We start from the raw sequence: 56819 nt of genomic DNA, 5'->3' as shown, positions 1-56819 counted from the left end.
TGGTAAGCAGACGAATAGCATCCAATTTGTCCATTAAAATAGCGCGTGTTGACCAGCGGTATTCAAAGGCAAGTTGATTGAGGTCGTCCAAAATGCCCGGTGTTGTGAGACCAGGAAAGCCGGTTATGGTCAAAATTCTTAAATTGTTTTGCCCTAATTTTGGCTCAAGCCCGCCAGTTAGCGGTTCATCTGCTATGAAGGCATCAAGATACATCGGTGTTTCAGGGGTTTTGACCTTCTGCTTTTTTGTCGAAACACAGGAGTGGAGATAGGTCAGCGTTTCATCATCGTTGAGCCAACGACATTCTGGCATGAAGCCTTCAATGAGCTGCAGAATACGATCAGTGCGATCAATAAAATTTTTCAAAATTTCATATGGATCGATACCGTTTTTTTCGCGGCCTTCGTAAAACCAGCTTTCCATTTTGGCCGCTTCTTCTGCGGGCGGCATATAGAGAAAAGTCAGATAATAGGATGATTCATAATGACTGCCTTCTTCATCAAAGCCGGCGCGGCGTTCGGCATCGACCAGTTCCGAAGCGGCATCGGCAAACTGACATTCTGGATATGGGGCTGCAGGATGGCGCTGTGCCTCGACAAATAGTGCCCATCCCGAGCCAAGCCGGCGGAAGGCATTGTTAAGACGCGCGGCAATGCCAACGAGTTCTGCTGGTACGGCACTATCAAGATCGGGGCCACGGAAGAGAGCAGATCGTTGAAATGCACCGTCTTTATTGAGGATTATACCTTCGGCAATCAGTCCCGCCCAGGGCAGATAATCGGCAAGCAAGGCATTATGTTTACGGTATTCGGAAAGATTGAACATAATCATACTCCGAATAATGTTGGAAAACGCAAATGGCGGCGTCCAACTTCGACAAAAAGCGGATCGCGTTTTGCTGCCCACACGGCCAGCAAATGACCGACAAAGCCGAATATGATGCCGATGAGCCATAGCCGCAGGCCAAGGCCTAATGAGGCGGCAATGGTGCCATTGAGGATTGCAAGTGCGCGCGGTGCGCCACCAAGCAGGATATGTTCAGTCAAAGAACGTCTTACCGGCACGACAAAGCCGGGGATTTCGTAAAGCTCACTCATAGGATCAACGCGCCTCCCGAAAATGAAAAGAAAGACAGGAAGAAAGAGCTGGCGGCAAAAGCGATGGAAAGGCCGAAAACAATCTGTATAAGTCTGCGGAAACCGCCAGATGTGTCGCCAAAGGCCAGGGATAAACCGGTTACAATGATAATGATTACCGCTACAATTTTGGCGACCGGACCTTCGACTGATTGCAGGATTTTGTTTAATGGGGCTTCCCATGGCATTGATGAACCTGCCGCATAGGCATTTGAGTGCAGCGTGACCAGTGCAAGGTTGGCAAGATTGAGAATGGCGATAGGATTTCGCCATAGTTTACGGCTGTTCATTTGAACCTCCTATATTTTGGGTGACGGGGGATAGTTTGAAATCGCCTTTTTCATCAAGGCCATCGACAAAAGCCATTTCGCTCAAAGTCCGGTTTTTGCCGCGACCGCGCAGGACAATGACAAGATCAATGGTTTCAGAAATGAGAGCTTTGGGGACGGTTATGACCGCTTCCTGAATTAACTGCTCAAAACGGCGCAAGGCACCAAGAGCTGTATTGGCATGGATTGTGCCAATGCCACCGGGATGCCCTGTGCCCCATGCTTTGAGAAGATCAAGCGCCTCACGGCCTCTGACTTCGCCAATAGGAATCCTGTCTGGGCGAAGCCGCAAGGAAGAGCGGACAAGATCGGAAAGTGATGCCACACCATCCTTGGTGCGCAAGGCAACCAGATTGGGAGAATTGCATTGCAGTTCCCGCGTATCTTCAATGAGAACAATGCGCTCGTTAAGATCGGCAATGACGGCAAGCAAGGCATTGGTAAGCGTTGTCTTGCCGGATGAAGTGCCACCGGCGACAATGATATTTTGCCGTTCCATAATCGCATGGCGCAGATAATCGGCCTGCCATTGGCTCATGATGGTGTTGCGGACATAATCATCGAGTGTAAAGACGGCAACGGCCGGTTTGCGAATGGAAAATGAAGGTGCGGCGACAATAGGAGGAAGCAATCCTTCAAAGCGTTCGCCGGATATTGGCAGTTCTGCAGACAATATCGGGGATTTGCGTGTGGTTTCGGCACCGACATGATGGGCAACTAGCCTGATAATGCGTTCGCCATCGGCAGGCGCTATAACAATGCCTGTATCATCAAGACCGTCAGAGAGGCGGTCGATCCAGAGTTTTCCGTCAGGATTGAGCATGATCTCGACAACATTGGGGTCATCAAGGAAGGTTTGGATATTGGTTCCGAGCGCGCTCCGAAGCATCCGCGTGCCACGGGAAACCTGTTCTGCTTCTTGATGAATGGTTGTCATGATGATTGCCCTGATAAGGTAAACTCTGGATCAGGAAGCAATAGTGATGCTTGAAATTAAAATATTTCAATATCAAAATGAGTAATAAATCATAGTATCTTAGGCGGTATTATTCAGTCGTAAAACTTTTTTTACGCCTGTGGATAAGTAATAAAAAAAATATATTTACTAATAAATTGTATAAAGTGCGATTAAGTGTTATTTGTTTCTATTCAATACGCATAAATACTATTTTTGTTTCATTGATATAGTTTGTTACTGGTTCTATTTTCTCTTGATTTCAAGAGGAGATAAATCATGCCTTCGAATAAAATTTTATGGGGCCCGATTTTATTTGTCTTCATCATCATTATCACAATGTTATGGATTGCTACGCAATGGGTGGCATGGTCATTGGGGTTTCAGCCGCAATTGGGTCCACCGTGGTTCACTCTATTCGGATATCCGGTTTATGTGCCTGGCGAGAATTTGTGGTGGTGGTATCTCTATGATGGCTATGCGCCTTCAATATTTGCGCAAGGCGGCATGATTGCCGCTTCTGGCGGAATTATATCGGTCATAGTTGCCATTACCCTGTCTGTCATGCGCGCGCGCGAGGACAAGGACGTCGAGACATATGGTTCTGCCCGTTGGGCTGAAAAGGCAGATATAGAGAATGCAGGCTTGTTCAAGGATGAAGGGGTTATTCTTGGTCAATATGACAATGACTATCTGCGTCATAATGGTCCTGAGCATATATTATGCTTTGCGCCGACCAGATCCGGCAAAGGTGTCGGGCTGGTTGTACCAACATTGCTGACATGGGAAGAGTCGGCCATTGTCCATGACATTAAGGGAGAAAATTGGGAGCTGACGGCCGGTTTTCGGGCGCGCTATGGCCGTGTTCTGTTGTTTGATCCTACCAATGCCCGCTCTGCTGCTTATAATCCTCTACTTGAAGTGCGCAAAGGCGAATGGGAAATCAGGGATGTCCAGAATATTGCCGACGTTCTGGTTGATCCCGAAGGTTCGCTTGAAAAACGCAATCACTGGGAAAAAACAAGCCATTCATTGCTGGTCGGCACGATTTTGCATGTTCTTTATGCAGAAAAGGACAAGACACTGGCAGGTGTGGCTTCTTTTCTATCTGATCCTGAACGCTCCATCGAGGCGACACTGATTGCCATGATGCGCACGCCGCATTTGGGTGATGGCAAAGTTCATCCGGTTGTTGCCTCCACAGCGCGGGAGTTGTTGAACAAGGCAGAGAATGAACGATCCGGTGTTTTGTCCACGGCCATGTCGTTTCTCGGCCTATACCGTGATCCGGTGATGGCAGAAGTGACAAGCCGTTGCGATTGGCGCATTGCCGATATTGTTCATAATAGAGCCCCGACAACGCTTTATCTCGTCGTGCCGCCTTCTGATATTTCGCGCACAAAACCGCTTATTCGTCTCATTCTCAATCAGATGGGACGACGGTTGACGGAAGATTTGCATGACAAGCAGAGAAAGCACCGTGTTCTGATGATGCTTGACGAGTTTCCGGCACTCGGGCGGCTGGATTTCTTTGAATCCGCGCTTGCGTTCATGGCGGGCTATGGAATGAAGGGTTTTCTGATTGCCCAATCTTTGAACCAGATCGAAAAGGCCTATGGCAGCAATAATTCAATTCTCGACAATTGTCATGTCAGGGTTTCTTTTGCCACCAATGATGAACGCACAGCCAAGCGTGTTTCGGATTCGCTGGGAACAGCTACAGAAACCAAAGTCATGCGCAATTATGCTGGTCACAGATTATCGCCTTGGCTTGGTCATTTGATGGTTTCCCGCTCTGATACGCCACGCCCCTTATTGACCCCGGGCGAGATCATGCAATTGCCGCCGGAAGATGAAATCGTCATGGTATCGGCCACGCCGCCGGTCAGGGCCAAGAAGGCAAAATACTATGCCGACAGGCGATTGAACGAGCGCATTGTTGCGCCGCCCGTTCTTGAAAGAAAAAGCCATGTGGGTGCCAATGACGATCCTTGGAGCAATCAGGTTATTGCCGCGGAGTTGGTGGATGATCAATTCGAGCCAACCAAGGATAATGATAATGCAGGCATCAGGCGCGAGCCAATGTTGCCGGCACATGAAGAAATTGTGCCACCAAATAGCGAGAATGAATATCTGCAGGAATTTGCTGCTTTGACAGGTGATGATGAAGAGAGGCTGCAAAACAATAACCGTCAACTCAACCGGCAAATGCGCGGGCTGGCACGCCAAGCCTCGCTAGATCAGGATGATGGATTGGAGCTTTAGGAGGTTGATATGAGAACGCGCAATACATTTTATCTGGAATGGGAACTGCAGCGCAAACTTGACGATATGGCAAAGACCAGACAGGTTTCAAAGACTGCCATTATTGAAGCGGCTATAGCCTCGTTTCTGACACCGGAAATGGAAGACAGCAAGGAAGCCGTTCTTGTTCGACGTCTCGACAAGATCGGTCGCCAGATGGATCGCATCGAGCGTGACAGCATTGTGGCACTGGATACGCTTGCCTTGTTCATAGAATTCTGGCTTGCCACCATTGAGCCAGTCGAGACGGAAGCGCAGGCACAGGCTCGTGCCAAAGGCAAGCAGCGGTTTGATGCGTTTGTTACGACACTCGGCAAACGTTTGCAACGTGAAAAACACTTCATCAAAGAAATATCGAATGAGATAAATTGTTAAATATTATAAGTGGATTTCATTTATAAAACAGGACGAAAATTAAGAAAACTAATTACGCATTTTATCAGTGCAAATTTTATCTTCTTTCATGGACGGATGATAGACCTGCCACAACAGAAAAAACACTGAAATGATACTTATTAAAGTTCTCACCCATGATAAAAAAGCCAATCCAGTATAGCGTAAGAGCAGACCTCCAATGATTGAACCTGTCATAACGCCTGTATTAAATGCTGCAATATTCATCCCAGAAGCAACATCGATGGCTACATGTGCATAACGGTTTGCGAGCATGATCATTCGTGATTGTAAAGGGGGGATCGCCCCGTAAGTAGCAAAACCCAGAAGAGTGATCATGACAAACATTGCAATGGTGCTGTTTTCCGAAAAGCCAGTAAGGAGTAGAGCGACCGTAATACAAACCACCATAAGGGTGGATGTATAATCCATACCTTTACTGTCGATAAGCCTACCTGCAGTTAGTGTTCCAACGGCCGATCCAATGCCATAAGCAAGAAGAGTCGTTGAAGCCAACTCCACCGACATGGAAGTTATTTGCAGCAAGATTGGTGATATGAATGTATAAAGAATAAATGAGCCGGTGAAAGATAACATTGGTACGCTTGCACCAGCCAAAAGATGCTTATTGATAAGCACCTTCAGGTGCCGTTCCCTCTCATGATTGCTAGTTTCTGTGTCACCTGCCCCATGTGGCATGAAAGTAAAAATACCCACACTACCTATAAGACCGCATACTGCAATAATCAGAAATATAAGTTGCCAGTGTAGAATGCTGCCAATCCAAGTACCTATGGGAACACCTAACGACATCGCAATAGTGATGCCTCCGAAAACCAGTGCTATTGCAGAACCTGATTTTGAAGGTGACACTAATCGACTTGCGACGCTCGCAGCAACTGCAAAAAAGACGCCATGAGACAACCCCGACAGTAGTCGGGCAATTAAAAGCAATTCCAAATACTCAGAAAATCCAGCGATAATATTGCTTGCAGTAAAGACTAACATAGCTGTCAACAATAGACGTTTGCGTCGCCATTTTGATGCTAATGCAGTCAAGATCGGTGCCCCGATAACAACACCTAGGGCATATGCTGTCACAGTAAAACCAATATTGGAAACATCCGTATTCAAATCAACCGCCATAGCAGATGTCAGTCCAATAGTGATGAATTCTGTAAAACCAATCGCAAAAGCACAAAGCGAAAAAATATATATAACAAGAGGCATGATTTGCTTTCCTATTCAAGACTCTGGCTATCTTGAATATTGCTATTTTATAATGTTTGAATTTGATGAAAGCTCCGAAGAGAAGCTGTATAAAAGAATGACAATTCTGTGCTTTTAGCGATAATGAAGTTTTTAAATATACATGCCTTATCAATATTTTTTTCTTCTAACTGTCTGTAAAAACTAACTATATCGTTGCAGTATGTTGGTACACCTGCCTCGGTTAAAAGCCTCATAGTTTTTTGCATATTTGAAGATAAAGACATGGCAAACTTCCAACACAACAAATATCTTGATATTTTTTATCAACTTATATACGCTACAATATGACCGCCGGTCGGTCAATAAGTAAAATAGCAAGAGTTATTTCACAAGGAAAATTTAATGTGGCATGGGAATTACTTGCAAAAAATGTATATTCTCGGCGTAATGTATTGGCAGGTGTGTTATGTGCAAATTTGTTAATGCTTTCTCATTTGGCGAAAGCTGCCACGTCTGATTCGAAAAAAGCAATCATCGATATTGCTGGCCGCAAAGTTGAGATTACCGGCCCGATCAGAAGGATCTTGCTTGGTGATGGCCCGATTGCCTATGTCATGGCGCTTCTCGTACCAGAAAACCCTTTCGCTAAGGTTATTGGTTGGGGCGATAATTTCAGGGCTGCCGATCTCGATGGTTTTCGCGCTTATGCGCGTAAATATTCGCAGATTGAGAAAATCCCCGCTTTCTCAAGCGGCACATCCGTTGCGATCGATAGTGAATTTGCCATCTGGCTGCAGCCCGATATTGTCATTATGAATCTGAGTTCGCGCGCATCGGCGCAAGCCTCCGGCCTGCTCGACAGGCTGGATGATGTGGGAATTCCGGTTATCTTCATCGATTTTCGTACCGATATGTTTGGCAATACGACCAGAAGCATTCTGATTTTGGGCGAGCTTCTGGATCAGCAGCAAAGAGCCGCTGCCTTTATCCAATTCCGGCAGGAGCAGATAGAAAAAGTGCTCGAGCCTTTGTCAAAGGTTTCATCCAGACCGACCGTCATGATTGAACGGGCTGCTGGCCTTTATGATGATTGTTGCCTGACCTATGGCAATGGCAATTTTGGAGAAATGATCCGCGTTGCAGGCGGTGATAATATCGGTTCGCAATTTATTGCCGGTATATTCGGGACACTTAACCCAGAACAGGTGATTGCTGCCGATCCCGACATTGTGCTTGTGACCGGTGCCAATTGGTCGCTCTATTCGCCTATCGGCGATTGGGTTAAACTTGGGCCTGGCAGTGATCAAAAAGAGGCGCTTTCCCGTTTGTCGCGTTTGATGCAGCGCCCGGCCTATCGCACGTTACGCGCAGTTAGGGAACACAAGGTTTATGCCATATGGCACCCTTTTTACGATAATCCCTATTATTTCATAGCTCTGCAGCAAATTGCCAAATGGCTGCATCCTGAACTTTTCATCTCGCTTGATCCCGAAAAAACCTTTCAGGATCTTCATCAACGGTTTTTACCCATTCCCTATCAATCCGGTTATTGGGTCAGTATGGATTCAAGCACATGACCAATCAGGTTTTGACAACGCGCAAAGATGGGCGGGCCTATTACACCCATCTTATCCGCTATCGTTTCATGATGCTTGTATTCATGGGAGTGATGACACTGGCTTGTTTCTTGCTTGATGTCTCCATCGGTCAGGCAAAATACAATGTGGCCGAGGTCATATCCGCTTTATGGGATTGGAATAGTAATGTCGCCATTCAGGTTATTTTATGGGAAATCCGCTTGCCGGTCGCCTTAACGGCTCTGGTTGTTGGTGCCAGCCTTTCGGTTGCAGGCGTGGAAATGCAGACCGTGCTTGATAATCCGTTGGTGAGCCCGTTTACTCTGGGGCTTTCGGCCGCGGCCAGTCTTGGCGCCGCACTCGGTTTGATCTTGGGTATCGGCATTTTGCCCGCATCTCTTGTGGCGTTTTCCATACCGATCAATGCTTTTCTCGTCTCGATGCTGGCAGCGTTGCTGATTTTTCATTTGAGCAGACAGCGCGGCATCACAACAGAGATGATCGTGCTGCTTGGAACAACACTGGTCTTCACCTTCACCGCATTGCTACAGGTGTTGCAATATATCGCCCCCGATCAGGCCTTGTCTGCCGTGGTTTTCTGGACCATGGGCAGTCTATCACGCACAAGCTGGCTGAAATTGCTGATGATGACCATTGTGTTTGCGGCCGTCTTTGTATTCTTTGCGCGCCAAAGCTGGTCGCTGACAGCCATGCGCTTGGGCGAAGCGCGTGCAACAAGCCTTGGCATTCCGGTTATGCGTGTGCGGTTGCGTGGTATTCTGCTTGGTAGCCTGCTGGCTTCTGTCTGTGTGTCCTTTGTCGGCACGGTTGGGTTTGTCGGACTGGTCGGGCCGCATATTGCGCGTATGCTGATTGGCGAGGACCAGCGCTTTCTATTACCGGCTTCGGCCTTATGTGGCGCTTTCATGATGTCGGCGGCATCGGTTCTCAGCAAATCATTGGTTGAGGGACAGACCATCCCGATTGGCATTGTAACTTCACTTGTCGGAGTGCCTCTTTTCTTCATTCTCATCTTGCGCTCAAGGCAAAGATAATGGCTCAACTCACCATAAAAAACGTCACTTTGTCCTATGGCACAAACCCACCTATCTTAAAGGATATTTCCATAGGACCGTTAGCAGGAGGGCAGATGATTGCGCTTCTTGGTTCCAATGCGGCGGGCAAATCCACATTGCTCAAACGCATGGCCGGCCTTTTGCAAAGCGACGGTTCAGTCGAGATTAACGGCAATGCTGTTGAAACATTGCCTTCATGGCATTCTGACTATCCAGCTTATGTGCCGCAGGATATCACCATGGTCTCAAGCATGAGCATTTTTGAGGCTGTATTGTTGGCAGGCAAACAAGGTAGCGGTTGGGCGGTTAATCATAATGATCTCGATCGTGTCATTGATGTTCTCGATATGGTTGGTATCGCTCATATTGGGCACTTAGCACTGGCCTCTTTAAGTGGCGGTCAAAGACAACTGGTTTCTATTGCGCAAGCTCTGGTTCGCGCTCCACAAATTCTGTTGCTTGATGAGCCGACAAGTGCGCTCGATCTCGCCAATCAGCTCGACATGCTGGAACTACTGAAAAGGCTTAGCTATGAGCGAGGGCTTTGCATCGTTATGGCAATCCATGACATCAACCATGCTTTGCGCTTTTGTGATCAGGCCATCGTTTTACACCAAGGCTCAATCCTTGCTGTAGGAGACTCAAAAGAGGTGCTAACCGCGAGTTTGATGGAGACAGTTTATGAGGTTGAGGCATTGAATGAAACCTCTTCGCATGGGCTGGACTATATTATTGTCGAACGATCATTGAGAAAAATAAGACAGGCCGTTTAAAGGCAAAAAAGAAAATTTTCTTTTGATTTGTTCAATTTAGCTGGCTCATTCATACCTGTCGCATGTTGTTTTGGAATGATTATAAAAGATATTTATTGACCGACAGTCAGTCGTGTTTTAACAAATGATTACTTGATGATTTTAGTCATGTTAAGGAGGGTTAAATGGTGTCAAGTCGCTCAGGGGCGTTGAAAAAAAAATTATTTGCATCTGCATTGATGCCTATTTTTTTAAGTAGCGCACCTGTTTATGCCCAAGATGATGAAATTGATGAAAGCATCAGAAGGGCTTCTGTTGGAACAATCTTACTTGAAACTGTTGTTATCGGTAGTGGAGATGACACAGGTGTTGTTGCTTATAAATCGCAAACAGGAATGAAAACTGACATTCCAATTCTTGAGACTCCTCAATCTGTATCAGTTGTAACGAGAAAACAATTAGACGAGCAAAAGCCGATTAATACCAGTGCTGCTTTACGGTATACAGCTGGCGCTACAAGTGAGGCATATGGTGCGTTTGGTAATTATATCGATATTACGCGTATTAGAGGGATTCAAGCTGACTATTATCTTGATGGACTTCGCGTTATCAGTAATCAAGGTAGTTGGTTGCCACAAATTGATCCTTTTGCCTTGCAGCGGATTGAAGTTCTAAGAGGTCCATCCTCGGCACTTTATGGGCAAGGCACAGGTGGTGGAATTATCAATCAGATCAGTCGGCGTCCAGAAGCCGTTACTTCTCATGAAATGATTTTGCAATATGGCAGCTATCAAAGAAAATCTCTTGGATTTGATAGCACTGGTCCTCTTAATGCCGATGGCACTTTCCTATATAGATTGACTACGACCGGATTGGAAACGAATGATCAGGTGGAAGACAAAGAGCATCAACGATTTTATATTGCACCTGCGATAACTTGGCGGCCTGACGCATCCACTTCATGGACAGTGATGGCGACTTATTCTCGCGAGCCTCATATTCCTGATTATATCGGTTTACCCGGGGTTTTACTTGGCTTAAATCATAGTCATTACCCTCAGTTAAATCGCAAGCGAAATTATACTGATATTGATTATAATGCTTCGACCCGTAATCAGGCATCAGTCAGTTCTTTTTTTGAACATGAATTCGATAATGGTTGGAAATTGACATCCAATTCCAGATATATGTCGGTTGAATCCCATATTAAAAGGAGCATCGTTTACGGATTTACAGATGTAGGTGGTGCGCCTTATCTGCGAGGCTATTATGAAGATACGCCGGCGGAGATGAAATCGTTTTCAACCGATAATTATATCAGTGGAAAGTTTGATTTAGGTCCCACCGAACATAATCTTCTTATTGGATTTGATTATTCGGTCGGCAATCTTTCCAATGCGCTCTATAGTGTTGGACCAATTTTATTTGATCCATTTAAACCGGATTATCGTACGCATATCATTCCTGACTTTACGGCCAGTCGGGCAGCCCCTTGGAAAGTTGATAGAGATTTTAATCGAACTGGTATTTATGCTCAGGATCAGATTGCACTCGACAAATGGCGGTTAACTTTAGGGGGGCGTTATGATTGGTCAAATTCGGATGATGAAACGTATAGCTATAGCGCTACACCACGAAATGTGAAAAATCAGGATCGTGCTTGGAGTAGTCGTATTGGACTTGGTTATCAGTTTGATAATGGCATAGCACCTTATATCAGCTATTCAACTGCTTTTGATCCGTTATTGGAATCTGATTGGGAAGGTAAAATGTTCCAACCGGTTGAGTCTAGGCAGACCGAGATTGGGATTAAATATAGCCCACCAGAATCCATTATGATGTTAAGTGCTGCAATTTTTGAACTGGAACAAACCAATGTCAAAACGGGAGATGCACTCCATCTGGGATATAATATGCAAGCCGGTGAAGTGCGAACAAGAGGTTTGGATCTTCAAGCAAGCGCAGAAATAGGCTTGGATTTTGAAGTGGTTGCTGGTTATACATATCTTGATAATGAGGTGCTTAAGGATACACGCTATCAAGGTAATGGTCTAACGCAAATTCCCAAGCATACGGCTTCTCTTTGGTTAAATTACCATATGGAGGATGGTCCCTTGAGAGGGTTAAGTGTAGGTGGCGGAATGCGATATCTCGGCTCGACCTATGGTGATCCAACAAATAATTTCAAAGTGCCAGGTGTTACATTAGTTGACTTGGCGTTAAATTATGACTTTGAAAAAATTTCAGAAGAATTTTCTGGTGCTAGTTTGGCGTTAAACGTGAGTAATCTATTCGATAAAGATTACGTCGCAAGTTGCACGTCACAATTATATTGTTTCGTGGGATCTGGCCGGACAATTACTGCATCAATGAATTATCGTTGGTGATTTGCGTTATGTGTAAGCAGCATCATCAAGCAACTATCAACAAGATCAGAAGCAAAGAATTTGCTGTCTTGCACATTGCCTGCAATTATTTCATCGGTTGCTCCGTGAACCCCGGCATAAATCAAAAGCGCTACAGCTCTTGGGTTTTTAGGAGACCAAAAACCGGCTTTAGTGCCGCCTTCGATAATTCCCATCAAATTATTGACAAGAATGTTTTTGTCAGCATTCAATCGGTTATGGTGGTGATGGTTGGTGTATACAATGTCATGGATTTTGTAGGTGTTTATATATGTTTCCACACTGGCTTGAATCCATGTACGCAAGCGACCGACCCAGTCATCTTCGCTGCAATGATCTATCGCTTCTTGCAATTTTTCTTGGAATTGTTCGGTATAGCGTTGTCCCAAGGCTTCCAGCATTTCATTTTTGGACGTGAAGTAGTGGTAAAAGGTACCTTTAGCCACATCCACAGCCTCGACTATATCGCTTACTGTTGTGGCTTCAAAACCTTTAGCAAGAAACAAGTCAAGTGCCGCATTCATCAATTCGTCAAGACGCACCTCTGCCGGTTTGGTGCGTGGGCGTCCCGGTTTCCTGACTTGCTTTTTTTCAGCTTTCTTCATTCGTCTAAAACCTTGGTCTTTTTATTTCGTTTTAGTTTAGACCGACAGTCGGTCATGAGGCAAGTTACGTGAAGTATATTAAAGGATATTTATCATGTCATCAACACAGCGTTATGCAGCTGCTGCCGCTGCTTATCTTGGAACCTTCCTTGCCTCGCTCAGCATCAGCATTGTCAGCGTAGCGCTTCCGACATTGCAAACTGAATTGCAGACAGATATTGCCGGTCTGCAATGGGTGGTCAATGCCTATGCGCTTTGTTTGTCAGCATTTATGCTTTCGGCTGGCCCTATCGCCGACAGGCAAGGCCATAGGCGCGCTTGGCTGATCGGCGCGGTGATCTTTACCATCGGCTCTGCTTTATGCGGTCTGGCGTCATCCTTTTCAATGTTGCTGATTGGTCGTGCCATACAGGGTATATCAGCAAGCCTGTTGATATCGGGTGCCATGCCGATTCTGACCCATGCTTTTCCCGAACCGGAAAAACAGGCCCATGTCATTGGCGGCTGGTCGGCTTTTTCGGCATTGGCTCTTATTCTCGGGCCGATTATTGGCGGCATTTTGATTGCGACAATGGGCTGGAAAAGCATTTTCCTGATGAATATCCCGCTTTGCCTGATTGCTATTGTTTTGGGACTATGGGGAATACCTGAGCATAAATATCCAGATGATGCGGCGCGTGATCCTTTAGGCCAGTTTATCAGCATTATCGCTCTTGGTGCTTTGACTTATGGCATGATTGAGGCTGGCTCTTACGGCTTTAGCGGTTTTATTCCGATTGTTTCGTTAATTGTCGCGGTGATTGGTTTTATCCTTTTTGCCATCATTGAGATGCGTGTCAAACAGCCGCTTCTGCCCTTGTCCTTGTGTAAACAGGGCGAGTTCAGTGTTTTAAACCTTGCTTCTTTTGTGCTTGGCTTTTCCTATTATGCCTGCCTGTTTTTCTTCTCGATTTATCTGCAGCAGATTCAATCATGGACAGCGACGCAAGCGGGTTGGCGGATGTTGCCACTATTTGCCATGACCGGTCTTGTATCCATGCTGTTTGGCCGATTGAGCCTATGGCTCTCGGTGCGCCATCTCAATCTGATTGGCTATAGTCTTATCGGAATTGTCATGTGTTCGATGTTTATTCTGGGCAGCCAAACGCCCTATTGGCAGATTGCGATCCTATTTGCTTTTATTGGTGTTGGCGCAGGTATGACGGTTCCTGGAACAGGTGTAGCTATAATGAGTATCTCGCCACCAGCACAATCAGGCTCTGTCTCGGCTATGCTCAATGCCCTGCGCCAAGCCGGTATGACGATTGGTGTTGCCTTTCTCGGTACCATCATGAGCAGCCGCGCCATATCTGTTCTGGAAAGCAGCCTGCAGACTAGCGGCTTTGACAATGCCGGTGCAATCGCAGTCCAAGCTGTGCAGCAGCATGATATTGAACCGCAGCTTGAGCCTTCACTCACCGCAGCGATGGAAAGCGGTTTTCATTGGGCGATGATATTGGGTGGTCTGAGCTGCCTGATCGTTGTTGTTTTAATGTTGGTTGTTCATAAAAGTGATGAGCATAAATTTCATCCAGAACAGGTAATTCGGAGATGAAATTTATAAATATAAAGAACGATTTTTCTGAATATTCCAATCAATACCACCTGTTTTTCTAACCATGCCTTGGATCATGCGCTTTTTTTGCCGCTCGATTGAAGGTGCCCAAGGTACAAGCTGAAAACCAAGGCCATTATCCAGCATAGCGTAGCGGCCAGACATGAGAGAAAACCGGCGTTTATAAATGCCTTTCACTGTTTCACCCTGTTTGTTTTTTTGATATTTTAGGCCAGTTTCGGCCTCGATCTTTTTTGCAAGATTGCTGATCTCTTTTTCTTTGAGATTGCTGATTAAATTGGGTACCGGTTGCAGGCGTTTGTTTTTAATTTCGGCAAGTCCTTGTTGCTGCAAAAATTCCAGCCGGAGTTTTTTGGACTGAATGACTTCCTTGCCAAAACCTTTGTTAGAAATTTTCATCGGGTCGTGCTCGACAAGGCGATGATCAAGCCAGGTTGCGCCTTCGGCTTTGATTTGCTGGCTGAGGTCAAAATCTGATCGCAATGACATGATCATGGTTGGTGTTTTGGACTTTGCATTTTCCAAAGGTCGCAGCTCAACAATGCCGCCACTTTGAGGGGCGTGTTCAAACACATTGATATTGGGAAAACGGACGTAATGGGCTTTGCCATCGACGCCATCAATAACTGCATAGGCTTCCCCGGTTAATTCGTCATGAAGCCCTTTTTCGACAAGCCTGCCAATGACTGGTTTGGGTGTGTTGTTGATCTCAAATTCCCGGTTCTGGTTTGATAGTGCTATATGCATGGTTTTGATAATATCACCGCGGATTGCAAGACTTCGCAAAGTAGCTTCCGCATCGGGTTTTATCATCCATTGTGATGGGCCGATATTTTCAGCCAATGACATTTTTCCAAGATGCTGCAATCGGCCAATCATCAGATTGCGCCGTTTCATGCCATATTCATTTTGAGTTGAAAGTCTCAGATCAACAGCATTCATTTCATCGGCAACTCCCATCAGTTCCCGATCCAGTTTTGTCCATCTTTCTGCTGTGACTTCGCGCTGCAGGGCTTTTTCGATTTCATGCTCCGGTTTTGGGCCAAGCTCGATAGAAACAAGTTCCTCGGCGCGAGATCGAAAGCCGTGACTGATATAGTCGCGGGCAATCACCAGATCCTTGCTATTATCAGCTTTGCCACGAACAACAACATGAATATGCGGATTATCCGTGTTCCAATGTTCAATCGCCTTCCATTCCAGACTGGTATGGAGATCGGCTTCCATCTGTTTCATCAGATCACGTGTAAAGGCTTTCGTGTCTTGCAGTTCTGTCATATCTTCTGGCGAGACAATGAAACGGAAATGATGGCGATCATCTTCACAAGATTTGGAAAATTCCAGATCATCTGCAAGGTCATGTTCAGCGTCAAAACAATGGGCCTTTTCACCATCTTTTGTCACGCCATCCCGTTTAAGATAGTTCATGTAAACTGACATGGACTTTGCACGAAATTTTTGCCCAGCATGTTTGATAATACGTGCCTTTATTATGACGCGCCTATGAGGTGTAAATAGGCGATATTTTCCAAAGGATGAATTGCCTCTGCCAAAATTATTCTTTGATCGTGTCGCAATTGATCTGCCTTTGAATCTTCCGGATTTAAATCCGGTGGCATTGGCTGCTTGGAGGATTTTTTGCAAGTAAGTTTGTGCTTTTGCAGGACGTGCTGATTTTGTCTTGCCCATTTTAATGTTAAATTCTTGATTTTGTTCAGACATTTGATATAAATCCTGCGGTAAAAGATTATTTTGGTTCCAACTAACTTATTGTAAAATAACGATAAGTTTAAAAAACTGGTACCAAGCCCATATCGACCGAAAACAAAACCCGCATATATATCAATAGGTTGAAGACTATTGATGTATGCCTTTTTATCTTGCCCTTCCAAAACAAGCTCATAATCAGACATACCGGCTCTTGTTTTTTAGGTTTCTCAAAGACTGTTCAACGCGTACTGACCGACACAAAAAGTCTGTCATTTATATCGGCTTTAGCCATCTTAAAATCGGCCGTTTCCAACCTGAATTGACCTTTGTTTTCCCTGCTTGCAAATAATGTTGAAGCGCGCCAATTGGCTTTTTTCTCAACCTTTATTGTTGGTGATTTTCCGTCCAGAACCGCTTCAACCTTGGCAACATATGCGCGGGTTTCGGCAGGCAAGGCGCGACCTTTCAAATGGCTTTGATAACGTCCGGGGCCTGCATTGTAAGCGGCGAGATAACCCTTTTTGCCAAATTGCAAATACATCTGTTTGAGATAGCCTGAACCGGCAATGATATTGTCATGCGGATCAAAGGCATTTTTGCGCAAACCATATTGTTGTTTCAACTCTGCATAGGTATCGGGCATGATTTGCATCAGCCCCATAGCGCCAGCAGGTGACACAGCTTTAGGGTTCCATCCGCTCTCGACAGTGATGACAGCCTTGATGATTTGTTGCGATAAAAGAAAGCGTTTCGCGGCTTCATTGATATGTTTTTCATACGGTTTGTGAATGAAAAGCTGTGTATGTTTTTCAGGATTTGGAGCAATTTCGGCGGCAATAAGTGGGCCGGAAAGAAAGAAAAAGGCGGCGGCTGTTGCCGCTGTCCTTGCAAGATTTAAAGTCTGTTTCATTCGCTTTCTTCCATTTGTGTTTTTCTGCCCGGCTTGTTCCAAAGCAGGCTCCATGTGTTGTTGTCGGACTGATCCTGAAATAGAAAGGCCTTGATGCTATGGCTCAATACGGGCGAGCTGACTTGAACAGACAGATAGTCACCGGCATTCTTCCCTTTCCTGTGCCACGCATAGCCGATGGTTATGTCAGGGCTTTCGGTGAGGACAAGGCGATAGGCTGCAGCATGATCATTCATTTGTTCGGTGGCCTCAAATGAACAGCCACAATCGATCAGCAAAGATCTGATATAGCCGTCAAAGTGATTATCAATCTTGGTAAAAGTGCCAATCTTTTGCATTGTTTTTTCCTTTCATTGAGTTGGTGGAGTGAATAACGGAACCGCTTTGCCGATAATGGTCTTGACCGGCAGCGGCCCGAAATAGCGTCCGTCAAAACTGTCATTGACGGAGGTATTGAGTAAAAAAATTTGCTCTGGCTTGAGTGTCTGGCAACCTTGCCAAACAGGTAAAAGCTGTTGCTTTTTGTCTCTTTCCAGTGCTTGGGCGACAGCTTTTCCGTCAATTGAAATGAGGTTGTTTTGACGACAAATTGTTTGTCCTGAAACCGCAGCAATTGTCTTAAGCAAGGGAACATCTTTATCAAGATAGTGGCGCTCTGACATATAGAGGCCAAGCTCTGCGGATGGCTTGGCAATAACAAGATCACCAATCGCCAAGCGATCGTGGGCAGTAATCCAATAAAGGCCGATTGGTTGGCTTGCCGAGGCATTCCAGATCAGCTTGATCGGCATGGCGATCAGTGCCGGTAGGAAAAGCAAGATGATGGCTAAAAGCATCCATAGGCTTATATTGCGCAGTGTCATAGCCCAACCTTTTTACGTTTAAGCCACGCCTGATGTTGTTCTGTCGTGTAGATATGCGGTTTGGAGTGGACAAGGAGTCGCGCATGGACATGCCGCCAGTAGTCGGGGGAGACTTCGGTAGCATTGATGCCAGAGCGTTCGATTTCGGTTATGAGGTCTAAAACGTAGTGGACATTGTTGAGACCGTTTGTTTTGAGCAATAGAAGGCCGCCAGGACGCACGAAGGGGATTGTCTGGTACTTTTCCTCACGATCAACGCTTTGCACGATGTCGAGCCTTGAAACGACTGTACCGTAATCATTGGCCGACCAGCGGACAAAGGCAAAAACCTCATTGGGATTTAATCCGACAGTTCGGCGGTTCTTGTCTGTTCGATGTTCATAGACCGTATTGGCAAATTTAAGCCAATGCTCGATCTTGCCTTCGATCCAGATCAGGTCAACCAGGGTGAGCGGCAACTGATTTGTTTTGGTCATGATTTTGTCCTCCTATTCAGGCGAACAAGGGCATGGCCTTTCAAAACCTTTTTCTTGACGGGATCTTGTGGTGGTTTGATCGCCTTCGGTTTGTGTTTATCCACAAAGGGTTTTTTGAATAATAAGTTAGATTCTCTGTTAGTTAGATAGTTAAGGGAGCGAATTTCTTTTTGTTTACATGAATTTAAGTGGTGTTTTGGTTCCCGATAGCCCGATAAAAGGGTTCCTGATAGCCCGATAGTTCGGGTTCCCGATAGCCCGATACCGTTCTCAGCTTTTCCACAGGCATGTGCAAAACTTAAAACAGGTTCACCGATACGGTTCGCGCGTTCTGAAAGTTGATACTCTGGAAATGGCTGGTTTGCGATAATCCTGCGCAATTCAAAGACAAATTTTTTGAAAGGCGCGAGACTTGCCGATTTGGGATAAAGATGACGGAATTCAAACGCCCATCCATTCTTGCCGACATGCTTTCTGATGAGCCGATAAAGCCATCTTTCATAGCCGCTGCGGATGGAAAAATAACCAGGGTGAAGGGTTAAAACGAGGGTTTCATCATTGGCACCGTTAAATAACCAATCAGGAAAAATGATTTCCAATCCAATCGGTTTGCCTCGGTGATCAGTCTTTTCGTGCCATTCATTGATCCAAGAAAAGCGGTGTGCATAGCGGTTATTTTTTTGCCGGATTGAAGTGGAGATAGTGGTGGATTGCAGCCGGTTTAATGACGCCTTTAATCTTTTGTAACCGCTTTGACCAATATCACGCTCAATGAATTTTAGTATCTCATAGCCGCTTGCGTGATAGCGCTTTTGTGCGATCAAACCTTTGTTTTTTGCTGTCACAATTTGGGTGATTGCCCAGATAAGAATATCGGCATCCCATATCGTGGCAAGCCCATATTGATTGACGGCTTCAACACGTAAAAACACATTGCCGGACTGGTATTCTATAGGTTCAATGCGCTTGTTTTTCGACAGGGAAAAGAATGGATAGGCCATCAAATCTTGCAAATCACGCGGCAAATATGAGGGTGATTTCATGATTTTTGATCCGCTATTGCACAGATTTCAGCACCTTCTTTTTGGCTCGCCTGATACTCGGCAGTGCGCAAATGCGGCTGGCTTATCCAGACTTCCAGATCTTCGATCGTGTAAACAACACGACGACCGATTTTGTAAAAAAGCGGGCCTTGGCCGGTGATACGGTATTTTTCAAGTGTGCGTGGCGAGACACCGAGATAATGGGCAGCTTGAGGCGTGCTCATATATTGCGGTGGAAATTTAAAAGATGGCGTATTCATTTTTGCAATTCCTTGGGCAAATTTGGAACTGCAAGAATTGTGTCTGATTTATTGCTGGCAGAGGGTGTAATATTTTGGGGGGTACCTAAAAATTACACCCCCTTGTTAATATGCTGTTTATTTTTTGCGGTTCTGTCGCAGCAGATTTTTATAACCGCCATTGACCATTCGCAGGCCGTCTTGCAATAAATTCAATGTTTTGATGCGCACTGACGATGTTTTCCAATGGGTTCCTGCAATCATTTGTTCCCCGAATATAGCTGTCGCTATTTCACGAGTGCTGGCTACGCCTGATTGCGAATCCACGGCCTGCAACATCTTGATCAGGCGTAGTTTCTGCATTTTGGTCAGTCTTTGATCGGGTGGAATTCTATAGCCGTTGATCGCACATAGGAGGCGATGATGTCCGGTGAGTCGGTCCGGGTCATTGCCAAGGGCAGTTAGCAAGGGTGTTTCGATGAAGTCATCGGAGCCATAGCAAGCAATGCGTAAGTGATGTTGCTCGCGATTGAGGATCAGATCCCAATGGTCATTGCGTTTGCGCATATGGTTGATTTGGCGGTAATAAAGATAGATGCAATGCTCTTTTGGAATGAAAGACATAGGAGCAGCAGGGATCATCTGAACGGTTGTGGTATCCAGATCAGGCTGCCAAAAAATTGGTTGTTCATAAGATGATTGCCACGGATTAGCCGCGAAAATCCAACCCCCAGATATTATCCGTCTCGAGAAACTGGAAACTTAAAAAGGCTGATTTCCATTTCTCATATAAAGATTGATAATTGTGATTGCGCCTTAAAAACTCCCAGGCAAAATCATCTGCATTATAGTCAATAAGAAATTGGTAGCTGGATGATTTATGCCAATCTATAATCTCGGGCTTCATTTGAACCTCCCGGTTTTGTTCCATCCTCTTGTTATGTTGGATTATTATTTGCAACCGGATTTAAATATTTGTTAAAATGATGACTTTCTAATTCAAGTTTAATGACACTTTTAAATTTTTAGTGACTGACGGTCGGTTTATTATAGAATTAGGGGCGGAATGGTGGCGCGGCTGGCAAGTATTGCCGGCCGCGCCATCGGCGGCAAAATAAGCGTGAACATGCAAAAGAGTGGGCGGCGTCCTTGGTAGACGCCGCCTGTTTTGTCAGAAGGGAATTTCGTCATCAAGATCGACTTGAGGGGCTTCTTCTTCCTTTTTTGCGAAAGCTCCCAGGAAGCGGATATCTCTGGCAAGGATTTCAGTGCCATAGCGTTTCTGTCCCTTGTTATCCAGCCATGTGGTGTAGTGGATCGAGCCGGTAACGATAACTCTTGTCCCTTTTTCACAATGTTTGGCAACATTTTCAGCCTGTTTCTTGAAGCAGACAATCCGGTGCCATTCGGTTTTGGTTACGGCATAGCCCTTTTCGTCACGTTCAAGATGGCCTTCCTTATAGACCGGTTCGGAAGTGGCAAGGGTGAAGTTTGTGATTGTCATTCCGTTGCGTGAATTACGGCTTTCAGGGTTTTGACCGATATTGCCTTCAAGAAATACGATGTTAGTCATTTTAAAATCTCCTATTTTTCTGATCGAAAGGCCATTTCCATCGATAAGACCGTGAAAAATCTCACCGGCAACAATGTCACTTGCCATGGGCAAGGTATCCCGGAGTCAGCGAGTGGTGCGGGCAGCCGCGCAGCGGCAACACGGTCGCGTAACGAAGCGGATTGGCATTGGTGAAGGGAAGATTTAGGTCTAAGCATCGAAGGGAATGCTTTTTGATTGGGAAATGAGATTTAAATGACAGACAATTGGATTCTATTGAAGGATGCAATATCGTGGCAAAGCCCGGCCGTAAAATGCGCATCAACGGGATGGCAGTCATGAACTTTCATAACCCTTGTCTCTTCATACCGGCCTATCAAGGCCATTGAACGTGATGAACGAGGACTATGTGACCAAAGCCAAATGGTGCGGTGTCTATTTCAAGAAATGGCTAGAAAATGCCAACCATTATGAAAATGGACAATGAGTGTTGCCGGTTCGTTTCACAAACCGCATCATGGATGGATAGCAAGAGATAGAATGATAATGGCACTATCCTTGTCAGGGATATTTGCACCCGGGGCTTGCAAAGAAGGAGATGGAAGCGTTTCAAGACGGCCTTGAATGACTTTCCCTTTTGACAAAATAAGTGTTGTTTGTGAAAGGGTGCCGACCAATCGCATGGAAACGCTAATTTTGCCGCCATAATTCCGCTGGGTGGGTGGGAAAAAGAAAAATGATGGCGCTTACGCGCCACCAACTTTCCATACTTTGATGCCGAGCTTGCGCGCTTTGTCGGCAAGATTATTCTGGATGCCCGAGCCTTGAAAGATGATGCAGCCGACAGGCAATTGAGCCAGCATCTTGTCATTGCGCCGGAATGGTGCGGCACGATTGTCGTGTTTCCAGTCCGGCAGGAATTCGATTTGCGGAATATTGCGGTTTCTCGCCCATAACTTGGCAATATGCTCCGCACCTTTCTGCGAACCACCATGCAGCAGGACAAGATCGGGATATTTGATCTGGAGTTTGTCAAGGATGTTCCAGATACGGTGATGGTCATTAAAGTCAACGCCGCCGGAAAGAGCGATTTTTGTGCCGTGCGGAATGAATATCTGCTGTTCACTCTGCTTGCGAGCGGCGATGAAGTCACGGCTGTCAATGATGGCTGCGGTCATGTTCTTGTGCGAAACAAGTGACGAACTGCGTGGCAGCCAGGCATTGCCGATATGGAATTCATAGGCTTCTGCCGCAATATCGCGCAATATCTCCATGACATTGCGCCGTTCAACCATTGATAGGCCTTCGGCGGTCAAGCGTTCCAGCTCAACCGATTTGACTTCCGAGCCATCCTGCTCTTGCGAGCTGATCTTTTGCGAAATCTCGTTCTTGTCGAGATCACGCTCTGCGCGGCTGACGGCAAGATGGAAGCAATTGACAGTTGACCAGAGCAGAGCCGGAAGATCGGGTTCCAGTCGTGTTTCCTCAAAAGTCGCGACAAGAGCATCAAAGATGTCGGCAACAGCTTCCTTGATACGGGTAACTTCGGGCAAGGGCCGCGGATCGGCTTCATCAACAAACGGTCGATAGCCATATATCTGCAGCTCGTTAATGGCATAGGCCGTTGCAGAACCGAATTCGGTGTTGGTGGTATCCTTCAAAGTTGTCATTTTATAGTCCTTTCCTTTTGCCCGCGACATGCGGGCTTTGCAGGCATTGACCAGCACGGACATGGCCGACCGGTCATCCGCAAGACGTGATGCCTGACGGACGGCTATTTTGTTTCGCGATGCAAAGGCGCAAGCCGGCGGAAAATAGTCGGCTGGCAGGCATTGACCGGACGGGCTGTCCGTGCCAATGCCCGCCATCAAAGCCCGTATTCGCGTGTCAAATCTGGAAGGATAAAGGGCGGCTTTATCTGGATGCCAGCCGTTAATCGTGTTCTTGCCGGCCCTTTGTCAGGTGTCCAGATATTGCCGGTCGTTTGGATGAAGCATGTGGGCAAGCCTTGCACGCAAGTATTCTGGACCATGTGCTTGCAGGTCATCATTGAAGTCGTTGTTTTTGGGAAGAAGCACGACTGTCTCTATACCGGCCTCTGAGGCGCGGTCAATCAGTCGTCTTGTGGCTTCATCGCCGGCAGCATCGTTATCATGCGCGATATAGAGCCGCCGCAAGGATGGATCAAGGGGAATGGATGGCAGATGGGATGATGAGCAGGCGGCATGAGCGGTAAATTGCGGCAAAAGGACATGCAATGATAGCACGGTCTCAATGCCTTCGCCGACAAGCTGGATGCGGTTGACTGTACCAAAACGGATAGACGAGCCGACAAGATCACCCATAGCCTTGCGAGGATCGCTGATTGAAGCCTTTTTGGCATTGATCGAGTTGAGGAAGGTGCGATGCAAGCCGGTTATCTGGCGGCAATTGTCGGTCAAAGCGCCGATCATGGCCGGAAGGTGATGGAATGTCCCGTTTGCTGTCTTGAAATAGCATTTGGGATGGAATCTCAAATAATGCGGCTCATTGTCAAGATAGATGCCGCGTTTTTGCAGATAGGTTTCAGCCAAGGTATCGCGTATCGGGATTGACAGTGACCAGAGCTTCTCAACAGATTGCCGCTTTGTCGGTTCTTTGGCTAATGTATTCGGTACAATATGGGGGTTTTGGCTGTTATATGCTGGAAGTGACAAGAAGTCTCTCGCCTCGCGCAAGATATCTCCCATATCGACAAGGCCTAGACTTTCTCTGATAATATCCAGAAGATCGCCATGCTCGCCGGTGGCGCTGTCATTCCATTTGCCTGCGGCTCCGTTATGGGTCGCATGAAGGCGTACATACATGGATTGGCCGGGTGAATTGTTTATATCGCCGACAATCCAGTAATTGCCGTTTTTTTTGCCATTTGAAAGATATTGTCGGCAAAATTCCTCAGTACGGTCGGCCAATTCATAGGCAATATCGGAAATAGAAAGAGCATGTCATTGTAACCTCGTTTTGTTCGGGTTCCAATGACATGCTTCTGCTTCGGAGCATTGCCGATAATAATCGAGTGTGTGATCTGTGTAAATGGGTTCAACCGTTATGATCATATGCTCGTTGCTGGCAAGGCCATAGATTTCACGTAGCGAAAACGCGCCGATTTTTGCAAAACCAAGACCAAGATCAAACAGGCCGTGATAAAGATCAGGTTCATTGCTGTCGCGCTCGGTGATCAGTATATTGGCCTCAGTACCGATCATTTTAAGCGCGACCTTGGGAATGATATTGGATGGATCAATGGTTTCGTTCCTGGCTGCATCGGCAAGCAGCCTGTCAACGCAGTTGCGCAGTCGAATATAGGGTATCATTGGATTTCTCCATATTTTGAAGAATAAAGCAAACAGGGCAACCAATGATAAACATGGCCGCCCTGCTGAATGATTGGAAATTGGTATAGTTACGGATTGTTAGGCGTTACATTTTTGCCGGTTGTTTGATCGATAATGGTCATATCGAGAATACCAACAGTATCGCCGCCTTTGTAAATGGCTTCGCCGCTTTCCAGCTTTTCCAAGGCTTCATAGGGAGAGCGGGCTTCAACACTATAGTGTTCTTCCTCGCGTATCACCCGATAAATGTTATAGAGATGCGGTTTGTAATTGTTTATTTCCTGCTGCAGCCATTCAATAATGTCAGTTAATGCTTCCAATGGCGGCAAGGTCTGGCCGGATTGGATATGGCAGCTATGCAGAATGTCATCAACTTTCTGCTGTTTTTCATTATTTGTTTTGCAGTCTGACAATTCAGCCTCTAGCCAGCTAATCGGGATAAAAGCATCACCATCATAGGCATCACAGGCATGGTGTGATCCGTCAAGCAGATAGGTATTGAAACCGGAAGGAAATGTTTCTCCGGCTTGATAGAATGTTGAGCAACAGAGCGAGTTATCTTGGGCTACAAAGCGATCAATATCGGGAAATTCGCCATTTTCTGCATTATCATGTGCCAGATAAAGGCGTTGCTCTTTCTGGATTATTTCAAGAATATATTCCTTCAAATCATATTCGGAAAAAATGTTGGTCGAATCGACAGGTTTGGTCCATTTTTCTTTTGCCAAAAGATCAATCAGATCTTGTGCCTGTTTGATTGTTTTAAGGGGTCCGCCGATATTGAGTTCGGCATAGACAGTATCGGTCATTTTGCTGCCTCCTTCGTTCTAGGTTCGATATAAGGCATGACGAAATAGGTGATACAGTCATCATCAACATCGCGGATTCTTATGGGTGCTGTGTCTTCGGTGAAAGATATAAGCGCAACTGCCGGAATGTGGTTGATTACCCTGAACAAGCGATCACGATAGAATTTGATGGTAAAATCAATATCGGTTTCGGCAAAACCTTCCGTAGTGATCTCGGTGCCATTGTCATTTTTCCATGTGACAATAAATTTGTCTGGGCTGAAATGGATGGTAACAAAAGGCTTCTTTTCATTGGCGACAATCGTGACATGATCGAAAGTTTCTTTGAGAGCTTTGCTGTAAATGCGCACCGATTTGTCAAAATCACGATTATAAATCTGGTCATAAGATACAGTGGCATAATTATTGACTTCCGATTTCAGACTAAAACGTTGTGTGTAAAAACCGATACCCTTATCCGTCAGGGCAATTCTGATTTGTCCTTTCTCATTGTGGAATAAAGACAGAAACAGCTTGATCGAGGCCAAGGGGATCATCAGATTATCATGCAGGATTGCACTGGCACCTTCTGGCATAGCGATTTCATAAACGCCCATTACCCATCCGTCAGTTGCTACAAAAGCCAACTGCTGATCGTTTGCGGGATGGAAATAAACGCCTTCCAGAATGTCGCGTTTGAGCTTGGGATCAATGCAGGTCTGTAGTTTGGAAAAGGCTTTACTAATAGTCTCTGCATCGATCATAAAGGATGCGGCTTCATCTAGTCCGGTTTCAAAATAATGTGGTTCCTTCGGGAATTGTTCAGGGTCGGTAATTGCCTGTATGGTAACATTGATGCCGCCAAGTGAGGCAATAACGCTGTTGTCGATAATGCCCAGCGTAACATGCTGCGCTTTTTTGAATTTATCGAGCAGTTTTTTGAGGTTTTCTGTCTCGATCAGGCAGGCAAAATTATCAGAGATTTCACAATCGAGGCGGATGGTCATGATATGTGTTGTATCCGTGGTGCTAAGCTGCGCTTGTCCATTGGCAGCGCGTATGAAAATGCTTTTCAGATAATCGGCCGCCGCTGTTTTTATGCAAATTTTGGAAAGTTTTTGTACGCAATCATAAAGCACCGGAAATGAAAACCGCGCTGTACAGCATTCGGGTTTTAGTTTGGCTAATGCAGACATGATCATAGTCCTTTCAAATGGAAATGCTCCGCTGTTCATGATGTGACAACGGAGTTTAGTTGGTTGGAAGTGTCGAGAGAGTAATCTGGCAGGCCGCTACCACCAGGAATAATAATAGACCGATTTGCCTGCATTGATTAGTTCTTTAGCATCTTTGATAAATTGCAGGTCATCGTCAAATTCACTGCCATCGGTCTCGCCAAAGAAAAAGCCGGATGTGGTGGGAAGTTTATTGTTGCGAATATCTTGTTCCAGCCGTTTAATATCTTCGATTGTCAAAAGCAGGCATATTGTATTGAAGGATTCTTCGCCGCCTTTCTGGCGATAGAGGTTTTCCATCCAGCCATGCAGGTTTGGATGCTTGCGCCAATAATGGAATTCAATATCGTCATTGTTTGAATGAAAGCCGAAATCCATATTGGGTTTGTGCATTGTGCTGAAAGCATACATATCCAGTCCCATGATGTTTCTCCTTGATAGGTTGGATTATGAGGTTTTCAGGGCTTCTCTTGCCCCTCAATCCTCACCACTTCCCCACCAAACTCTGGCTCTGGAAGCCCATGATTGATTTGCATTTCATCCATTGCAGGCAGATGCTTGTAGTCGGGCATGCCAACAACACCTGTTCTTCAACATATCAATGGGAGGATTGACCGATGGTCAGGAGGTTTGACGTTCGCCAGTTGCAGCCGGAATATTTCAAATCGGCCTTTGAACTGGATCGCATGATTGCCAATGGTGGATTGGATCGTGAATTACTGCATCTGGTCAAAATCAGGGCATCACAGATCAATGGCTGCGCACATTGTCTGAAATCGCATATCAAGGAAGCTGTTATAGATCATGTTGATATGGATAAGATCAATATGTTGCCGGTGTGGTCGGAAACTGAAACCTATGCAGCAGATATACGCATTGCCCTTGAATGGACAGAAGCCTTGACCTGCCTAAACAGAAACCAAGACGATCTGGATGCAATTCACCAGAAACTTGCTGCTTATTTTGATGAAAATGAAATCCTCCAATTGACCTATGCCATTGCCATGATCAATTTCTGGAACCGGCTCAATATTGGTGCAAAAACGTGAAATAAGCAGTGTTTCAAAAAGGTTGATTTGTTTGTTATTGACGACTCGGTTTAATTGTAAATAGCAAATCTAAATAAAAGGCCACTGTAATGGATCCTTCGCATCCTGATTACCTTCAGTTACGTGCCATTGCCGATACTGTCATATCAAAAGCTGGTGGTCTGCAACGTATTGAGCAAGAATTTCCAATTTCAATTCGAGAGGTTATTGATTCTACGCTCGATCCAGTAAGAACCGGAAGGACAAATTTCAAAGAATTGGTCAATGTAGAAAAAACCTTCATTGGATTGCGCTTGGAACACGTTTTCAGAGACATGATTGATGTACCTTCAGGGTTACGTGATCTCGTTATCAATGGGCAGGATGTGGACGTTAAAAATACGGTTCGCAGCACATGGACCATACCACCAGAAACATATCGGGATGAAGAGCCATGTATTCTAATCAGATCAAATGAAGCGAGTTTAAAATGCTGGCTTGGTGTAATTTTTGCTCGTAATGCGTATTTAACAACAGGTGCGAATAGAGATGGAAAGAAATCCATCTCCGCGACAGGTAAAGAAAACATCTTATGGATTTTAGATAATGTTTCTTACCCAGCTGGGCACTGGGGTAATATTGACACCCAAAGGTTTAGAGAACTACGAACGATAGCAGGCGGTAAGGCACGTGCTGTCAGCTTTTTTCGTGAGAACGTCGGCCTAAAAGTACATCGCTCCGTCATTCAAGCCCTGCTCTATGATCAAAAGGATTACATGAAGCGTCTAAGACTCAATGGTGGAGCCAGGGATATACTTGCTTTGGAAGATATTGCTATTCTCAGCGGTGTGTACGACGCGCCGTTGGCAAAAGAACTCGGCTATGGAAAACTTGCCGCCGATGAAATGATGTCCATTCGTTTAAAAAATGAGAAAGAAACGAAAGTCCTCAAACAAAAAGGTATACTGCCGGACAACGCTTAGATATAGTTTCAAGCAACCTTATAAATCGTCCTTGTCGAAAGCGCTTCGATAATATTCTTGGCAACGGCAGCAGCAACTGGCGGCGGGAAAGCATTGCCAATTTGGCGATACATCGCAGTTTTACGCCCTGAAAATTGCCATTCATCAGGAAAGCCCTGAATACGTGCTGTCATACGCGGTGTAAGGCGTGGCATACCAACAAAGTCTTTATCGGGTGCTTCATCCCATAGACCTCTGCCATCAACACCAAGAGTTGCCCATGCGCGCTTTGCCCTTGTTGGACCAAGATCAGGTCCACCATGTTTTTTAGAGCCACCAACAAGTGTTGGCGCAATGGCATTGGCTTGAGCTTTCCATTTATCAGCGCCTCGCCAACCTTTTTCTTTCATAAGGTCAATCAAGAGTTCCCCGACAGTTGCAGATGCTGATTGATTAGGTGTTGGCCATTGAAACTCACCAGCAATATCATTACGGATCGCTACAAAAACGACACGCGGGCGCAATTGTGAAACACCATAATCAGATGCATTTAATAAACGCCACCCCGGCTTATAACCAAGTTTTTTAAGCTGATTCTCGACTTTATTGCGATAATCAAGAAATACAGCATCCAGCAAACCGCGGACATTCTCAAGCATAACAGCCCGAGGGCGGCATTCATCGACAAGACGAATGGCCTCTGGAAATAAATCGCGTTCATCGGATGCGCCTAATTGCTTGCCTGCTTTGGAAAAGGGGGGACAGGGAACACCACCAGCCAAAAGATCAATGTGCTCATAGTTTGAGGCATTGAAATCTTTAAGATCCTGCTCAAAAACATTCCAATCTGGGCGGTTAAGCTGCAAGGTCGAACAGGCAGGTGGCTCAATTTCAACCAATGCTTCATGGTCAAATCCAGCCATTTCTAGGCCTAAGGCCTGACCGCCAGCACCAGCACATATCTCGATGGAATGAAAATTAGACATGCTGTAATCCTATTCTGAAAACGGATTAACCTCAATCGCTATCGCCACGTAGAATCATCGATCAACAAGTTTATTGTAAGTTGACGGCTGCCTCGATGTCAAAAATAGCGCTTTGCAATTTTTGACTGTTTTGTTTTTGATAAATGATACCTAATAAACATAGGCGCAGAGTGCAAATACAAAAAATACCCACCAGAAGGTGGGTAAATTTGATAGAAATTATAATTTATTCAGCTGCTTCAAGAGCGGTTTCAGGCGTTTCAGTTAAATTGTCAGCAATCGCCTCAGCCACATCTTCGCTTTCATGTGCTTTTGCAATTGTGGGGCGGCAGAGAAGTGAAGGCAGCCAGTCAGTATTCTGGGTAATACGTTCGGCTTCGCGGATCATGACATCCTTCTTGAAGCTGCTCAAATGTCTGGCTGTGGTAGGGTCTTTGACTTCGGCGATAATATCCAGAATGTGCTTTTTGTTGAGCATGGAGAAATAACTGTTCGCTGTCGGCAACCAGCCTTCTTCTCGCATATTGAAATCAAGCGCATTCATAAGATCATATTTCTGTTCCCGACGCTTTTGTAGATAGCTGTTGCTCATTGCCTTGCCTTCAACAACATTGAGGCCGGTAGAGATACAGAAAGTCAGCAAAGTCAGCTTTTCATCAAGGCTCATGCCTTGCAAGGTTGCCCATAGTTGATGGTCATCAAGATCGTCGAACATTTCATAATATTCGGCAAAACGATCTTCAATCTCTGCACCATAGGCTGTCGCTTTCAAAATGTCGTTGCCAAAAACCAAAGCATCATTTCTGATTGTAATTTGCAGAATGTGGTTGGAATCATAAGAACGGTTTGTGGCAAAGGTTGTTTTGACAAAACAGTGCAGCAGCAGGCAAAGTGCCGTGTCAGGGTATTTTGCCAGCTTGTTGCGCAAGGCTTGGGTCTGGTGCTGTGTCAGATTTGTGATAAGACGACCGGAGAGGCTTGTATCCAGCTCATCCTCTTCCGGTTCATCGTCATCTTCATCCATATCTTCCATTGTTTCCTGATTATCATCATCAACATCGGAGGTTTCTTCATCGGCAGGATCAATATAGCCGCAATCGATATGGATCTGGCCTTCATTATTGACATAGACAAAAGCGCCGGAAATGGCCTTCTGTTCTTCATCATAGACAGGTGGCCGATTTTCATAGGCCGCAAGCTGATCGTTCAGTTCTTCAAGACGGGTTTCAATCGCCTCGTTATAATCCTCATATTCCTCATATTCGGCTTCCAGAGTATTCAAATCATCCCACAATTTCTGGCGGGCTGCATATTCCTCGTCGGATAGTTCAGGGAAATGGCCGACCAGACGACGATGCGTGTTCCTGTAGGCATTATAGCGCTCATAAAGCGGCTTTACCCATTTCCAGCCCTGATTTTTGAGATTGGCAGCTTCCGCTTCCAGTTTTTCGTTAAAAAGTGTTTCCAGAAGCGCTGGATTTTCAAGATAGGTATCGTCTTCGTCACCGAACAAGTCCCTCGTGACGGGACCGCTTGCCGCCAGATAGGCATCAAGACCGACAAAGTTTGCCCGCGGATCACTCATTTTGACGGTTTTTTCCATCAGCATCGAGCGGATATTGTGCGGCGCTCGTTGATAGTCGAAACTTGCTTCCTTGATAAAGTCCAGAACTTGAAGCTGGCGCTCATGATCATCACAAACAGAAAAAGCGATGACCTGATCGAGTGTCAGCTTCTTGTTGCGATATTCATCGAGAATTTCCGGTGCAACCTTGGCAAGACGGATACGCTGTTTGACGACAAGCTCCGTAACATAATAGGCGGCTGCGATTTCTGTCTCCGACATGCCTTTTTCCATAAGTGCCATGAAGGCATAAAACTGGTCAATCGGATGCAGGCCAAGGCGTTGCACGTTTTCAGCTAGTGACGTATCCTCGGCCAGAATGGTTGATCCGGCCTCGCGCATTTCGCATTTGACTGGATAATCCTTGGCAATGATTTTCTCAATTGCCTTTTTCTGCAGCGCGCGATAGCGCCGACCACCGGCAATAACACCATATCGGCCGGTTTCTGCTCCCGTTTCATCCAATTCAGCCTCGATAATAAGCGGATAAAGCAAGCCTTGGCGAATAATGTCATTGCCCAATTCATCGAGATTTTCATCGGTCGCCGTCTGGCGGACATTCCTGTTGCTGACAAAAAGCATATTCAAAGGAACTATTTTTGATTGCAGCAGGATTGGTTGGGCATAATCTGCTTTCTTACGTCTGGTCATGGGTTTTCTCCTATGTGAAGGCTGCCGAAAGCCTCTCTTCCAGCCTTAAAACCTTCATGAAAACCTCACCCCCCTCTTACTCTCCATGCGCAAAAGAAAAGCGGCATGAAGCTTGCTATCACTTATGAGAACAATATCTTGCATTGGTTGGCAGCAGATATTAAATTGAACAGATAACAATTTTAGGCGTTTACGCCTTAAATGGAGATGATTGATGGCGGTTAAGACTGCGGCAGTTCATATTGACAAGACGGTTGCTGATCGTGCTGAAACGGCTGCGATTGCTGCGGGAATGACTTTGGATGAATATGTGCAAAGTCTGTTGCAGGAACGTATGGAAGAGCCGGAAGGCTATGATGCCTATGTTTGTGAAAAGGTGCATGAGGCGCTTAATAGCACAAAGCCACGTCTGCCTTTCAAACAAGCTATGGAATGTCTGGACGAGCGTTTGAAAGCATCTAAACGTGCATAATGTCATTATTGCCGATGAAGCGATCAATGATCTTTTTGATATTTTGGATTATATCCAGCAGTTTAATGAAACTGCCAGTGAAAATTTGAAAGCAGAATTTTACGCCAGACTGGCAATGTTGGCCGAACATCCTTTCATGTATCGTACTGGTCGTGTTCGTGGCACCCGTGAAATGGTGATGGGTAAATATGTTGTCATTTATGCGGCAGATGCCACGGAAGTGCTTGTATTGCGCGTTCTTCATGGCGCGCAGCAATGGCCTCTCAAGAAAACATAGAAATTATAGTGAGCGCCTTTGATTTTCAGTGAAAATCAAAGGAGAAAGACGAACGATACCAGACAAGGTTATACCCTGCATGCCCGGAAATCCGAGTATGCAGGGTATAATAAAAAATCCGAACAGTGCGTGATGAGGCGTCAGACTGCTCGGAAATTATATGGGTTTTGGATTTATTGGTCAGACAGCTTTCTCAAGCAGCTTCTTAGCCTTGCCTTCAAGTATCAGTCTTGTGTCCTGATGTTTTTTGCTGCGCGCATGCGCTGCAATGCCTTGGACAAAATCAAAGACTGACCTTGGCGGGTGGCCTTCTTCTTCCAGAATCGTTTTGATGATTTTCTCGGTTTCTGCTTTTGAGAAACCCTGCTTTTTGAGAAAATCGTTACGATCATCATCATTTTTTGCGACAATTCTCTCCCGTGAGGCATTGATGCCGTTTACAAAGGGGATTGCTGAGGAATTGGCAAAATTCTCGATAGCTGGTGCTGCTTCATAGGCAAAGCGGGATGCGGCGAATTTCGAGTGCCGAATTTTGATTTCCTGAAAATCCTCAATGCCCCAAAGGCAGCGATTTTGGCAAACGGCACGCAGATAGAAGGAAGCAACACCAAGTGTTTTAGCCCCCACCTCCGAGTTCCAGCAATAAAAGCCGCGGAAAAACAGATCAGGTGAACCATCATCCAGTTTGCCTGCCTCAATCGGGTTTCTATCATCAACCAAAAACAGGAACACATCACGGTCTGAGGCATATAAAGTGGTCGTATCCTTGGTGATATCGACATTCGGATTATAGATGCCTGTTGACCAATCAAGAGCGCCAGGCACCTTCCATCGCGTGTCACCGGTTCCATTGCCGGCAATGCGCTGAACAGCTTCAATCAGTTCCGCATCATGAATACGGCCATAATCAGGGCCGGTAATGGCGCGAAGTTCCGTGCGGCCGTCCTGTGTTTCAAAAGTCTTGACCTGTTCTGAACGGTTAACAGCCAAACCATATTGAAGATTGATTGCAGCAATGGGGGCTGGCAATTGGCGCATATAGGTGGCAGGCGCACCGATCATTCCCGATAATTGCCCAAAAGCCCAATGGGTCGGGTGAACAGGTTCAGCACCGCCGGGCAATATCAGGCTAAGGTTTTCAGGATCGTTGCGGGCCGATTCAACGACAATCGCCTTGCTTTCAATAATCCGGCTTTCGCTATGATCGGAGCGGCGCTTCACCGTAGTAAATAGCTCATCGAGGGAAAGGAAGCGCTCATCATCCGGCCGATTGAACCATTCAGAGCTGACACGTCGGCTATGGCTGCCTTTGTGTGGATCAACACGGTATCCATTGGTGGGCACAGATTGTTGTTCAGGGGGAAGAATTTCAATAGTGGTCATGTTCGTCTCCTTGTGACGGGCGTCGAAAAACTCTCTCTCGACCCTTAACCCGTCACAGGAAACTCCCCGCTCTTTCACTCTACACATGAGTCGGTGTTATAAAAGTCACCCAGATTCTCTTCTAAGAATAGCAAACTATATTTTTTCATACTCTTGATTATGATGGTCTATGATTGATGAAAAAAATGCTTTTCTTATTGTTTTTCATGGCTTTTACTGATGTCAATTTAAGGAGCAGAAAAATGGAAATCGGGAAAAAAATGATCCGTCGCAAGGAACTTCATGATCTGGTTCCGTTATCAGACAGCACAATTTATAAAATGGAACAGAATGGGCAATTTCCTCGTCGTTTTGCCCTGACTTCCAGATGCGTTGTCTGGGATCTGGCAGAAATTATGGCATGGTTGCGGATGAGGCGAGCCACACCAATTAAAAGAGCCAACTATCCTGATGTTCATTTAAGAAAAACCCGTCCTGTTATAAAGAAGGATCGGGGGCATTCACCTCGGTCAATGGCGGAATAATTGAAGGAACACGTTTTTCTCCTTTTTCCCATGCATCAACAAGGTCGGCCCATTCCTGCATCATATGTTTTCTCTGATGTTGAAATTCGGCTTTATTATAGACATGCCGCGAAGAGCTGCGGTTTTCGTGCGCAAGACATTTCTCTATCCAGTCACTGTTGAAACCCATTTCATTTAGCAAAGTCGAGGCGGTCCGTCGCAGGTCATGAACGGTAAAGGGTTCCAGTGGCAAACCTTCTTTTCGGGCATTTTCTGCAATCGATGCGGTAACGCGATTGAATGTTGCCCGCGACATAGGAGCATCAGCATCATAACGGGAGGGCAGAACATAGCGGGAATTGCCCGAACAGGTTTTCAAGGCAATGAAAATATCCAAGGCTTGGCTGGAAAGATAGACATTATGGGGTTTTGACCGTTTCATTCTTTCTTTGGGAATAGACCAGAGCGCATCTGAAAAATGAACCTCGTCCCATGTGGCATCCTGTAATTCACTTTTTCTGACCATTGTTAGAAGCAAAAGGCGCAAGCCTAACCGTATTGTCGGCAATGTCGGCACCTTTTCCATAATTTTTAACATGATCCTGATTTCTGTTGGTGACAAAGCTCGTTCACGCGGAACAAAGGTCGCGATCGATGCCGGGGGAACCTTTTCAGCCGGGCTTGTAACCTTTTCGCCATGCAAGATCGCATAGGCATAGATTTGTTTGACAATATCTCTGGCATGTATTGCTGTTGCCGGAGCATTACGCTTGACGATGCGCTGGCACAATATCCTCAGATCATCCGACGTAATTTCCTGCAGCAGCCGATTGCCCCAATAGGGCTTAATATCGCGTTCATAAACTGAACGACGCATGGAACGGGTACTTTCGGCCATTGATGAATTATCAAACCATTTCTTGGCAAATTGAGAAAAATTTCTGGCCTCTTTCAGACGACGTTTTTCTCTTTGCTTCTCGATGGCCGGTGAGCGCCCTTCCCGAATAGCCCGTTTGGCATCCAACAGCATTTCACGCGCTCTTGCCAATGATATGCCGGCCTTGCCGTATCGGCCAAAGGTTACTGTCTCATGGCGGCCATTCATGCGGTAATCATATTGAAAGGTGATGGTGCCTGATAAAGCAACCTTGACATAAAGGCCTTGGCTGTCACGTATCTTGTAAATTTTTTCCTTAGGTCTAAATGACTTAAGTGATTGATCTGTAAGCATAATATCCTCCAACAGCTAGATTTTACCCAACAGCCGTTTTTTGAGGTTTTTTTAATATTTTATTGTTGTTTATCAATGTTTTATAAAGAATTTTTACCTAACACGACCGCTTTGATAGGTGTAGGGTAAGCCTAAAATCAGATTGAAACAATGCCGGTACATCCCGCAATTGACCCAACATTTTGAAATTGACCCAACAAATAGTCAAAAAAAGACCTTGAAAGATTATTTATTTCTTTCAAGGTCTTAGATCGTATTTTAGCGGTTTTGATCGTCGTCTGGAGGGGGGCTGAATTATTCCCACTCTATCGTGCCGGGAGGCTTTGACGTAATATCATAGACAACACGGTTGATGCCGCGCACCTCATTAATGATGCGGTTTGCTGCCCGACCGAGAAATTCCATGTCATAATGATAGAAATCAGCAGTCATGCCATCAACGGATGTGACCGCCCGCAAGGCGCAAACAAACTCGTAAGTGCGGCCGTCGCCCATGACGCCGACCGTCTGCACAGGAAGAAGCACCGCAAAAGCCTGCCAGATTGCATCGTAAAGACCCGCTTTCCGGATTTCATCGAGGTAAATCGCATCTGCCTCACGCAGAATTTCAAGCTTTTCACGCGTGATGCCGCCGGGGCAGCGAATGGCTAAGCCGGGACCAGGAAAAGGATGGCGGCCGATAAAGCGGTCTGGAAGACCTAACTCACGTCCCAATGCCCGAACTTCATCCTTGAACAGTTCACGCAATGGCTCGACGAGTTTCATATTCATACGTTCGGGCAAACCACCTACATTGTGATGGCTTTTAATGGTCACCGATGGCCCACCCGTAAATGAAACACTTTCGATGACATCAGGGTAGAGCGTCCCCTGCGCCAAAAACTCAGCACCGCCCAACTTCTTGGCCTCTTCCTCGAAGACTTCGATAAACAGACGGCCAATGGTTTTACGTTTTGTTTCGGGGTCGCTTTCGCCTTCAAGCGCATCAATGAAAAGATCTGATGCATCAACATGGACGAGCGGAATATTGTAAGTTTCGCGAAACATTGAAACGACTTCTTGCGCTTCATTTTTCCGCAACAGACCATGATCTACGAAAATACAGGTAAGCTGACTACCAATAGCCTCGTGGATGAGTACGGCAGCAACTGATGAATCCACGCCACCTGAAAGGCCGCAAATGACGCGCCCTGTACCCACTTGTTGGCGAATAGAAGCAATTGCCTGCTCACGATAGGCCTTCATGGACCAGTCGGCTTTTATGCCAGCAATCTTGTGAACGAAGTTTTGCAAGAGCTTTGCACCATCAGGTGTATGGACAACCTCGGGATGGAACTGGACTGCGTAGAAATGGCGCTCTTCATCAGCAATGGCGGCAAAAGGCGCGCCTTGCGATGTCGCGATCACTTTAAACCCTGCCGGTAGAGCAGTCACACGGTCTCCGTGGCTCATCCAAACCTGATGACGGCTGCCTTTTTCCCAAACGCCTTCAAAAAGCGCGCTATTTTCCTCCACATCCAGAAATGCGCGGCCAAACTCACGGTCATGTCCCGCTTCCACCTTGCCACCGAGCTGCGCGCACATTGTCTGTTCACCGTAGCAAATGCCCAAAACAGGTATACCGGCCTCAAAAATTTCCTGCGGCGCACGCGGAGAACCGATGTCGACGGTAGAATGCGGACTGCCCGAAAGAATAACCGCTTTGGGTTTGATCCGCTTGAAGCCTGCAGCTGCAGATTGAAACGGTACGATCTCGGAATAAACCCCGGCTTCGCGCACACGGCGCGCAATCAACTGGGTTACTTGAGAACCGAAATCGATGATAAGGATGGTATCAGGATGTGTTGTGCTCATGGGAAGCCCTTAAAGACTCTTGTTTAGAAATGCAATCTGCTATGAGACTACACATAGAATTTCCAAAGGATAAAGTCATGTCAAAAATTGAAATCAGACAGCAGGCGGTAGCCGATGGTGAGAAAATCTATCGGTTGATTGAGCAGGCCTTTAAAACTGCCGACACAAGCGATGGAACCGAGCAGGATTTCTACATGTCGTTAAAAAACAGCGAGCATTTTATCGAAGAATTAGACCTTGTTGCCGAAGCGCATAACGTACTTATAGGGCAAATCATGTTTACCCGCTTTACGATTTCAAATAAGCTGGAAGGCGACGTGCCATCTTTGCTTTTAGCGCCGATCAGCGTTGTCAACGAATACCGCGGAAAAGGTGTTGGTGCAGCATTAATCAAAGAAGGGTTGGCACGCGCATTACGATTGGGGTTCAAAAGCACCTTCCTTATCGGCAACCCCGCTTACTATAGCCGCTTTGGATTTAAACCGCTAAGCGTATATCCTATAAAAGCAAGCGATGATACACCGAAGGAATATCTGGATTACATACAAGGGATCGAACTCGTACCTGATGCCTTAATGTCATGTTCAGGTACAATCAGCTTTGCTGAATAAATATATTTTTGAGCAGCTTTAACGCCTCGGCCAAGCGTTCGTCTACAATATGGAGGTATTGCCTCCAATCCATAGCATGGTTCAATTCCTTACTACCGTCAGATATACCGCGCAAACCGTAAAGCGGGATATGGAATGTCTGACACGCACGCAAAACCGCATAGGTTTCCATGTCAACCATATCGGCAGCTATCTCATCATAGGCTGTTCCTGAAACGACATTGCCACCTGTCGATAGTGTGGCGGGTGGGAAACCGGGTAAGAGCTGCGGCATCACCAAGTTAGCAGGCAGGTCAAGAAAAGGCGTTATACCTTTATCTACTCCCAGAGCCGTGGCATCCATATCGCGCCAGCTGACAGTCGCGACCTGATAAACCTTGGTTTGAACAAGCGTAGCCGATCCTGCGGAGCCAAGGGACACAACGAGGTCAGGCTTGTTTTCATCCCGTTCAAGCTGTGACAGAATACACGTCGTTCGAATGGCTGCTTCAACAGGGCCAATCCCGATGAAAACCGGTTCGATAAGGCTTTTGAGATGATCTCCATATTCCAGTTCTGTCGCCATGAGAAACAGAATGGACTTATTGCCCCATCGGCTTAGCATCACACGCGCTTCTCCAGTACTGATATAAAGAAACCATCTGTTTGGGTACTTGCAGGCGACAAAACCAATCCATGTTGAGGAAAGACCGGTTGTGGCGCTTCACTTGTAAAGTGGCGTGCCCAGAGCGCTCTCATATCAATTTCCCGGAAGTTTTGATTTTCGGTCAAAAATTGAGCGATCTGTTCATCATTTTCTTGCGAAAACAACGAACAGGTGATGTAAACCAAACGGCCGCCTGCTTTCAAATAGGGCAAAGCCGCTTGCAGAACCTGTTTTTGTTCAGCGACTCGACGCTCGAGCTGGCCCTCTGTTAATCGCCATTTGGCGTCGGGTCGGCGCCGCCACGTGCCAGTTCCTGTACATGGCGCATCGAGTAACACCAGATCCATCTGGCCTTCTAGCGCTTTCAGATCGGCTAGATTGGCATGCGGTTGTGCATTACGTACACCGGAACGCCGCAAACGGTCGAAAATTGGAGCTAGCCGAGCCTTCTCGGCATCATAAGCATGAATTTGACCGCGATTATCCATATCGGCCGCAAGCGCCAATGTTTTGCCACCAGCGCCTGCGCAGTAATCCAAAACCTGTAATCCAGCTTTTGCTTCAACCAGCCGGGCAACAACTTGTGACCCTAGATCTTGCACCTCGAACAGCCCTTTTTGAAAAGCGGGCTCTACCTGTACGTTGGGATGACGCCCGAGCTTTACGATCGGTGCAATACGCAGAGCTTCCTGAAACCATGGTACGAGATAGGCTTTACTATCATGCAATTCGCGCAGCACCTTTTCAGGCCGCGCTTTCAATAAGTTTACGCGCAAGTCTAGAGGTGGACGCTCGGCGAGCGAAGCTGCCTCTTCGATCCAACGATCGCCAAACAAACCTTTTAATGCAGCAACACACCATTCGGGTACGTCGCCTCTCACTGCATCCGGCGCATCTGAAAGCTGCCGCTGCGACCAAGACAGACGCTGTGCTTGGCCCAAAACATGCGGGGCAAATTTATCGCCATCAAGTGTAGCATCCAGCTCATCCATTGACATTTCACCATCTGTCAACAAAGCACCGAAGGCCGCATCGTGTAGATTGTCATTGCCCATGCGCCATTGCAGTGAATAGCGGCGGCGCAAAACATCATAGACAATATTGCCAATAGCAGCCCGATCGCCGGCGCCAGCGAAGCGATGCGACAGCCCCCAGTCTTTTAGGGCTTCCGCGGCAGGGCGCCGTCTCGTCTCTATATCTTGTAAAACTTCTATTGCCGCCTGAAGGCGTCCACCCAATCGCATTAATCTATCCTGAATATATGTTGCGCTTTGGCATAACCGAATTCACGCTAAAGGAAAACCACTATGCGATAAAAAACATTCTCCGTGATTACCCGAAGTCTGCAAGCAAACCTAACAGCTACAATAATTTTTTAGATGACAACGCCGTGGAAAGCTCTTTTGCTATGATCACGCGGCTTCTACGCAAAACGCACCATTTGCAAATGCAGTGAGACGTACCCTCGTACCAGCGGGAAGATCAGGCCCGGTGATCCGCCAGATCGTGTCATCAATGCGCACGCGACCATATCCGTCCATGATCGGCTCGGCCAGAGTTATGACTTGGCCGATAATTTGTGCCGTTCTTTGGTTTAATAGAGGTTGATCTGTCTCTTTATCGCGCCGGAAAAAGTTGCGCCCGATGAAAACCATGACAATGGAAAATGCAAGAAACAATAGTATTTGAGTTTCCCAACCACCAACAAGGAACATGCTGGCAAGAACTGCACAGACCAGTGCTGTAAGCAATGCGCCTATGCCAAGCCAAACAAAAAACACACCGGGCACGATCAGTTCAAGCAATAGCAGGATAAATCCCACGATGACCCAGTTCCACAATCCCAAGGATAGAAAGAGATCTTCCATTTCGATTCCTTTTCTTCAACCTTGCCGTTTATATACACCGCGACTGTTAGTAACAAACCAGAGCCGGCACAACGATAACCCTTTGTGCATAACAGGCTATATCGGTATATCTGGTAAAGTGACCAAAGTGAAGGTTACGCAATATTAAAGACGTTTTTACGTTACGAACTACGCCGTTTTACAGGTGCATCCTTATCGTTTCCAAACACTTCTTTCGCTATTGCGCCAATCCCTCCGAGGGAACCGATCAAGGCCGAGGCCTCCATTGGCATCAGCACGATTTTCTGATTATTCGCGGTTCCGATAGAAGCTAACGCTTCGGTGTATTTTTGCGCAATAAAGTAATTGATTGCCTGAACATCGCCTTTTGCAATTGCCTCAGACACTACCAGCGTAGCCTTTGCTTCTGCTTCAGCCAATCGCTCACGCGCCTCGGCCTCTCTGTAAGCGGCCTCACGTTTGCCTTCTGCTTCAAGGATCTGTGCCTGCTTGAAACCTTCGGCCCGTAAAATATTGGCGTTGCGGTCACCCTCCGCTTCCAGAACCTGTGCGCGCTTATCGCGCTCGGCTTTCATCTGGCGCCCCATAGCGTCAACCAGGTCACGTGGCGGCTGAATGTCTTTGATTTCAATGCGTGTCATCTTAAGCCCCCATGGATGGGCTGCCTCATCGACAACATGCAGGAGACGCTCGTTGATGGTATTACGATTTGACAGAAGTTCGTCGAGATCCATAGAACCGACGACAGTACGGATATTGGTCATGTTCAGATTCAACACAGCATATTGCAAGTCAGAAACCTGATAAGCAGATTGGGCTGCATTGAGTACTTGATAGAACGCTACCGCATCGACCGATACCGTTGCATTGTCCCGGGTAATGACTTCTTGAGTCGGAATATCCAGCACCTGCTCCATCATGTTGATCCGAGAACCAATACGATCGAAGTAGGGAACAATAAGATTTAAACCCGGCGACAACGTTTTGGTGTAACGACCAAAACGTTCAACCGTATATTGAAAGCCCTGTGGTACCTGTTTGATACCGGCAAACAAGGTCGCTATAACCAGAACAGCCAATACGATTAATGCAATACTCAAGCCACTCAATGTGTTTCTCCACTTATAGCAACAATGATAATGGCAATATACTTACAGCTTTAAGCCGAAGAGGAAAGTACCAATCCGCCGAAAAAGATTATTCCTCGGGCGATATTCGTCAATTGGACAATTTCATTTATGAATATCTACGGCATCAGCCCTGTCAATCCAGCCCCCAAGCTCTTTGCGAACCAGATGCTCGATAACGTCCATTCCCTCGGCACTATCGTTCAGACATGGAATATGCGCGAAATTGACGCCACCATTTTCATGGAAAGTTTCTGCCGCCTCATTTCCGATTTCGTCTACCGTTTCCAAACAATCGACAACGAATCCAGGATTGAATACAGCGATGGATTTCACCCCTTGTTTTGCCAATTCCTCGACCGTGACATCCGTATAAGGTTGCAGCCAAGGCTCCGGCCCGAAACGCGACTGGAAAGTCATCATTAATTTATTCTCGTCCATCCCCAGCCTTTGGCGCAAAGCAATGGTCGTCCGCTGGCATTCCTGTGGATATGGATCGCCACGCTTTGCATAAGACTGCGGTATACCGTGATAAGAAGCGATGATTTTTTCAGGCTCGAAATCGAGCTGCTTCAAATGATTTTCAATCGATTTCGCCAAAGCATCAATATAGACCGGATCATCACAGTAAGCTGGCACCGAGCGGATGGCGGGTAAATAGCGGCGCTTTTGCATCGTATCAAAAACGGCATCAAGCACTGTAGCAGTCGTGGTTGCAGAATATTGCGGATATAGCGGAAACACCAAAATCCTGTTACAGCCCTCATCCACCATCCGGTTAACAACGTTTTCTATCGATGGCTGGCCATAACGCATCGCCCAATCCACGACTATGCCGTCTTTAGCGAGAACCGGTGATAATTTATCAGCTTGCGCCCGTGTGAAGGTACGTAAGGGCGATTCATTCAGCTCGTTATTCCAGATACGTTTATAAAGCGCACCCGATTTTTTCGGACGCACATTCAATACAATACCGTAAAGAATGGGATACCAAAGAAGCCGCGGCCACTCAATTACACGGCGATCAGACAAAAATTCACGTAAATATTTACGGACATTTTTCGGGTCTGTCCCTTCGGGTGTACCCAGATTGATAAGGACAACGCCTGTCTTGTCTTTTTGCTTTTCCATTATGACCTGACTAAACCCTTCGGTTCAAAGAAAATTGTGCGCCTGTCCCCGATGTGCAAAGCAGCTGCATGGAGCTATTGGAGATAGCACAATTGACACGCGAGACTGTTCCGCGAACGATTGAACGCATTTCAATTTCAACCAGTTGTGGATTTTTGAAAACATAGTTGCCTTCAGAAAGCTTTTCTTTGGTATCGGCAGCACGTGTCTCGAATACGCCATTGCGGAATGACGAAACGATTCCGTTGTTATCAACCCACTGACCATCTATGCCGGTGGGTATATTCTGCACAGAAGGGCGCTGACCATAATTTTGCGATAGGTTGCAACCAGCCAGTGTGAAAGCCAAAATCGTCAGGCATAGTTTAGGCGCAATGCGTTTCATAAAGTCTGCTCCGGTGTGCCACAATGTGGCGAATGAATTCTCGTTATACCTTGCAATATCAATATGGCCCTTTTCACGGAAATCAACGGAAAAGCAGATTTTTTACAAAAAAAAACTGTTTTCTGTTGCATGTAATCATCAGATTGGTAGAGCTACACCGGCGGGGCAAACGAGGTGAAATACTTCCCAATGGTTTGCAACCAATATCCCCTTCACGCGTTTTCTGATCTCAAAGGAGATTATTAAAGCGATGATGGGTCCTATACTTGTAGCGGGGGAAGACAATGGAAAAAGGGCGAGCCTTTCTTCCATGCTTCGAGCGCTTGGATATCGTGTGATAGAAGCGGAAAACGGATTGCGTACGATTGATTTGTTACGCAGACGGCGCAATATCGCTTTGGCATTGATTGATTTGATGATGAGCGACATGGGTGGAAGCGAGCTTGTTTCTACGATCCGTGTAACGGGCGTCGCCACACCGCTCATCATCATGTCAGAACAGGAAAATGAAGAGCTGCTGCAAAAATCGCTGAAGGCAGGTGCAGCGGACTACCTCATTTATCCTATAAGCTCGCTTCGTTTGGGAGTGACTTTAGGCAATTTGTCACTGAACAGCACGCTTGAACGCGAGGTGCATTACATTCGTCGGCAAAATGAAAATCATCTACGGTTTTCGGATCTGTATGTCAAAAGCGAATCGATGCAAAAAGCGCTTTCACAAGCAAAGCAAGCTGCTGCATCATCCGACAATTTGCTTATTGAAGGCGAGCTAGGAACCGGCAGAGAAACGCTGGCGCGTATCATCCATCATGAAAGCGCTTATTCGGACGGTACTTTTACGCGTATACAGTGCATTCCTATTTCCGATCCGATTGAAGATGAGCAAATTTGGAATGACAAATTTCATCCGCTTCTCAACAGCCTGAAAGGTGGTACGCTCTGTCTTTGCGAAATCGATCGCCTCGACCCGATACAACAGGTGCGTTTCAGCAATTATTTGAAGCAGCGCAGTATGTCGGAATGGAACGGCAAGCCAAAATACCGCTTGATCGTGATATCGATGTCGCCTTTACAGGATCTGGTTGATGACGGCCTGTTCTCAGCAGAGCTTTTGGCACAGCTGAATCAGCAATATGTCAATTCGCCGGCTCTTCGTGACCGACGGGACGATTTGGCTGACATTGCACAGCGGGCAATTGACCATATCGTCGTGGAAAGCGGTCAACCCCATGTTCACGGCCTTGCAGGTTCCGCTCTGTCTTTGCTTTTACAATATGACTGGCCCGGAAATGTCAGTGAAATGGAAAACGTCCTGTTTCGCGCCGTTTTGCTCAGCAACGGTCCCTTACTGACAATCCGCGATTTTCCGCAGCTTACGGGAAACCAATTCATAGACTTGCAAGATGCAATACAGACCGATGTCCAAGAAAACTATAAAAAGTCGACAATACCGTTTGTCGATATGGATGGTCACGTAAGACCGTTTAACGAGCTTGAACGTGATATCATCGAGCGGTCAATCGAGCATTATAAAGGTCGTATGAGTGAGGTCGCCCGTCGTCTTGGCATTGGGCGGTCAACGCTCTATCGCAAACTTGACGAATATCAGGAGGGTGACGCGACCAGTCTTTCGACTGTGCGAAGATACGGTTAACATCGTGTGAGTTACAGATAATCAAAAAAAATCCGCCGGCAGCTCAACTGCCGGCGAATTTTTTGTGCCATCTACTTACAATTGTGTTCATAAAAAGGATTTGTTAACGATATTAATCAAAATTTACTGTGAATTGAATATCTTTTGGGAGCTGTGTCATTTTTGCCATGGTATAGTCGTATTTGATGACAATAAAGCAGCTGTTAACCATTCTGCATTACGCTTTGATAAGAGTTATAAAGCTGATGTCGGGTGGTGGGCATACGTACTACCGGATTTTGATCGGATTATAGGGTCTCGGTTGTTATGTCATGCTGTGCGTTGCGAGTCAGGACTTATGAATGGTGGTTGACAGATTGAAAAAGTCGGTTTGGACATTTCGTACTTTTGCTTTGGCAATATTATCCATTGCCGCAGCAATTTCTTTGTCGTTTGCCCCTACCGCTGCACAGGCAGAAACACGGTCACTCAAGCTCTATTATGTTCACACACGTGAAAAGGCCGAAATCGTCTTTAAGCGTGATGGCAGATACGATCAGGCTGGACTGAAGAAACTGAATGTATTTTTGCGCGATTGGCGTCGCAATGAACCTACGAATATGGACCCTCGCCTTTTCGATTTGATCTGGGCGGTGTATCGGGCAAGCGGCTCACGCGATTACATTAACGTGGTTTCGGCTTATCGCTCTCCAACGACCAATAATATGCTGCGTTCACGTTCGGCAAATAGCGGTGTTGCCAAAAACAGCCAGCACACGCTTGGTCATGCCATGGATTTTTATCTCCCTGATGTGAATCTTGCAAAATTGCGCGCCATTGGCTTGAAACAGCAGGTCGGCGGCGTTGGCTATTATCCAAAATCCGGATCACCATTCGTCCATATGGATGTGGGCAGTGTCAGGCATTGGCCGCGTATGAGCCGTAAAGAGCTTATGGCGCTTTTCCCCGATGGCAAGACCATGCATATTCCCAGCGACGGTAAACCGTTGGCGGGTTATGCACAAGCCAAAGCGGATTGGCAAGCTCGACGTGGCGCACCCGTTGTTGTCGCCAGCGCTTCCGGCGGGAGTCAAAAACGTAGCCTGTTTGGCGCTATTTTCGGTAAAAAAGACAATAGCGATTCAACACCTAGTGCACCGGTGCGTGTACAGCCGACAGCGCCACGCGCTGTAGAGCCGGAACCGACAGTGGTATCCCTGCCCGGAAAAGATGCGCCACTGCCAGAGGCTTCACCCTTGCGTGGAAATGTTCCACAGCCGGCAGTTGAGGAAGATGATGGCGGAGATGACGCTACCGTCATGGCCTATGCCAATGTTCCTGTTCCTTCTTTCAAACCTGATGCCCCTGCTGCGGTTGAGCAGAACACAATCAATGTTGCATCGATACCGCTGCCTGATCAGCGTCCTGTGCAACAAGATGCACCGGACAATGTTGCTCTGGCTATCGCCAGTCAGGACGACACGCATAGCAATGCGTTGCAAGCCAAAGTGCCGGCAGATGATCTAACCGCGTTGATTGAGGCGAACGATATCATCGCTGTTCCAGACGATGATTATGAAGAAGATGATGACTATGCGGATGCCGACGCCCAAGGTGCCGACACTGAAATGGTTGCCTCTATCGATACAACCAAGACCGCACCGAAGGTTGATCGTCCCGCAAAAGACGATCTCGCCAAGCTCATCAGTGATGATGCGGCAACTGAACCTGCTCGGATGGCTCCTGAAGATGAATTGCGTAAAGTTCCAAACGTTGTTTTTGTATCGGGACTGGAAAAGAAGGATGAAGTATCGCGTGTTGCGGAACTTCGCGGTAAAGCGATTGATTTTCATGCAGTCGCACGCATTAACGAAACCTATTAATACGTAATTGGTTCAATCAAAAAGCCCTCTCACCGTCGTGCGAGAGGGCTTTTTTATTTTTATATGCTTATTCCCTTGACCTTCCCATCGGGGGAACCCTTATCTTTATGTCATGAAAGGCTGAACTGATGACCAAATCACCTGATATGACAACACCACAAGCCACCACGCGGCAAGACCAGCACCACTTGCAGCTGGACATCCAAGGGATGACATGCGCCTCCTGCGTTCGCCATGTCGAGAAAGCGCTTCGCAGCGTCACGGGTGTTGACGATGCCGTGGTTAATCTAGCCACCGAAAAGGCCGAGGTTACCAGTCACGAATGGGTAAAGGTTGACGATTTGGTTCAGGCGGTTGAAAAAGCGGGCTATGAAGTTGGTGTTGAGACGGTGGATCTTGATATAGACGGCATGACCTGTGCGTCTTGCGTAAATCGTGTTGAAAAAGCGCTCCGAAGCGTCTCAGGCGTCAAGAGTGCCGTTGTAAACATGGCAACAAATCGCGCGCATGTAGAGATGTTGTCTGGCATAGCAACCATTCAGAGACTGCAACAGGCCATTGCTAAAGCTGGTTATGAAGCAAAGCCGATACGCAACGAGCAGAGTAGCGACAGGCAAGCGCTGGAAGCGCTTCAATTACGCCGTTCACTTCTTATTGCAATATTGCTGACTTTGCCCGTATTTATCGTGGAAATGGGGGGGCATATGGTACCCGCCTTCCATCACTGGCTATCCTCTACAATCGGGATATTCCCGCTGCGTGTCATGCAGTTCATCCTGACAACATGTGTGTTGTTCGGTCCGGGCTGGCGTTTTTTCAAAGCCGGCATCCCCAATCTTTTCCGTGCAACACCCGACATGAATTCTCTTGTTGCGGTCGGCTCATTTGCGGCATGGGCCTATTCAACCATAGCGACCTTTGCAGGCTCCTTCATGCCGGTGGGTACAGATCATGTCTACTTTGAGGCTGCTGCGGTTATCGTCACACTCATTCTACTGGGACGTTTTCTTGAAGCTGGCGCACGGGGCCGTACGGGCGAAGCGATAAAAGCGCTGGCCGGTTTAAAACCTCGAACGGCACGTATCCTAGATAACGGCAACACCAAAGATGTAGCCTTGGAGGATGTCACTGTCGGAGACCTTGTTATTGTGCGCCCTGGAGAAAAGTTCCCCGTGGATGGGATCGTGACAGAGGGAACGTCGAATGTTGACGAGTCGATGATGACCGGCGAGCCCTTGGCAATAGCTAAAAAAAAGGGCGATCCTGTTTTTGGCGGCACCGTGAATGGAAACGGGACTTTGACATTCAAAGCTGAAAAAATCGGTTCGGATACGTTGCTCGCCCAAATCCAGAAAATGGTGGAGGACGCGCAAAGTGCCAAACTGCCTATTCAAGCTCTGGTCGATAAAGTCACAGGATGGTTTGTTCCAGCAGTTTTTGCGGCTGCCTTTGTAACCTTTATTCTTTGGCTTATATTCGGCCCACAGCCCGCATTGCCGCATGCGCTTGTCGCGGCCGTTGCTGTACTTATTATCGCCTGTCCCTGTGCTATGGGACTTGCGACGCCAACCTCGATCATGGTGGGAACAGGAAGAGCCGCACGCATGGGGGTATTGTTTCGCCGTGGCGATGCCTTACAAGCGTTGCAGGAAGCAACGTTGGTAGCTTTTGATAAAACCGGTACATTGACCATGGGAAAACCAGTTTTGCAAAAGATGGAAACAGCCTCAGGTTTCGATGAAACGACAGTGTTGGCAGCGGTCGCGGCTATTGAAATGCGCTCCGAACATCCAATCGGCGAGGCCTTGAATGCGGCTGCGAAGTCTCACGGCATAGACCTGCCCATTGTCTCAAACTTCAACAATAGGCCGGGCTACGGCATCGAGGGTGATGTCAATGCAGATCATCTTGCCATTGGTGCAGATCGTTTTATGCATGCAATTCACGTGGACATTGATATCTTTGACGATGCTGCCGAACAATTCGGTAGGGAAGGAATGACACCCTTCTATGCAGCGATCAATGGCAGAATTGCTGCTGTCTTCGCCGTTGCCGATCCCGTAAAACCACAATCCGCTAAAACGATCAATGCATTGACCGTGATGGGGATCAAGTCTGCCATGATCACGGGGGACAACCAAAATACAGCCCATGCGATCGGGCAGAAGATTGGCATCACTGAAATTGTAGCGGAAGTTTTGCCGTCTGGTAAAGTCGATGCTTTACAAAAACTACGCGCAGCCGATAGGCGTGTCGCTTTTGTTGGTGATGGCATTAATGATGCACCGGCGCTTGCTGCGGCCGATATCGGCATCGCGATTGGCACAGGTACAGATGTCGCCATGGAAAGCGCCGATGTCGTGCTGATGGCGGGGGATCCCACGGGCGTCGTCAATGCTATAGCGATTTCGAGAGCGACGATTCGAAATATTAAACAGAACCTGTTTTGGGCGTTTGGTTATAATGTCGCTCTCATTCCAGTCGCGGCGGGCGTTCTCTATCCTGTTTGGGGCGTACAATTGTCGCCGATGCTCTCGGCAGGGGCAATGGCGCTCTCAAGCGTTTTCGTACTCACCAACGCACTTCGGCTCAAACGTTTCAAACCGGTTTTATCATGATTTTGCCGACGGCCTTTCATTAAGATCAACACGCCGCGTGGGGCAAACGGCTTGGATAAAAGCTTTATCATGGCTAACAATAAGCAATGCACCATCATAATCGGCCAGACCACTTTCCAGTGCCTCAATCGCCGCAAGATCAAGGTGGTTGGTGGGCTCGTCCAAAATCAATAATTGCGGCAGCGCTTCTGTTCCGATGGTACAGGCGAGTGCCAGGCGCATTCTCTCGCCACCGCTTAATTCCCCGGCAATTTCTACTGTGCGGTGATCACGAAATCCAAGCCGGGCAAGCGCACGATAGGCGTTGTTCCGGTCTAAATCCGGATTTAGCCGGTTGAAATTTTCCATAACAGATTTGCTATCATCAAGAAGTGTCAAATCTTGATCGAGGACGGCGTGGCGAACCAATAATGTCGCCGATCCCGCCAAGGGTGGCAAAATGCCGGTTAAAAGCTTCAAGAGTGTCGTCTTACCGGCTCCATTTCGTCCTTCAATTCGCACACGCTCCGGCCCATTGATTGTCAGGTTGAAATTCCTGATGATAGGCTCTCCATTCATATTGCCACCATTAAGGTTGGCCGCAACCAACACGCGTTTCGAAGTCGCAAGTCCTGATGGCACCAAGCGAACCGTTACGGGGATTTTTATGGCCACATCATCCTTGGCTTTTTGCAAAAGACGCTCTCCGGCGTCTCTTGTCTGCGCGCGTCTTTTTTCTATTTGACCGGAGCTTTGCTCAGAGCGATTCTTGGCACGATCGAAAGCAATTTTCGGCTGGTCGTTGTGCATACGTTTGGCCTGCCCCACCTTACTGCGCCGTCTTTGACGCTCATCGATTTTCTGCATTTGCTTTATCGACTTTTGCAGAGCCTTTGCTGCATTTTCCACTGTGTATTGCGCACGTTCACGCTCCATTGTTCGCAAACGTAAAAAACAGTCATACCCGCCAACATAGATCTGTAACTGGCGTTTCTCGATCAGGCTTATCGTGTGCATATGACGGAGAAAATCCCGGTCATGACTGGCTACGATAGCAATCCCCCGATAATCGCTGAGCCGAGACAGAAGCATCGACTTTCCGACGTCATCAAGATTGTTCGTGGGTTCGTCAAGCAGCAGTAAGCGAGGCTGATGGAAGAAAGCAGCAGCCAACTTTGCTTTCATCTTTTCACCCCCGCTTATCCGATCCGTTGAAGTCGATAGAGGGTGTGAAGAAAGCCCCCACCCCGACAAAGCATCTTCGATACGTGTCAACAGTGTCCAATCGGCTTTATCCAAGTCGTCGGATAGAGTATGCCCCTGTTCAATCCGCTGCAAACGTTGGAATTCTGCAGAAATATGAAACACATCTGCCAATGTTTGCGAATAAAATTGCTGGCTGACATAGGCGACATTTTCTGGCTTTATGACATAGCCAGATGTCGGAGATATCTGACCCGCAATAAGTCGCAGCAGCATCGTCTTCCCGACACCATTGTCTCCCACAAGCCCGTGGAGTCCGGTTCCATAGGTTGCATTGATATCAGCAAATAAATTAGTCTGGTTTGGAAATTGAAATCCCAATGCGTGAAGTTCTAACCGTGCTGACATGGAAAACGCCTTCTTGTTGTTTGCATAGACAATTGAACAAGAAAGACTGGCGCATAACAGCATACTCCCGAGGGTAACAATAACGTTAATATAGTAATCCTTGATGCCCATTGCAATTCGTTATCGGTCAAGCCATGCTGAAACATCAAACCAATCAATACATGGCGTGAAAGAATCGTGACAATGATAAATCGACCGAACATTGAGGCCTCCGAATTGGCATGCAACGAACTGGCTGGCCTATTTGGTGAACGCTTCAGCAGTAATCTTTCTGTCAGACAGGCGCATGCACATAGCGTAACAGCGTTAAGTCATGAATATCCCGATGGCGTTGTATACGTTTTATCGAGCGATGATGTCGTCAAGGTCGTCCAGGTATGCGCCCGGCACAAAATCCCCATGGTTGCCTTTGGAGCTGGCAGTTCCCTTGAAGGCCAACTCAACGCCCCTTTTGGCGGAATCTGTCTGGATTTCAGCCGCATGGATCAAGTTGTTTCCTTTTCTCCCGAAGATATGACCGTCACAGTGCAGCCAGGCATAACTCGCGAAGTGCTCAACAGCTGGTTGCGCGACAGCGGTTTGTTTTTTCCTATTGACCCCGGAGCCAATGCGTCTATCGGGGGCATGGCATCGACGCGGGCATCGGGTACGAATGCAGTCCGATACGGTACAATGAAAGACGCCGTATTATCTGCACATGCAATTATGGCTGATGGGAAATTGATCAGAACCGCCAGTAGAGCGAAAAAGTCGGCTGCGGGTTACGACCTGACGCGTTTGTTGGTTGGATCAGAAGGAACGCTGGGTCTTTTTACCGAGATCACTTTAAAACTGCATCCCCTTCCCGATGTCATTTCCAGCGGTGTATGCACTTTCCCTACCGTGACAGATGCTTGTAATACAGTGATTGACGCTATCCAATGCGCTATCCCATTTGCTCGCGTCGAACTTTTGGACGAATACATGGTTTCGGCATGTAATGCCTATTCCGGTCTTGATCTACAACCGCGACCTACTCTTTGTGTTGAATTTCATGGCGATGAAATGAGTGTAGCAAACCAGGCCGCTCTATTTGAAGAAATAGCAGCAACGCATGGTGCCGCGGATTTTCAGCATTCAACAGACCCGCAGAAACGCGCCGATCTTTGGAAAGCGCGGCATAACGCATTTTGGGCAGCCGAAGCTAGCATGCCGGATTTTGACATTTTTTCGACCGATGTTTGCGTTCCCATTTCCCGTCTTGCCGATTGCGTCGGCGAAACACAAAAAGATCTGCAGCAAAGCGGTTTGACCGGACCGATTGTCGGCCATGTTGGCGACGGGAATTTTCATGTACTTCTTGCATATCGCAAAAACGATCCCGCCGATGAAAAAAATGCCAAAGCATTTACCGAACGACTAGCCGAACGCGCCATAGCAATGGATGGCACTTGCACCGGCGAACATGGCATCGGGCAACGTAAAGCCAAATATCTGCGAATGGAATTGGGAGATAGCGTGGATTATATGTTTGCGATCAAGACGGCTTTGGATCCAGATAACATTCTCAATCCGGGCAAATACGGGTTTTGATGAATTCTAAGAAAACAACAGCATTGTTGTGGCTTTCGTCATGTGCGGCATAGAGGAAAGTCACCAGCGTGTATTTTTTAAGACTGTTATAGTAGTCCAGAATATCGGTTTGGCGTGTCATTAATTCAACCAAATAGCGCTTCTTAAATTCTTCCCACTTGGTATCCTCATGATGAAACCATTGGCGCAGCTCGGTGCTGGGTGCAAATTCTTTCTGCCAATCATCAATGTGCGCTTCTTCGTGAGTGAGCCCTCTTGGCCAGAGACGATCGATCAATACACGCCATCCATCCTCGGTTGAAAAAGGTTCATATATGCGTTTTAAGGCAATCTGCATTTTTTCCTAATCCACATGATCGCTGGGTGAAAAAGATATATACCCTAAGCCCGCACATTCGTTATGCCATTGCTTTGAACGGCCGGTCTAGAACCGAATTATAACAGATGGGGCCAGAGAAGTCATCCAATGTGTAAGCCCTATCGTTCAGAATAACAGCTTGGGTAAACCGTCAACAACAATCCATCGATCCGTCATCGTTTTTGAGTTGGTTTTTACATTGTGCTCGATGCGTCATGCTATATCGAAGAACCGTTTTGTTAATTGGGAATTAAACTGGATTTGAATGTAGGAGATAGACGAGCAAGCCGCTTCATTCAGCATTCGCAGCTCGCTAGCAATTTATACTATGCAACACTCCAATAAGGGATTGACATTGGCCATTATCATCATAAAACTTGAAACATGAACCTTACGCGATTGAGGAGTCGTGGAGTTCATATCATGGTTTATCCATGAAAGAGGGAGATGTGTATCAAATGTCACCATGTGGTTTAATCGTTCGCGTTTAACGTGCGCGCATAACCATGTGAAGCATTGATCCGAAGGTTTTGACATGACGTGACTTTGTCAAAAATCATAGCATTTCCCATCTGTAAACAATAAGTCCGCACGGAGGAGGAAGCCGTTATGGATGAACAAATGGTTGCCAAAATACAGGCAAGCCCTGCTTATATTGCACTTAGAAAAAAACGGAATCGACTGGGAGGTTTTCTCACCGCTATCGCTTTGATTATTTATTACGGTTGGATCGCCCTTATCGCATTTGATAAGGAGTTTCTTTCCCAACGTATCGGTGAAGGCGTAACAACGATCGCAGTGCCCATTGGAATCGGTGTAATCGTCATCATGGTCATCTTAACCGCAGTCTATGTTTTGGCTGCGAATAGCAGCTATGACGGTTATGTTGAGGAAATTAAAAAGGAGGTCCAGAAATGAGCCTCCTTAATAGATTGAAGTTTCATGGATTACTTTTATCGGCCATCTTGATTTCTACGGTGCCTGTCGCGTATGCCGACGCTATAGAAGGACAAATGGATAAGCAGGCGACCAATTGGCCAGCTATCAGCATGTTTTTTCTGTTTGTGGCGTTGACCCTTTGGATTACGAAATGGGCGGCAAGCCGTACCAAATCACGGTCGGATTTCTATACGGCAGGCGGCGGCATAACCGGTTTTCAAAACGGTTTGGCCATTGCAGGCGATTTCATGTCGGCGGCGTCATTTCTTGGCATCTCAGCCATGGTCATGGGTGTCGGTTACGATGGTTTGATCTATGCGGTCGGTTTTCTTGTCGGCTGGCCCATTGTTATGTTTCTCATCGCTGAACGTCTGCGTAACCTTGGTCGTTTCAACTTCGCCGATGTTGCTGGTTTTCGCTTCGCCACGGTTCCTATCCGCGTGTTTGCGGCTTGCGGCACATTAGTGGTAGTGGCGTTTTATCTCATCGCGCAAATGGTAGGTGCCGGTCAGTTGATAAAGCTTCTGTTCGGACTTGATTATCTCTATGCTGTCATCCTCGTTGGTGTCCTGATGATGGTGTATGTTCTGTTTGGCGGCATGACCGCGACAACATGGGTTCAGATTATTAAAGCCTGCATGCTTCTTTTTGGCGTTACCTTCATGGCTTTCATGGTCTTGTTGAAATTCAACTTCAATTTCGAAGCTTTTTTTCAGGCAGCAGTCAATGTTAAAGCCAACCTATTTGCTGCCAAAGAAGGTATAGACCCCAATTCGGCGGAAGCGGTAGCGGCGGGACAAGCCATTATGGGACCGGGTGGTTTCATTAAAGACCCAATCTCTGCCATATCTTTCGGGATGGCATTGATGTTCGGTACGGCTGGTCTTCCGCATATTCTTATGCGTTTTTTCACCGTTCCAAATGCAAAGGAAGCGCGTAAATCTGTTCTATGGGCAACGATCTGGAACGGCTATTTTTACATCGTGATTTTCATTATCGGTTTTGGTGCTATCGCTCTGGTGCTTTCCGATGCTGAACTTGCAGCTCCCTTGTCGCACGGGGCGGGTGCCGCCAACATGGCAGCGGTGATGGTTGGTAAAGCTGTTGGCGGCAATCTGTTCTATGGCTTTATTTCGGCTGTCGCTTTTGCCACTATCCTGGCAGTTGTGGCTGGTCTGACATTATCCGGCGCCACAGCCATTTCACACGACATTTATAATATGGTCGTGCGCAAAGGTGAGGCTACCGGTTATGAAGAGCTGCGCGTATCGCGGATAGCTACTGTTGCAATCGGCATAGTCGCTATTTTGTTGGGCATTGTGTTTGAACAGCAGAATGTTGCATTTATGGTGGCATTGGCTTTTGCCATCGCAGCATCAGCAAATTTCCCGGTTCTGCTTTTATCCATTCTTTGGAGCAAATGTACAACGCGCGGTGCTGTTATCGGCGGCTTCCTCGGGCTGATCTCATCGGTCGGACTGACGATTGTTTCGCCAGCCGTATGGGTGGCAACCTTCGGTTTTTCACCTGATACGGTACTGTTTCCCTATACGTCCCCTGCCCTATTCTCGATGATTTTGGGTTTTGGTGGTGTCTGGCTCTTCTCCATCACGGATAATAGCCAGCGAGCCGCTATTGACCGTGCCGGTTTTCCAGCACAACAAATTCGTTCTGAAACCGGCATCGGAGCTTCTACAGCATCTGACCACTAGATTTTTCGAACGATGGCATCGTGTTTGTAAATGTCCATCACCTTGCCAGTTTCGAAAAAATAAATGCGTAACGAATAGAACAATGATAAGGCGGCCTTTAAAAAAGGCCGCCTTTTTGCCTAATTCATTTTACGGTTTTAATTTCATATTCAGCAGTGCCGCTGCCAGCATGATGGCTGCTGTCATCAAAAAGACCGCAGGCATTCCAAAATGCCCGCCAATGAACCCGCCGGATACGGGGCCTGCAACCTGACCAATATATTGGGCCGAAACGGAAACACCCAATATTGTGCCGAGCGCCTGGGCTGGAACGCTGTGTCGCAGAACAGCGGTCACACATGGAATTAGGCCACCTAATGACAAGCCCATAAGAAACCGCAAACATGCCAATTGCCATGCAGAAGTAACAAACGCTTGCGGCAGCAATAACAAAGCACAGCAGACCATAGCACCGATCAAGACCTGCCAGTGCCCGACCCGATCAGCCAAGCGCCCGAGCCAACTGGCAGAAAGCGCACTGCCCAATGCGGTTACCGACATAATCACACCGGCCCAAAACGTTACATGATCGCCCGTTTTGCCCATAGTTTGTACATAGAGCGTTATAATTGGCTCAATCGACATATTGGCGAAGGTTAAAAACGTGCCCGTGAGGAGCATCGTCACCACGGGTAGTTTGTTCGGAATGGATTGCCAGACCGTATTTGCCGTTTTCGTTTTCCGCCGGTCGCTAAACACAGTTTTATCTTCTTGAATGAACAGCGTCGTTGCAATGAATGTGAAAAAAATCAATACGCCAACCGACATGAAACAACCGCGTATACCTATATAGGCAGGCAGTATGCCGCCAATGAGCGGGCCAACAAAATTACCCGCCATCACAGCTGATGATATGATCCCTAGCGCCCACCCCGTCTTATCTTTTGGGGTTTGCGTTGCTGCAAGGATAGCTGCACCCGAGGCATAGCCACCTGCCAAACCTGTGAATAGCCGCAAGAAAACAAGTTGACCGATACTCTGTGCCATCCCCATAAGGCCAATGGCAATCGCCATGCCAAGACTTGCACGAACCAGCATGAGCTTGCGGCCATATCGGTCACCTAAACGTCCCCATAGGGGAGCAACCAGTGCTGCTGCAAAAAAGGCCGCCCCATAGGCAATCCCCGACCATTGGGCTATTGCTGCTTGGCCGCTTATGCCAACGTCCTCAACATAGAGCGGCAGA

At 46.8% G+C, this 56819-nt stretch carries 56 protein-coding genes (2 of these 56 cut by a window edge); 19 read left to right on the top strand and 37 right to left on the bottom strand.

Features of this window, described 5'->3' with window-relative positions; all coding sequences use genetic code 11:
* The 4 genes in view from trbE to trbB are tightly spaced (at most 2 nt apart) and all read right to left on the bottom strand, a layout consistent with a single transcriptional unit that may run on beyond the window.
* On the bottom strand, window positions 1-826 hold the start of the coding sequence (trbE, locus tag ACYSNS_RS11105; protein ID WP_461723226.1) for a conjugal transfer protein TrbE. Its footprint begins 1616 nt before the window's first position; the window shows 826 of its 2442 coding nt (coding positions 1-826); it begins with the start codon at window positions 824-826; its stop codon lies beyond the left edge, outside the window.
* A gap of 2 nt (window positions 827-828) precedes the next feature.
* On the bottom strand, window positions 829-1098 hold the full coding sequence (locus ACYSNS_RS11100; protein ID WP_461723225.1) for a VirB3 family type IV secretion system protein: 270 nt from the start codon (window positions 1096-1098) through the stop codon (window positions 829-831).
* On the bottom strand, window positions 1095-1427 hold the full coding sequence (locus ACYSNS_RS11095; protein WP_461723224.1) for a TrbC/VirB2 family type IV secretion system protein: 333 nt from the start codon (window positions 1425-1427) through the stop codon (window positions 1095-1097). The genes ACYSNS_RS11100 and ACYSNS_RS11095 overlap by 4 nt, the downstream gene beginning before the upstream one ends.
* A complete protein-coding gene (gene trbB, locus ACYSNS_RS11090; RefSeq protein WP_461723223.1) occupies window positions 1414-2403 on the bottom strand; it encodes a P-type conjugative transfer ATPase TrbB in 990 nt (329 codons plus the stop codon). Before trbB ends, ACYSNS_RS11095 begins: the two co-directional genes overlap by 14 nt.
* A gap of 297 nt (window positions 2404-2700) precedes the next feature.
* On the opposite strand from trbB, the gene ACYSNS_RS11085 reads away from it, so the two are divergent.
* A complete protein-coding gene (locus ACYSNS_RS11085; RefSeq protein ID WP_461723222.1) occupies window positions 2701-4686 on the top strand; it encodes a conjugal transfer protein TraG in 1986 nt (661 codons plus the stop codon).
* A gap of 9 nt (window positions 4687-4695) precedes the next feature.
* On the top strand, window positions 4696-5100 hold the full coding sequence (locus ACYSNS_RS11080; RefSeq protein ID WP_461723221.1) for a CopG family transcriptional regulator: 405 nt from the start codon (window positions 4696-4698) through the stop codon (window positions 5098-5100).
* Between the two features lie 48 nt (window positions 5101-5148).
* On the opposite strand, the gene ACYSNS_RS11075 is transcribed toward ACYSNS_RS11080, so the two are convergent.
* A complete protein-coding gene (locus tag ACYSNS_RS11075; RefSeq protein WP_461723220.1) occupies window positions 5149-6348 on the bottom strand; it encodes an MFS transporter in 1200 nt (399 codons plus the stop codon).
* Between the two features lie 386 nt (window positions 6349-6734).
* On the opposite strand from ACYSNS_RS11075, the gene ACYSNS_RS11070 reads away from it, so the two are divergent.
* From ACYSNS_RS11070 to ACYSNS_RS11055, 4 genes are all read left to right on the top strand, one after another.
* A complete protein-coding gene (locus tag ACYSNS_RS11070; RefSeq protein ID WP_461723219.1) occupies window positions 6735-7907 on the top strand; it encodes an ABC transporter substrate-binding protein in 1173 nt (390 codons plus the stop codon).
* Complete coding sequence (locus ACYSNS_RS11065) at window positions 7904-8962, top strand: FecCD family ABC transporter permease (protein WP_461723218.1); 1059 nt, start codon at window positions 7904-7906, stop codon at window positions 8960-8962. The genes ACYSNS_RS11070 and ACYSNS_RS11065 overlap by 4 nt, the downstream gene beginning before the upstream one ends.
* Window positions 8962-9756, top strand: coding sequence for an ABC transporter ATP-binding protein (locus tag ACYSNS_RS11060; protein WP_461723217.1), 795 nt, complete (start codon window positions 8962-8964; stop codon window positions 9754-9756). Before ACYSNS_RS11065 ends, ACYSNS_RS11060 begins: the two co-directional genes overlap by 1 nt.
* A gap of 164 nt (window positions 9757-9920) precedes the next feature.
* The gene (locus ACYSNS_RS11055; RefSeq protein ID WP_461723216.1) at window positions 9921-12122 is read left to right on the top strand and encodes a TonB-dependent siderophore receptor; all 2202 of its coding nucleotides are present in this window, start codon (window positions 9921-9923) and stop codon (window positions 12120-12122) included.
* Here the strand turns inward: ACYSNS_RS11055 and ACYSNS_RS11050 are convergent.
* Window positions 12110-12745 carry a TetR/AcrR family transcriptional regulator gene (locus ACYSNS_RS11050; RefSeq protein ID WP_461723215.1) on the bottom strand — a complete coding sequence of 212 codons (636 nt, stop codon included), beginning with the start codon at window positions 12743-12745 and terminating at the stop codon, window positions 12110-12112. The genes ACYSNS_RS11055 and ACYSNS_RS11050 overlap by 13 nt on opposite strands.
* A gap of 94 nt (window positions 12746-12839) precedes the next feature.
* Here ACYSNS_RS11050 and ACYSNS_RS11045 point away from each other — a divergent pair, with 94 nt between their 5' ends.
* Window positions 12840-14339 carry an MFS transporter gene (locus ACYSNS_RS11045; protein ID WP_461723214.1) on the top strand — a complete coding sequence of 500 codons (1500 nt, stop codon included), beginning with the start codon at window positions 12840-12842 and terminating at the stop codon, window positions 14337-14339.
* Between the two features lie 3 nt (window positions 14340-14342).
* Here ACYSNS_RS11045 and ACYSNS_RS11040 read toward each other — a convergent pair whose 3' ends face one another.
* The 17 genes from ACYSNS_RS11040 to ACYSNS_RS10960 form a co-directional block, all read right to left on the bottom strand.
* Entirely contained in the window at window positions 14343-15800 is a 1458-nt protein-coding gene (locus ACYSNS_RS11040) for a relaxase/mobilization nuclease domain-containing protein (RefSeq protein WP_461723213.1), read from the bottom strand.
* Window positions 15801-15850: 50 nt separating this feature from the next.
* Window positions 15851-16273 carry a hypothetical protein gene (locus ACYSNS_RS11035; protein ID WP_461723212.1) on the bottom strand — a complete coding sequence of 141 codons (423 nt, stop codon included), beginning with the start codon at window positions 16271-16273 and terminating at the stop codon, window positions 15851-15853.
* Between the two features lie 35 nt (window positions 16274-16308).
* The gene (locus ACYSNS_RS11030) at window positions 16309-16980 is read right to left on the bottom strand and encodes a lytic transglycosylase domain-containing protein (RefSeq protein WP_461723211.1); all 672 of its coding nucleotides are present in this window, start codon (window positions 16978-16980) and stop codon (window positions 16309-16311) included.
* Window positions 16977-17318: a DUF736 domain-containing protein gene (locus ACYSNS_RS11025; protein ID WP_461723210.1), complete on the bottom strand. Its 342-nt coding sequence runs from the start codon at window positions 17316-17318 to the stop codon at window positions 16977-16979. The genes ACYSNS_RS11030 and ACYSNS_RS11025 overlap by 4 nt, the downstream gene beginning before the upstream one ends.
* A 12-nt stretch (window positions 17319-17330) precedes the next feature.
* The gene (locus ACYSNS_RS11020; protein ID WP_461723209.1) at window positions 17331-17843 is read right to left on the bottom strand and encodes a S26 family signal peptidase; all 513 of its coding nucleotides are present in this window, start codon (window positions 17841-17843) and stop codon (window positions 17331-17333) included.
* Window positions 17840-18319 (bottom strand): DUF2840 domain-containing protein, encoded by a 480-nt coding sequence (locus ACYSNS_RS11015; protein ID WP_461723208.1) that lies wholly within the window; start codon window positions 18317-18319, stop codon window positions 17840-17842. The genes ACYSNS_RS11020 and ACYSNS_RS11015 overlap by 4 nt, the downstream gene beginning before the upstream one ends.
* A complete protein-coding gene (locus ACYSNS_RS11010) occupies window positions 18316-19362 on the bottom strand; it encodes a replication initiator protein A (RefSeq protein WP_461723207.1) in 1047 nt (348 codons plus the stop codon). Before ACYSNS_RS11010 ends, ACYSNS_RS11015 begins: the two co-directional genes overlap by 4 nt.
* Window positions 19359-19622, bottom strand: coding sequence for a helix-turn-helix transcriptional regulator (locus tag ACYSNS_RS11005; protein WP_461723206.1), 264 nt, complete (start codon window positions 19620-19622; stop codon window positions 19359-19361). Before ACYSNS_RS11005 ends, ACYSNS_RS11010 begins: the two co-directional genes overlap by 4 nt.
* Before the next feature lie 117 nt (window positions 19623-19739).
* A complete protein-coding gene (locus ACYSNS_RS11000; protein ID WP_461723205.1) occupies window positions 19740-20225 on the bottom strand; it encodes a DUF2285 domain-containing protein in 486 nt (161 codons plus the stop codon).
* A gap of 85 nt (window positions 20226-20310) precedes the next feature.
* Window positions 20311-20508, bottom strand: coding sequence for a transcriptional regulator domain-containing protein (locus ACYSNS_RS10995; RefSeq protein WP_461723204.1), 198 nt, complete (start codon window positions 20506-20508; stop codon window positions 20311-20313).
* Between the two features lie 264 nt (window positions 20509-20772).
* Window positions 20773-21261, bottom strand: coding sequence for a single-stranded DNA-binding protein (locus ACYSNS_RS10990; RefSeq protein ID WP_461723203.1), 489 nt, complete (start codon window positions 21259-21261; stop codon window positions 20773-20775).
* Between the two features lie 638 nt (window positions 21262-21899).
* Window positions 21900-22823, bottom strand: a complete 924-nt coding sequence (locus ACYSNS_RS10985; RefSeq protein WP_461723242.1) for a DUF2493 domain-containing protein — start codon at window positions 22821-22823, stop codon at window positions 21900-21902.
* Window positions 22824-23111: 288 nt separating this feature from the next.
* A complete protein-coding gene (locus tag ACYSNS_RS10980; protein ID WP_461723202.1) occupies window positions 23112-24104 on the bottom strand; it encodes a DUF7146 domain-containing protein in 993 nt (330 codons plus the stop codon).
* Window positions 24105-24137: 33 nt separating this feature from the next.
* The gene (locus ACYSNS_RS10975) at window positions 24138-24506 is read right to left on the bottom strand and encodes a DUF2958 domain-containing protein (RefSeq protein ID WP_461723201.1); all 369 of its coding nucleotides are present in this window, start codon (window positions 24504-24506) and stop codon (window positions 24138-24140) included.
* A gap of 89 nt (window positions 24507-24595) precedes the next feature.
* A complete protein-coding gene (locus ACYSNS_RS10970) occupies window positions 24596-25336 on the bottom strand; it encodes a hypothetical protein (protein WP_461723200.1) in 741 nt (246 codons plus the stop codon).
* Complete coding sequence (locus tag ACYSNS_RS10965) at window positions 25333-26511, bottom strand: DNA polymerase III subunit beta family protein (RefSeq protein ID WP_461723199.1); 1179 nt, start codon at window positions 26509-26511, stop codon at window positions 25333-25335. Before ACYSNS_RS10965 ends, ACYSNS_RS10970 begins: the two co-directional genes overlap by 4 nt.
* 96 nt (window positions 26512-26607) lie before the next feature.
* Complete coding sequence (locus ACYSNS_RS10960) at window positions 26608-26973, bottom strand: phosphoglycerate kinase (protein ID WP_461723198.1); 366 nt, start codon at window positions 26971-26973, stop codon at window positions 26608-26610.
* Window positions 26974-27167: 194 nt separating this feature from the next.
* On the opposite strand from ACYSNS_RS10960, the gene ACYSNS_RS10955 reads away from it, so the two are divergent.
* Both ACYSNS_RS10955 and ACYSNS_RS10950 read left to right on the top strand, forming a co-directional pair.
* Window positions 27168-27599 (top strand): carboxymuconolactone decarboxylase family protein, encoded by a 432-nt coding sequence (locus ACYSNS_RS10955; protein ID WP_461723197.1) that lies wholly within the window; start codon window positions 27168-27170, stop codon window positions 27597-27599.
* Window positions 27600-27688: 89 nt separating this feature from the next.
* Complete coding sequence (locus ACYSNS_RS10950) at window positions 27689-28561, top strand: NaeI family type II restriction endonuclease (protein WP_461723196.1); 873 nt, start codon at window positions 27689-27691, stop codon at window positions 28559-28561.
* An 8-nt stretch (window positions 28562-28569) separates the two neighbouring features.
* On the opposite strand, the gene ACYSNS_RS10945 is transcribed toward ACYSNS_RS10950, so the two are convergent.
* Both ACYSNS_RS10945 and ACYSNS_RS10940 read right to left on the bottom strand, forming a co-directional pair.
* The gene (locus tag ACYSNS_RS10945) at window positions 28570-29526 is read right to left on the bottom strand and encodes a DNA cytosine methyltransferase (RefSeq protein ID WP_461723195.1); all 957 of its coding nucleotides are present in this window, start codon (window positions 29524-29526) and stop codon (window positions 28570-28572) included.
* 226 nt (window positions 29527-29752) lie between these two features.
* Window positions 29753-31801 (bottom strand): ParB/RepB/Spo0J family partition protein, encoded by a 2049-nt coding sequence (locus ACYSNS_RS10940; protein WP_461723194.1) that lies wholly within the window; start codon window positions 31799-31801, stop codon window positions 29753-29755.
* A 214-nt stretch (window positions 31802-32015) separates the two neighbouring features.
* Between ACYSNS_RS10940 and ACYSNS_RS10935 the strand changes: the two genes are divergently transcribed.
* Together ACYSNS_RS10935 and ACYSNS_RS10930 are read left to right on the top strand one after the other, a co-directional pair.
* A complete protein-coding gene (locus ACYSNS_RS10935; protein ID WP_461723193.1) occupies window positions 32016-32273 on the top strand; it encodes a hypothetical protein in 258 nt (85 codons plus the stop codon).
* On the top strand, window positions 32266-32550 hold the full coding sequence (locus ACYSNS_RS10930) for a type II toxin-antitoxin system RelE/ParE family toxin (RefSeq protein ID WP_461723192.1): 285 nt from the start codon (window positions 32266-32268) through the stop codon (window positions 32548-32550). The genes ACYSNS_RS10935 and ACYSNS_RS10930 overlap by 8 nt, the downstream gene beginning before the upstream one ends.
* 180 nt (window positions 32551-32730) lie before the next feature.
* Here ACYSNS_RS10930 and ACYSNS_RS10925 read toward each other — a convergent pair whose 3' ends face one another.
* On the bottom strand, window positions 32731-33933 hold the full coding sequence (locus ACYSNS_RS10925; RefSeq protein WP_461723191.1) for a DUF932 domain-containing protein: 1203 nt from the start codon (window positions 33931-33933) through the stop codon (window positions 32731-32733).
* 176 nt (window positions 33934-34109) lie between these two features.
* Here ACYSNS_RS10925 and ACYSNS_RS10920 point away from each other — a divergent pair, with 176 nt between their 5' ends.
* Window positions 34110-34457: a helix-turn-helix transcriptional regulator gene (locus ACYSNS_RS10920; RefSeq protein WP_461723190.1), complete on the top strand. Its 348-nt coding sequence runs from the start codon at window positions 34110-34112 to the stop codon at window positions 34455-34457.
* Here the strand turns inward: ACYSNS_RS10920 and ACYSNS_RS10915 are convergent.
* Window positions 34411-35667 (bottom strand): tyrosine-type recombinase/integrase, encoded by a 1257-nt coding sequence (locus tag ACYSNS_RS10915; RefSeq protein WP_461723189.1) that lies wholly within the window; start codon window positions 35665-35667, stop codon window positions 34411-34413. The two genes, ACYSNS_RS10920 and ACYSNS_RS10915, sit on opposite strands and share 47 nt — an antisense overlap.
* A 294-nt stretch (window positions 35668-35961) precedes the next feature.
* Window positions 35962-37521 (bottom strand): glutamine-hydrolyzing GMP synthase, encoded by a 1560-nt coding sequence (guaA, locus tag ACYSNS_RS10910; RefSeq protein WP_461723188.1) that lies wholly within the window; start codon window positions 37519-37521, stop codon window positions 35962-35964.
* Window positions 37522-37598: 77 nt separating this feature from the next.
* Here guaA and ACYSNS_RS10905 point away from each other — a divergent pair, with 77 nt between their 5' ends.
* On the top strand, window positions 37599-38132 hold the full coding sequence (locus tag ACYSNS_RS10905) for a GNAT family N-acetyltransferase (RefSeq protein WP_461723187.1): 534 nt from the start codon (window positions 37599-37601) through the stop codon (window positions 38130-38132).
* Here ACYSNS_RS10905 and ACYSNS_RS10900 read toward each other — a convergent pair.
* The 6 genes from ACYSNS_RS10900 to ACYSNS_RS10875 all read right to left on the bottom strand — a co-directional run bounded on the left by ACYSNS_RS10900 (window position 38116) and on the right by ACYSNS_RS10875 (window position 43289).
* On the bottom strand, window positions 38116-38736 hold the full coding sequence (locus ACYSNS_RS10900; protein ID WP_461723186.1) for a 5'-methylthioadenosine/S-adenosylhomocysteine nucleosidase: 621 nt from the start codon (window positions 38734-38736) through the stop codon (window positions 38116-38118). The two genes, ACYSNS_RS10905 and ACYSNS_RS10900, sit on opposite strands and share 17 nt — an antisense overlap.
* Window positions 38736-40022, bottom strand: a complete 1287-nt coding sequence (locus ACYSNS_RS10895; protein WP_461723185.1) for an RsmB/NOP family class I SAM-dependent RNA methyltransferase — start codon at window positions 40020-40022, stop codon at window positions 38736-38738. The genes ACYSNS_RS10900 and ACYSNS_RS10895 overlap by 1 nt, the downstream gene beginning before the upstream one ends.
* Window positions 40023-40190: 168 nt before the next feature.
* On the bottom strand, window positions 40191-40646 hold the full coding sequence (locus tag ACYSNS_RS10890) for an NfeD family protein (RefSeq protein ID WP_461723184.1): 456 nt from the start codon (window positions 40644-40646) through the stop codon (window positions 40191-40193).
* A 161-nt stretch (window positions 40647-40807) separates the two neighbouring features.
* Entirely contained in the window at window positions 40808-41755 is a 948-nt protein-coding gene (locus tag ACYSNS_RS10885; RefSeq protein ID WP_461723183.1) for an SPFH domain-containing protein, read from the bottom strand.
* 123 nt (window positions 41756-41878) lie between these two features.
* Window positions 41879-42904 carry a ferrochelatase gene (gene hemH, locus ACYSNS_RS10880; protein ID WP_461723182.1) on the bottom strand — a complete coding sequence of 342 codons (1026 nt, stop codon included), beginning with the start codon at window positions 42902-42904 and terminating at the stop codon, window positions 41879-41881.
* Window positions 42905-42914: 10 nt separating this feature from the next.
* Window positions 42915-43289: a hypothetical protein gene (locus ACYSNS_RS10875; RefSeq protein WP_461723181.1), complete on the bottom strand. Its 375-nt coding sequence runs from the start codon at window positions 43287-43289 to the stop codon at window positions 42915-42917.
* Window positions 43290-43539: 250 nt separating this feature from the next.
* On the opposite strand from ACYSNS_RS10875, the gene ACYSNS_RS10870 reads away from it, so the two are divergent.
* The 3 genes from ACYSNS_RS10870 (at window position 43540) to ACYSNS_RS10860 (ending at window position 49423) form a co-directional block, all read left to right on the top strand.
* Entirely contained in the window at window positions 43540-44943 is a 1404-nt protein-coding gene (locus tag ACYSNS_RS10870; RefSeq protein ID WP_461723180.1) for a sigma-54-dependent transcriptional regulator, read from the top strand.
* Between the two features lie 341 nt (window positions 44944-45284).
* Window positions 45285-46805, top strand: coding sequence for a DUF882 domain-containing protein (locus tag ACYSNS_RS10865; protein ID WP_461723179.1), 1521 nt, complete (start codon window positions 45285-45287; stop codon window positions 46803-46805).
* A 128-nt stretch (window positions 46806-46933) separates the two neighbouring features.
* Complete coding sequence (locus ACYSNS_RS10860) at window positions 46934-49423, top strand: heavy metal translocating P-type ATPase (protein ID WP_461723178.1); 2490 nt, start codon at window positions 46934-46936, stop codon at window positions 49421-49423.
* Here the strand turns inward: ACYSNS_RS10860 and ACYSNS_RS10855 are convergent.
* Window positions 49418-51013, bottom strand: a complete 1596-nt coding sequence (locus tag ACYSNS_RS10855; RefSeq protein WP_461723177.1) for an ABC-F family ATP-binding cassette domain-containing protein — start codon at window positions 51011-51013, stop codon at window positions 49418-49420. The two genes, ACYSNS_RS10860 and ACYSNS_RS10855, sit on opposite strands and share 6 nt — an antisense overlap.
* A gap of 183 nt (window positions 51014-51196) precedes the next feature.
* Between ACYSNS_RS10855 and ACYSNS_RS10850 the strand changes: the two genes are divergently transcribed.
* Window positions 51197-52585, top strand: a complete 1389-nt coding sequence (locus ACYSNS_RS10850; RefSeq protein WP_461723176.1) for an FAD-binding oxidoreductase — start codon at window positions 51197-51199, stop codon at window positions 52583-52585.
* On the opposite strand, the gene ACYSNS_RS10845 is transcribed toward ACYSNS_RS10850, so the two are convergent.
* Window positions 52560-52922, bottom strand: coding sequence for a DUF488 domain-containing protein (locus ACYSNS_RS10845; RefSeq protein WP_461723175.1), 363 nt, complete (start codon window positions 52920-52922; stop codon window positions 52560-52562). The two genes, ACYSNS_RS10850 and ACYSNS_RS10845, sit on opposite strands and share 26 nt — an antisense overlap.
* 630 nt (window positions 52923-53552) lie before the next feature.
* On the opposite strand from ACYSNS_RS10845, the gene ACYSNS_RS10840 reads away from it, so the two are divergent.
* Window positions 53553-53861 carry a DUF485 domain-containing protein gene (locus ACYSNS_RS10840; RefSeq protein WP_461723174.1) on the top strand — a complete coding sequence of 103 codons (309 nt, stop codon included), beginning with the start codon at window positions 53553-53555 and terminating at the stop codon, window positions 53859-53861.
* The gene (locus ACYSNS_RS10835; RefSeq protein ID WP_461723173.1) at window positions 53858-55594 is read left to right on the top strand and encodes a cation acetate symporter; all 1737 of its coding nucleotides are present in this window, start codon (window positions 53858-53860) and stop codon (window positions 55592-55594) included. Before ACYSNS_RS10840 ends, ACYSNS_RS10835 begins: the two co-directional genes overlap by 4 nt.
* A gap of 129 nt (window positions 55595-55723) precedes the next feature.
* Here ACYSNS_RS10835 and ACYSNS_RS10830 read toward each other — a convergent pair whose 3' ends face one another.
* Window positions 55724-56819: the 3' portion of an MFS transporter gene (locus ACYSNS_RS10830; RefSeq protein ID WP_461723172.1), read on the bottom strand. It continues 107 nt past the right edge of the window; 1096 of the gene's 1203 nt are visible here — the last part of the coding sequence; its start codon lies beyond the right edge, outside the window; the stop codon is at window positions 55724-55726.

The organism is Bartonella sp. LJL80 (genome assembly GCF_054871565.1).
Note: the sequence above shows the minus strand (reverse complement) of the source record. Positions and strands in the feature narration are given on the sequence as shown.

Excerpts from the sequence above, each read along its gene's own strand:
- ACYSNS_RS10855 (WP_461723177.1), bottom strand. The coding sequence starts at position 51,013 with ATGTCAGCACGGTTAGAACTTCACGCATTGGGATTTCAATTTCCAAAC.
- ACYSNS_RS10970 (WP_461723200.1), bottom strand. The coding sequence starts at position 25,336 with ATGACCGATACTGTCTATGCCGAACTCAATATCGGCGGACCCCTTAAA.
- ACYSNS_RS10995 (WP_461723204.1), bottom strand. The coding sequence starts at position 20,508 with ATGAAGCCCGAGATTATAGATTGGCATAAATCATCCAGCTACCAATTT.
- ACYSNS_RS10965 (WP_461723199.1), bottom strand. The coding sequence starts at position 26,511 with ATGTCTGCATTAGCCAAACTAAAACCCGAATGCTGTACAGCGCGGTTT.
- trbB (WP_461723223.1), bottom strand. The coding sequence starts at position 2,403 with ATGACAACCATTCATCAAGAAGCAGAACAGGTTTCCCGTGGCACGCGG.
- ACYSNS_RS11000 (WP_461723205.1), bottom strand. The coding sequence starts at position 20,225 with ATGTCTTTCATTCCAAAAGAGCATTGCATCTATCTTTATTACCGCCAA.
- ACYSNS_RS10870 (WP_461723180.1), top strand. The coding sequence starts at position 43,540 with ATGATGGGTCCTATACTTGTAGCGGGGGAAGACAATGGAAAAAGGGCG.
- ACYSNS_RS11030 (WP_461723211.1), bottom strand. The coding sequence starts at position 16,980 with ATGAAACAGACTTTAAATCTTGCAAGGACAGCGGCAACAGCCGCCGCC.
- ACYSNS_RS11015 (WP_461723208.1), bottom strand. The coding sequence starts at position 18,319 with ATGACCAAAACAAATCAGTTGCCGCTCACCCTGGTTGACCTGATCTGG.
- hemH (WP_461723182.1), bottom strand. The coding sequence starts at position 42,904 with ATGGAAAAGCAAAAAGACAAGACAGGCGTTGTCCTTATCAATCTGGGT.
- ACYSNS_RS11005 (WP_461723206.1), bottom strand. The coding sequence starts at position 19,622 with ATGAATACGCCATCTTTTAAATTTCCACCGCAATATATGAGCACGCCT.
- ACYSNS_RS11010 (WP_461723207.1), bottom strand. The coding sequence starts at position 19,362 with ATGAAATCACCCTCATATTTGCCGCGTGATTTGCAAGATTTGATGGCC.
- ACYSNS_RS11065 (WP_461723218.1), top strand. The coding sequence starts at position 7,904 with ATGACCAATCAGGTTTTGACAACGCGCAAAGATGGGCGGGCCTATTAC.
- ACYSNS_RS10915 (WP_461723189.1), bottom strand. The coding sequence starts at position 35,667 with ATGCTTACAGATCAATCACTTAAGTCATTTAGACCTAAGGAAAAAATT.
- ACYSNS_RS10975 (WP_461723201.1), bottom strand. The coding sequence starts at position 24,506 with ATGATACCCTATATTCGACTGCGCAACTGCGTTGACAGGCTGCTTGCC.
- ACYSNS_RS10935 (WP_461723193.1), top strand. The coding sequence starts at position 32,016 with ATGGCGGTTAAGACTGCGGCAGTTCATATTGACAAGACGGTTGCTGAT.
- ACYSNS_RS10890 (WP_461723184.1), bottom strand. The coding sequence starts at position 40,646 with ATGGAAGATCTCTTTCTATCCTTGGGATTGTGGAACTGGGTCATCGTG.
- guaA (WP_461723188.1), bottom strand. The coding sequence starts at position 37,521 with ATGAGCACAACACATCCTGATACCATCCTTATCATCGATTTCGGTTCT.
- ACYSNS_RS11020 (WP_461723209.1), bottom strand. The coding sequence starts at position 17,843 with ATGACACTGCGCAATATAAGCCTATGGATGCTTTTAGCCATCATCTTG.
- ACYSNS_RS11045 (WP_461723214.1), top strand. The coding sequence starts at position 12,840 with ATGTCATCAACACAGCGTTATGCAGCTGCTGCCGCTGCTTATCTTGGA.
- ACYSNS_RS10985 (WP_461723242.1), bottom strand. The coding sequence starts at position 22,823 with ATGACAACTTTGAAGGATACCACCAACACCGAATTCGGTTCTGCAACG.
- ACYSNS_RS10990 (WP_461723203.1), bottom strand. The coding sequence starts at position 21,261 with ATGGCAAGTGACATTGTTGCCGGTGAGATTTTTCACGGTCTTATCGAT.
- ACYSNS_RS10835 (WP_461723173.1), top strand. The coding sequence starts at position 53,858 with ATGAGCCTCCTTAATAGATTGAAGTTTCATGGATTACTTTTATCGGCC.
- ACYSNS_RS10940 (WP_461723194.1), bottom strand. The coding sequence starts at position 31,801 with ATGACCAGACGTAAGAAAGCAGATTATGCCCAACCAATCCTGCTGCAA.
- ACYSNS_RS10950 (WP_461723196.1), top strand. The coding sequence starts at position 27,689 with ATGGATCCTTCGCATCCTGATTACCTTCAGTTACGTGCCATTGCCGAT.
- ACYSNS_RS10860 (WP_461723178.1), top strand. The coding sequence starts at position 46,934 with ATGACCAAATCACCTGATATGACAACACCACAAGCCACCACGCGGCAA.
- ACYSNS_RS11100 (WP_461723225.1), bottom strand. The coding sequence starts at position 1,098 with ATGAGTGAGCTTTACGAAATCCCCGGCTTTGTCGTGCCGGTAAGACGT.
- ACYSNS_RS10895 (WP_461723185.1), bottom strand. The coding sequence starts at position 40,022 with ATGCGATTGGGTGGACGCCTTCAGGCGGCAATAGAAGTTTTACAAGAT.
- ACYSNS_RS10955 (WP_461723197.1), top strand. The coding sequence starts at position 27,168 with ATGGTCAGGAGGTTTGACGTTCGCCAGTTGCAGCCGGAATATTTCAAA.
- ACYSNS_RS10875 (WP_461723181.1), bottom strand. The coding sequence starts at position 43,289 with ATGAAACGCATTGCGCCTAAACTATGCCTGACGATTTTGGCTTTCACA.
- ACYSNS_RS11080 (WP_461723221.1), top strand. The coding sequence starts at position 4,696 with ATGAGAACGCGCAATACATTTTATCTGGAATGGGAACTGCAGCGCAAA.
- ACYSNS_RS10900 (WP_461723186.1), bottom strand. The coding sequence starts at position 38,736 with ATGCTAAGCCGATGGGGCAATAAGTCCATTCTGTTTCTCATGGCGACA.
- ACYSNS_RS11025 (WP_461723210.1), bottom strand. The coding sequence starts at position 17,318 with ATGCAAAAGATTGGCACTTTTACCAAGATTGATAATCACTTTGACGGC.
- ACYSNS_RS11040 (WP_461723213.1), bottom strand. The coding sequence starts at position 15,800 with ATGTCAGTTTACATGAACTATCTTAAACGGGATGGCGTGACAAAAGAT.
- ACYSNS_RS10960 (WP_461723198.1), bottom strand. The coding sequence starts at position 26,973 with ATGGGACTGGATATGTATGCTTTCAGCACAATGCACAAACCCAATATG.
- ACYSNS_RS11095 (WP_461723224.1), bottom strand. The coding sequence starts at position 1,427 with ATGAACAGCCGTAAACTATGGCGAAATCCTATCGCCATTCTCAATCTT.
- ACYSNS_RS11085 (WP_461723222.1), top strand. The coding sequence starts at position 2,701 with ATGCCTTCGAATAAAATTTTATGGGGCCCGATTTTATTTGTCTTCATC.
- ACYSNS_RS10850 (WP_461723176.1), top strand. The coding sequence starts at position 51,197 with ATGATAAATCGACCGAACATTGAGGCCTCCGAATTGGCATGCAACGAA.
- ACYSNS_RS10845 (WP_461723175.1), bottom strand. The coding sequence starts at position 52,922 with ATGCAGATTGCCTTAAAACGCATATATGAACCTTTTTCAACCGAGGAT.
- ACYSNS_RS10840 (WP_461723174.1), top strand. The coding sequence starts at position 53,553 with ATGGATGAACAAATGGTTGCCAAAATACAGGCAAGCCCTGCTTATATT.
- ACYSNS_RS11035 (WP_461723212.1), bottom strand. The coding sequence starts at position 16,273 with ATGTCTGATTATGAGCTTGTTTTGGAAGGGCAAGATAAAAAGGCATAC.
- ACYSNS_RS11055 (WP_461723216.1), top strand. The coding sequence starts at position 9,921 with ATGGTGTCAAGTCGCTCAGGGGCGTTGAAAAAAAAATTATTTGCATCT.
- ACYSNS_RS10945 (WP_461723195.1), bottom strand. The coding sequence starts at position 29,526 with ATGTCTAATTTTCATTCCATCGAGATATGTGCTGGTGCTGGCGGTCAG.
- ACYSNS_RS11060 (WP_461723217.1), top strand. The coding sequence starts at position 8,962 with ATGGCTCAACTCACCATAAAAAACGTCACTTTGTCCTATGGCACAAAC.
- ACYSNS_RS11050 (WP_461723215.1), bottom strand. The coding sequence starts at position 12,745 with ATGAAGAAAGCTGAAAAAAAGCAAGTCAGGAAACCGGGACGCCCACGC.
- ACYSNS_RS11075 (WP_461723220.1), bottom strand. The coding sequence starts at position 6,348 with ATGCCTCTTGTTATATATATTTTTTCGCTTTGTGCTTTTGCGATTGGT.
- ACYSNS_RS10905 (WP_461723187.1), top strand. The coding sequence starts at position 37,599 with ATGTCAAAAATTGAAATCAGACAGCAGGCGGTAGCCGATGGTGAGAAA.
- ACYSNS_RS10865 (WP_461723179.1), top strand. The coding sequence starts at position 45,285 with ATGGTGGTTGACAGATTGAAAAAGTCGGTTTGGACATTTCGTACTTTT.
- ACYSNS_RS10925 (WP_461723191.1), bottom strand. The coding sequence starts at position 33,933 with ATGACCACTATTGAAATTCTTCCCCCTGAACAACAATCTGTGCCCACC.
- ACYSNS_RS10920 (WP_461723190.1), top strand. The coding sequence starts at position 34,110 with ATGAAAAAAATGCTTTTCTTATTGTTTTTCATGGCTTTTACTGATGTC.